Source organism: Cupriavidus necator, from assembly GCF_013141915.1.
Taxonomy (GTDB): domain Bacteria; phylum Pseudomonadota; class Gammaproteobacteria; order Burkholderiales; family Burkholderiaceae; genus Cupriavidus; species Cupriavidus necator_B.
Window position 1 is genome coordinate 226,325 of record NZ_SROX01000008.1, and the last position, 55,748, is coordinate 282,072.

The 55,748-nt window shown below is 67.2% G+C and carries 53 protein-coding genes (2 of these 53 running past the window's edge); 27 read left to right on the top strand and 26 right to left on the bottom strand.

All coding sequences use genetic code 11. The annotated features are described in order from the left end of the window. The 3 genes in view from panB to E5S69_RS17145 are tightly spaced (at most 4 nt apart) and all read left to right on the top strand, a layout consistent with a single transcriptional unit that may run on beyond the window. Positions 1 to 638, top strand: the 3' portion of a protein-coding gene (gene panB / locus E5S69_RS17135; protein ID WP_171515846.1) for a 3-methyl-2-oxobutanoate hydroxymethyltransferase. It extends 184 nt beyond the left edge of the window; the window shows 638 of its 822 coding nt (coding positions 185-822); its start codon lies off the left edge, out of view; its stop codon occupies positions 636 to 638. A gap of 4 nt (positions 639 to 642) precedes the next feature. Beyond that, positions 643 to 1,341 carry an ABC transporter permease gene (locus tag E5S69_RS17140; RefSeq protein ID WP_171515913.1) on the top strand — a complete coding sequence of 233 codons (699 nt, stop codon included), beginning with the start codon at positions 643 to 645 and terminating at the stop codon, positions 1,339 to 1,341. Then, positions 1,338 to 2,033: an energy-coupling factor ABC transporter ATP-binding protein gene (locus tag E5S69_RS17145; protein ID WP_171515847.1), complete on the top strand. Its 696-nt coding sequence runs from the start codon at positions 1,338 to 1,340 to the stop codon at positions 2,031 to 2,033. The genes E5S69_RS17140 and E5S69_RS17145 overlap by 4 nt, the downstream gene beginning before the upstream one ends. Positions 2,034 to 2,040: 7 nt before the next feature. Here E5S69_RS17145 and pabB read toward each other — a convergent pair whose 3' ends face one another. The 4 genes from pabB to E5S69_RS17165 all read right to left on the bottom strand — a co-directional run bounded on the left by pabB (position 2,041) and on the right by E5S69_RS17165 (position 8,210). Next, complete coding sequence (gene pabB / locus E5S69_RS17150) at positions 2,041 to 3,969, bottom strand: aminodeoxychorismate synthase component I (RefSeq protein ID WP_171515848.1); 1,929 nt, start codon at positions 3,967 to 3,969, stop codon at positions 2,041 to 2,043. Positions 3,970 to 4,199: 230 nt separating this feature from the next. Beyond that, positions 4,200 to 5,336 (bottom strand): molecular chaperone DnaJ, encoded by a 1,137-nt coding sequence (dnaJ, locus tag E5S69_RS17155; RefSeq protein WP_171515849.1) that lies wholly within the window; start codon positions 5,334 to 5,336, stop codon positions 4,200 to 4,202. Positions 5,337 to 5,506: 170 nt separating this feature from the next. After that, positions 5,507 to 7,453 (bottom strand): molecular chaperone DnaK, encoded by a 1,947-nt coding sequence (gene dnaK / locus E5S69_RS17160; RefSeq protein ID WP_171515850.1) that lies wholly within the window; start codon positions 7,451 to 7,453, stop codon positions 5,507 to 5,509. 202 nt (positions 7,454 to 7,655) lie between these two features. Further along, the gene (locus E5S69_RS17165; protein ID WP_171515851.1) at positions 7,656 to 8,210 is read right to left on the bottom strand and encodes a cob(I)yrinic acid a,c-diamide adenosyltransferase; all 555 of its coding nucleotides are present in this window, start codon (positions 8,208 to 8,210) and stop codon (positions 7,656 to 7,658) included. Between the two features lie 297 nt (positions 8,211 to 8,507). Here E5S69_RS17165 and E5S69_RS17170 point away from each other — a divergent pair, with 297 nt between their 5' ends. The 11 genes from E5S69_RS17170 (at position 8,508) to E5S69_RS17220 (ending at position 18,919) form a co-directional block, all read left to right on the top strand. Continuing rightward, positions 8,508 to 9,938 carry an FAD-binding oxidoreductase gene (locus E5S69_RS17170; RefSeq protein WP_171515852.1) on the top strand — a complete coding sequence of 477 codons (1,431 nt, stop codon included), beginning with the start codon at positions 8,508 to 8,510 and terminating at the stop codon, positions 9,936 to 9,938. 22 nt (positions 9,939 to 9,960) lie between these two features. Continuing rightward, positions 9,961 to 10,851, top strand: a complete 891-nt coding sequence (locus E5S69_RS17175; RefSeq protein WP_171515853.1) for a LysR substrate-binding domain-containing protein — start codon at positions 9,961 to 9,963, stop codon at positions 10,849 to 10,851. A gap of 12 nt (positions 10,852 to 10,863) precedes the next feature. Next, positions 10,864 to 11,412, top strand: a complete 549-nt coding sequence (locus tag E5S69_RS17180) for a GNAT family N-acetyltransferase (RefSeq protein WP_171515854.1) — start codon at positions 10,864 to 10,866, stop codon at positions 11,410 to 11,412. Between the two features lie 231 nt (positions 11,413 to 11,643). After that, positions 11,644 to 13,158 (top strand): FAD-linked oxidase C-terminal domain-containing protein, encoded by a 1,515-nt coding sequence (locus tag E5S69_RS17185; RefSeq protein WP_171515855.1) that lies wholly within the window; start codon positions 11,644 to 11,646, stop codon positions 13,156 to 13,158. A 20-nt stretch (positions 13,159 to 13,178) separates the two neighbouring features. Next, positions 13,179 to 14,108 carry an ion transporter gene (locus E5S69_RS17190; RefSeq protein WP_171515856.1) on the top strand — a complete coding sequence of 310 codons (930 nt, stop codon included), beginning with the start codon at positions 13,179 to 13,181 and terminating at the stop codon, positions 14,106 to 14,108. 36 nt (positions 14,109 to 14,144) lie between these two features. After that, positions 14,145 to 15,248 (top strand): glycolate oxidase subunit GlcE, encoded by a 1,104-nt coding sequence (gene glcE, locus E5S69_RS17195; RefSeq protein WP_171515857.1) that lies wholly within the window; start codon positions 14,145 to 14,147, stop codon positions 15,246 to 15,248. Between the two features lie 40 nt (positions 15,249 to 15,288). Further along, the gene (glcF, locus tag E5S69_RS17200) at positions 15,289 to 16,542 is read left to right on the top strand and encodes a glycolate oxidase subunit GlcF (RefSeq protein WP_171515858.1); all 1,254 of its coding nucleotides are present in this window, start codon (positions 15,289 to 15,291) and stop codon (positions 16,540 to 16,542) included. Positions 16,543 to 16,641: 99 nt separating this feature from the next. After that, complete coding sequence (locus tag E5S69_RS17205) at positions 16,642 to 17,028, top strand: CidA/LrgA family protein (RefSeq protein WP_171515859.1); 387 nt, start codon at positions 16,642 to 16,644, stop codon at positions 17,026 to 17,028. Next, on the top strand, positions 17,025 to 17,750 hold the full coding sequence (locus E5S69_RS17210; protein ID WP_171515860.1) for an LrgB family protein: 726 nt from the start codon (positions 17,025 to 17,027) through the stop codon (positions 17,748 to 17,750). Before E5S69_RS17205 ends, E5S69_RS17210 begins: the two co-directional genes overlap by 4 nt. A gap of 85 nt (positions 17,751 to 17,835) precedes the next feature. Next, positions 17,836 to 18,207, top strand: a complete 372-nt coding sequence (locus E5S69_RS17215; RefSeq protein ID WP_216621362.1) for a VOC family protein — start codon at positions 17,836 to 17,838, stop codon at positions 18,205 to 18,207. A 22-nt stretch (positions 18,208 to 18,229) separates the two neighbouring features. Then, positions 18,230 to 18,919 (top strand): helix-turn-helix transcriptional regulator, encoded by a 690-nt coding sequence (locus tag E5S69_RS17220; protein WP_171515862.1) that lies wholly within the window; start codon positions 18,230 to 18,232, stop codon positions 18,917 to 18,919. Between the two features lie 3 nt (positions 18,920 to 18,922). Here E5S69_RS17220 and E5S69_RS17225 read toward each other — a convergent pair whose 3' ends face one another. From E5S69_RS17225 to E5S69_RS17235, 3 genes are read right to left on the bottom strand one after another with little or no spacing between them, the layout of a single operon-like run. Continuing rightward, positions 18,923 to 19,417: a glutathione peroxidase gene (locus E5S69_RS17225; protein ID WP_171515863.1), complete on the bottom strand. Its 495-nt coding sequence runs from the start codon at positions 19,415 to 19,417 to the stop codon at positions 18,923 to 18,925. A gap of 54 nt (positions 19,418 to 19,471) precedes the next feature. Beyond that, the gene (locus E5S69_RS17230) at positions 19,472 to 20,611 is read right to left on the bottom strand and encodes a PilT/PilU family type 4a pilus ATPase (protein ID WP_171515864.1); all 1,140 of its coding nucleotides are present in this window, start codon (positions 20,609 to 20,611) and stop codon (positions 19,472 to 19,474) included. A 36-nt stretch (positions 20,612 to 20,647) separates the two neighbouring features. After that, positions 20,648 to 21,691, bottom strand: coding sequence for a type IV pilus twitching motility protein PilT (locus E5S69_RS17235; protein ID WP_025583874.1), 1,044 nt, complete (start codon positions 21,689 to 21,691; stop codon positions 20,648 to 20,650). A 65-nt stretch (positions 21,692 to 21,756) separates the two neighbouring features. On the opposite strand from E5S69_RS17235, the gene E5S69_RS17240 reads away from it, so the two are divergent. Then, positions 21,757 to 22,446 carry a YggS family pyridoxal phosphate-dependent enzyme gene (locus E5S69_RS17240; protein WP_171515865.1) on the top strand — a complete coding sequence of 230 codons (690 nt, stop codon included), beginning with the start codon at positions 21,757 to 21,759 and terminating at the stop codon, positions 22,444 to 22,446. A gap of 44 nt (positions 22,447 to 22,490) precedes the next feature. Continuing rightward, complete coding sequence (gene proC / locus E5S69_RS17245) at positions 22,491 to 23,327, top strand: pyrroline-5-carboxylate reductase (protein WP_171515866.1); 837 nt, start codon at positions 22,491 to 22,493, stop codon at positions 23,325 to 23,327. A gap of 103 nt (positions 23,328 to 23,430) precedes the next feature. Here the strand turns inward: proC and ubiA are convergent, their stop codons facing one another. The 5 genes from ubiA to recG form a co-directional block, all read right to left on the bottom strand. Continuing rightward, entirely contained in the window at positions 23,431 to 24,288 is an 858-nt protein-coding gene (ubiA, locus tag E5S69_RS17250; RefSeq protein ID WP_171515867.1) for a 4-hydroxybenzoate octaprenyltransferase, read from the bottom strand. Between the two features lie 141 nt (positions 24,289 to 24,429). After that, positions 24,430 to 24,915, bottom strand: a complete 486-nt coding sequence (locus E5S69_RS17255) for a Dps family protein (RefSeq protein WP_092306463.1) — start codon at positions 24,913 to 24,915, stop codon at positions 24,430 to 24,432. A gap of 145 nt (positions 24,916 to 25,060) precedes the next feature. Beyond that, positions 25,061 to 26,503: a catalase gene (locus tag E5S69_RS17260; RefSeq protein ID WP_171515868.1), complete on the bottom strand. Its 1,443-nt coding sequence runs from the start codon at positions 26,501 to 26,503 to the stop codon at positions 25,061 to 25,063. A 408-nt stretch (positions 26,504 to 26,911) separates the two neighbouring features. Next, complete coding sequence (locus tag E5S69_RS17265; protein ID WP_171515869.1) at positions 26,912 to 27,862, bottom strand: LysR substrate-binding domain-containing protein; 951 nt, start codon at positions 27,860 to 27,862, stop codon at positions 26,912 to 26,914. Positions 27,863 to 27,970: 108 nt separating this feature from the next. After that, positions 27,971 to 30,157, bottom strand: coding sequence for an ATP-dependent DNA helicase RecG (gene recG, locus E5S69_RS17270; protein WP_171515870.1), 2,187 nt, complete (start codon positions 30,155 to 30,157; stop codon positions 27,971 to 27,973). A gap of 227 nt (positions 30,158 to 30,384) precedes the next feature. Between recG and queA the strand changes: the two genes are divergently transcribed. From queA to secF, 5 genes are all read left to right on the top strand, one after another. Continuing rightward, positions 30,385 to 31,455, top strand: a complete 1,071-nt coding sequence (queA, locus tag E5S69_RS17275) for a tRNA preQ1(34) S-adenosylmethionine ribosyltransferase-isomerase QueA (protein ID WP_171515871.1) — start codon at positions 30,385 to 30,387, stop codon at positions 31,453 to 31,455. A gap of 16 nt (positions 31,456 to 31,471) precedes the next feature. Then, positions 31,472 to 32,602 carry a tRNA guanosine(34) transglycosylase Tgt gene (gene tgt, locus E5S69_RS17280; RefSeq protein ID WP_171515872.1) on the top strand — a complete coding sequence of 377 codons (1,131 nt, stop codon included), beginning with the start codon at positions 31,472 to 31,474 and terminating at the stop codon, positions 32,600 to 32,602. Positions 32,603 to 32,792: 190 nt separating this feature from the next. Further along, positions 32,793 to 33,119: a preprotein translocase subunit YajC gene (gene yajC, locus E5S69_RS17285; RefSeq protein WP_171515873.1), complete on the top strand. Its 327-nt coding sequence runs from the start codon at positions 32,793 to 32,795 to the stop codon at positions 33,117 to 33,119. Between the two features lie 207 nt (positions 33,120 to 33,326). Continuing rightward, positions 33,327 to 35,198, top strand: coding sequence for a protein translocase subunit SecD (secD, locus tag E5S69_RS17290; RefSeq protein WP_171515874.1), 1,872 nt, complete (start codon positions 33,327 to 33,329; stop codon positions 35,196 to 35,198). Between the two features lie 41 nt (positions 35,199 to 35,239). Next, positions 35,240 to 36,211, top strand: a complete 972-nt coding sequence (secF, locus tag E5S69_RS17295; RefSeq protein WP_171515875.1) for a protein translocase subunit SecF — start codon at positions 35,240 to 35,242, stop codon at positions 36,209 to 36,211. A gap of 69 nt (positions 36,212 to 36,280) precedes the next feature. Here the strand turns inward: secF and E5S69_RS17300 are convergent, their stop codons facing one another. The 8 genes from E5S69_RS17300 to purB form a co-directional block, all read right to left on the bottom strand. Continuing rightward, positions 36,281 to 37,288 carry a response regulator gene (locus E5S69_RS17300; protein WP_171515876.1) on the bottom strand — a complete coding sequence of 336 codons (1,008 nt, stop codon included), beginning with the start codon at positions 37,286 to 37,288 and terminating at the stop codon, positions 36,281 to 36,283. Then, positions 37,285 to 38,421, bottom strand: coding sequence for a hybrid sensor histidine kinase/response regulator (locus tag E5S69_RS17305; protein WP_171515877.1), 1,137 nt, complete (start codon positions 38,419 to 38,421; stop codon positions 37,285 to 37,287). Before E5S69_RS17305 ends, E5S69_RS17300 begins: the two co-directional genes overlap by 4 nt. Before the next feature lie 5 nt (positions 38,422 to 38,426). Then, positions 38,427 to 39,758: a sensor histidine kinase gene (locus E5S69_RS17310; protein WP_171515878.1), complete on the bottom strand. Its 1,332-nt coding sequence runs from the start codon at positions 39,756 to 39,758 to the stop codon at positions 38,427 to 38,429. Positions 39,759 to 39,780: 22 nt separating this feature from the next. Further along, complete coding sequence (locus tag E5S69_RS17315; RefSeq protein ID WP_171515879.1) at positions 39,781 to 41,172, bottom strand: methyltransferase domain-containing protein; 1,392 nt, start codon at positions 41,170 to 41,172, stop codon at positions 39,781 to 39,783. Positions 41,173 to 41,519: 347 nt separating this feature from the next. Next, positions 41,520 to 42,110, bottom strand: a complete 591-nt coding sequence (locus E5S69_RS17320; RefSeq protein WP_171515880.1) for a YceI family protein — start codon at positions 42,108 to 42,110, stop codon at positions 41,520 to 41,522. A gap of 74 nt (positions 42,111 to 42,184) precedes the next feature. After that, a complete protein-coding gene (locus tag E5S69_RS17325) occupies positions 42,185 to 42,766 on the bottom strand; it encodes a YceI family protein (RefSeq protein ID WP_171515881.1) in 582 nt (193 codons plus the stop codon). A gap of 65 nt (positions 42,767 to 42,831) precedes the next feature. Continuing rightward, complete coding sequence (locus E5S69_RS17330; RefSeq protein ID WP_171515882.1) at positions 42,832 to 43,386, bottom strand: cytochrome b; 555 nt, start codon at positions 43,384 to 43,386, stop codon at positions 42,832 to 42,834. Between the two features lie 283 nt (positions 43,387 to 43,669). Next, complete coding sequence (purB, locus tag E5S69_RS17335) at positions 43,670 to 45,046, bottom strand: adenylosuccinate lyase (protein WP_171515883.1); 1,377 nt, start codon at positions 45,044 to 45,046, stop codon at positions 43,670 to 43,672. On the opposite strand from purB, the gene E5S69_RS17340 reads away from it, so the two are divergent. After that, positions 45,045 to 45,332, top strand: coding sequence for a hypothetical protein (locus E5S69_RS17340; RefSeq protein ID WP_171515884.1), 288 nt, complete (start codon positions 45,045 to 45,047; stop codon positions 45,330 to 45,332). The two genes, purB and E5S69_RS17340, sit on opposite strands and share 2 nt — an antisense overlap. A gap of 95 nt (positions 45,333 to 45,427) precedes the next feature. After that, entirely contained in the window at positions 45,428 to 46,042 is a 615-nt protein-coding gene (locus tag E5S69_RS17345) for a glutathione S-transferase C-terminal domain-containing protein (RefSeq protein ID WP_171515885.1), read from the top strand. A 62-nt stretch (positions 46,043 to 46,104) separates the two neighbouring features. Here the strand turns inward: E5S69_RS17345 and mnmA are convergent, their stop codons facing one another. Further along, positions 46,105 to 47,190 carry a tRNA 2-thiouridine(34) synthase MnmA gene (gene mnmA / locus E5S69_RS17350; protein ID WP_171515886.1) on the bottom strand — a complete coding sequence of 362 codons (1,086 nt, stop codon included), beginning with the start codon at positions 47,188 to 47,190 and terminating at the stop codon, positions 46,105 to 46,107. Further along, positions 47,187 to 47,678 (bottom strand): NUDIX domain-containing protein, encoded by a 492-nt coding sequence (locus E5S69_RS32805; protein WP_171515887.1) that lies wholly within the window; start codon positions 47,676 to 47,678, stop codon positions 47,187 to 47,189. Before E5S69_RS32805 ends, mnmA begins: the two co-directional genes overlap by 4 nt. 245 nt (positions 47,679 to 47,923) lie before the next feature. Between E5S69_RS32805 and E5S69_RS17360 the strand changes: the two genes are divergently transcribed. The 4 genes from E5S69_RS17360 to E5S69_RS17375 all read left to right on the top strand — a co-directional run bounded on the left by E5S69_RS17360 (position 47,924) and on the right by E5S69_RS17375 (position 52,353). Continuing rightward, entirely contained in the window at positions 47,924 to 49,045 is a 1,122-nt protein-coding gene (locus E5S69_RS17360; RefSeq protein WP_171515888.1) for a Re/Si-specific NAD(P)(+) transhydrogenase subunit alpha, read from the top strand. A gap of 203 nt (positions 49,046 to 49,248) precedes the next feature. Then, entirely contained in the window at positions 49,249 to 49,590 is a 342-nt protein-coding gene (locus tag E5S69_RS17365; RefSeq protein WP_035817213.1) for an NAD(P) transhydrogenase subunit alpha, read from the top strand. Further along, positions 49,590 to 51,062 carry an NAD(P)(+) transhydrogenase (Re/Si-specific) subunit beta gene (locus E5S69_RS17370; RefSeq protein WP_171515889.1) on the top strand — a complete coding sequence of 491 codons (1,473 nt, stop codon included), beginning with the start codon at positions 49,590 to 49,592 and terminating at the stop codon, positions 51,060 to 51,062. Before E5S69_RS17365 ends, E5S69_RS17370 begins: the two co-directional genes overlap by 1 nt. A gap of 244 nt (positions 51,063 to 51,306) precedes the next feature. Beyond that, positions 51,307 to 52,353, top strand: a complete 1,047-nt coding sequence (locus E5S69_RS17375) for a response regulator (RefSeq protein ID WP_018006347.1) — start codon at positions 51,307 to 51,309, stop codon at positions 52,351 to 52,353. 27 nt (positions 52,354 to 52,380) lie between these two features. Here the strand turns inward: E5S69_RS17375 and E5S69_RS17380 are convergent, their stop codons facing one another. The 4 genes from E5S69_RS17380 to E5S69_RS17395 all read right to left on the bottom strand — a co-directional run. Then, entirely contained in the window at positions 52,381 to 53,634 is a 1,254-nt protein-coding gene (locus E5S69_RS17380) for a THUMP domain-containing class I SAM-dependent RNA methyltransferase (protein WP_171515890.1), read from the bottom strand. A gap of 63 nt (positions 53,635 to 53,697) precedes the next feature. After that, a complete protein-coding gene (locus E5S69_RS17385; protein WP_171515891.1) occupies positions 53,698 to 54,303 on the bottom strand; it encodes a 2-hydroxychromene-2-carboxylate isomerase in 606 nt (201 codons plus the stop codon). Between the two features lie 46 nt (positions 54,304 to 54,349). Beyond that, the gene (locus E5S69_RS17390) at positions 54,350 to 54,772 is read right to left on the bottom strand and encodes a CopD family protein (RefSeq protein WP_171515892.1); all 423 of its coding nucleotides are present in this window, start codon (positions 54,770 to 54,772) and stop codon (positions 54,350 to 54,352) included. Positions 54,773 to 54,820: 48 nt separating this feature from the next. Continuing rightward, positions 54,821 to 55,748 carry the 3' portion of a glutamate-5-semialdehyde dehydrogenase gene (locus E5S69_RS17395; RefSeq protein ID WP_171515893.1) on the bottom strand. Its footprint extends 353 nt past the window's final position, so the window shows 928 of its 1,281 coding nt (coding positions 354-1,281); the start codon falls outside the window, past its right edge; it ends in the stop codon at positions 54,821 to 54,823.

Below are 55,748 nucleotides of genomic sequence, written 5' to 3' on the forward strand. Positions count from 1 at the left end.
AGCAGACCACGCTGCCGGTCACGCTGGAACAGATGGCCTACCACACCGAATGCGCGGCGCGCGGCAACCAGACCGCGCTGTTGCTGACGGACCTGCCGTTCGGCACCTATCCGACGGCCGAGGCCGCCTTTGCCAGTGCCGTCACGCTGATGAAGGCGGGCGCGCAGATGGTCAAGCTCGAAGGCGGCGACTGGCTCGCCCCGATCGTGCAGTTCCTGGTCGAGCGCAGCATCCCGGTGTGCGCGCATATCGGCCTGACGCCGCAGTCGGTGCATGCGCTGGGCGGCTTCAAGGTGCAGGGCAAGACCGACGCCGGCGCGGCCCAGCTCAAGCGCGATGCGCTGGCCTTGCAGGCAGCCGGCGCCCAGGTGGTGCTGATGGAGGCGGTGCCGGCGGCGCTGGCCGGCGAGATCACGCAATCGCTGACGGTGCCGACCATCGGCATCGGCGCCGGCGCCGACTGCTCCGGCCAGGTGCTGGTGCTGCAGGACATGCTCAACATCTACCCGGGCCGCAAGGCCAAGTTCGTGCGCAATTTCATGGACGGCCAGCCTTCGATCGAGGCCGCCGTGCGCGCCTACGTAGCCGCCGTCAAGGATGGCAGCTTCCCCGCCGTCGAGCACACCTTCTCCGCCTGACGCGGTGGAGATCGGCACCGCCACCGCCGAAGCCTTCCGCCTGCTGGCCAGCGGCGACGCCGGCCTGTGGTTTATCGTCTGGACCTCGCTGGTGGTAGCGGTGCTGGGGCTGGCCATCGCCACGGTGCCGGCCATTGCCGCGGCCTGGCTGATCGCCACGCGGCAGTTCCCGGGCCGGCGCGCGGTGGTGGTGGTGGCGCAGGCCTTCCTGTCGTTCCCGACCGTGCTGGTCGGGCTGATCCTCTACCTGCTGCTGACGCGGCAGGGTCCGCTGGGCGGCCTGCACTTGCTGTTCACCCCTTCCGGCATGGTGCTGGGGCAGGCGGTGATCGGCTTCCCGGTGGTACTGGCGTTTGCGCTGTCGACGCTGCAGGGTGCCGACGTGCGCCTGCGCGAGACCGCCTGGGTGCTAGGCGCCGGCCGCTGGCGCACCTTCCTGACGGTGCTGCGCGAACTGCGCTTCGGGCTGATGGCGGCGGTGGTCGCCGGCTTTGGCCGGGTGATTGCCGAAGTCGGCTCGGCGCTGATGATCGGCGGCAATATCGAAGGCTCGACCCGCACCATCACCACCGCCATCGCACTGGAAACCAGCAAGGGCGAATTTGCGCAAGGCATTGCGCTGGGCATGGTGCTGGTGGCGCTGGCGCTGCTGGTCAATATCGGCATGGCCTGGCTGCAGGGTGCCGGAGGCTTTCGCCAATGACTCCGTCCGTGGCCGCCGCCCATGGCCCGCTGCTGACCGTGCGCGGACTGGCGCGCACCATCGGCCTGCGCAAGCTGTTTGCCATCGACACGCTGGTGATCCCGCGCGCCGCCGCGATCGTGATGACCGGCATGAACGGCGCCGGCAAGACCACGCTGCTGCGCATGCTGGCCGGGCTCGAGGCCGCGCCCGGCGCGGTGGCGCAATGGACCGATGCGAACGGTACACACAGTGCCCCGCTGACCCCGCTGCCGCCGGCACTGCGCCGGCGCATTGCCTACCTGCACCAGCACCCGTACCTGTTCCGTACCTCGGTGCGCGAGAACATCGCCTACGGACTGCGCGCGCGCGGGCTGCCGCCTCATGAGATCGACTGCCGCGTAGGCGAGGCGCTGGGCTGGGCCGGGGTCTCGCACCTGCAGGACACCGCGCCCGAATACCTGTCCGGCGGCGAGATCCAGCGCGTGGCGCTGGCGCGCGCCAAGGTGCTGGAGCCTGAGCTGCTGCTGCTTGATGAACCCACCTCCAGCCTCGACGGCCACGCGCGCGAGCAGGTGATTGCGCTGGTCGGCGACCTCGCCGCCGAAGGCCGCACCGTGGTGATGATCTGCCACGACCGCGAGCTGATCAACCTGCCGGGCGTGGTGCGCTGGAAGCTCGGCGACGGCGTGCTGGACACCCACCACCCGTAGCCGTCGGCTAGGCCCGCAGCCGCGCCGGCATCACACCGCGCAAGGCATTGACCAGTACGATGGCCTCGGCGCGCGCCAGCATCGCGCGCGTGATGACGGCTTCCTCCACCGTTTCGCCGGGCGCGCCCAGCGCCGCGCTGCCCGTTTCCAGCACCACCGCCCGCATCACGCCCGGCAGGATGTCGGCCGACAGCGGCGGCGTCAGCCAGCGGCCATCGAGGCGCACGAACACGGAACTGCGCCCGCCCTCGAGCAGTTCGCCGCGCGTGTTGAAGAACAGCCGGTCGAAGCCGCCGGCGCGCTCGGCGGCCTGCCAGCCGGCGTCGAAGACGGCGCGCGCACTGGTCTTGTGGCGGCGCAGCGGGTCGGCAACCGGCAATGGGTCCGGGGCGATGTCGATGCCCACCGGGCCCGCCGGCAGTGGCGCGAGCGCGCCGCTGGCAAACGCGAGCGTGCCGGCCTTGTCCACGCTGAGCCGCAGGCGCCAGCCGCCGGCACCGAGTTGCGCCGCCTGCACGGCAGCCGCATCGCGCGCGGCGTCGGCATCGAAGGCAAAACCGAACGCCTGCGCCGACGCCCCGATGCGGGCCAGGTGCCGTGCCAGGTGCGGGCACGCGCCGTCCTGCACGCGCATGGTCTCGAACAGCGTGAAGCCGGGATCGTGCCGGGTCAGGAAGCGCGCCTTCCAGCCGCATTCGGCAAATTCTTCCGCGGCCACGCTGTCATGGACGATGCCGCCGCCCACGCCCATCTCGCCGGCGCGCAGCCCGCTGGCCGCCCGCGGCGCCAGCACCAGCGTGCGGATCGCCACCGACAGGGCGAACGGGCCCGCCACGGCGTTGCCGCACGGCGCGTCGATCCAGCCGATCGCGCCGGTGTACAGGCCGCGCGGCGAGCGCTCCAGCTCGGCAATGAGCTGCATGGTGCGCCGCTTGGGCGCGCCGGTGATCGAGCCGCACGGGAACAGTGCCGCCATCATCGCGCCAAAGCCGGTCTCGGCCCGCGCCGTCGCGGTCACCGTGGAAGTCATCTGCAGCACCGCGCCGAACGGCTGCACCGCGAAGCGCTCCGGCACCGCCACGCTGCCCGGCCGCGCGATGCGGCCCAGGTCGTTGCGCAGCAGGTCGACGATCATCACGTTCTCGGCACGGTTCTTGGCGTCGGCGGCCAGCGCGGCGGCCGCCTGCGCGTCGCGCGCGGTGTCGCCGGCGCGCGGCGCGGTGCCCTTCATCGGCCGCGTCAGCAAATGGCCCTGGCCGTCGTGGCGCACGAACAGCTCGGGCGACAGCGACAGCACCATCGCGCTATCCGGCAACCTCGCCAGCACGCCATAAGGCACCGGCTGCGCCGCGCGCAGCGCCGCGTACAGCGCCACGGGATCGCCGAAGGCATCGCAGCGCAGGCGCTGGGTGTAGTTGACCTGGTAGGTATCGCCGGCTTCGATCCACCGGTGGATGCGCGCGATGGCGTCGTCGAATTCCGCGCGGGAAGTATCGGATGCCACGTCCATCAGGCCCGCTGGCTTCGGGTCGGCGTTCGACTGCAGCCACGCCGTGACCGCCGCGGCATCGAGCCGGCGCAGGTCGCGGAACCACAGCAGGCGCAGCGCGCCGTCGTGGAACGGCATCGCGTTGCCGGTATGCACCGGAGCATCAACCAGGGCGCCGCCGAATTCGTAGGAGGCGAACAGGGTGGCATGCCAGCCCTGGCGCCAGCCGTCGGCGAGCATGGCGTCGAGCTGCGCGATGTGGCTGCCGGCAGGCAAGACGTCTTCGCGGATGAAGCCGGTGTAGAGGCGCGATACGGCATCCCCCGCCGGAGCCGTGGCGTCGTCAAGCAGAACGAAGGCGTCCCCCACCCCAGGCTGGGTGCTCCCCTCTCCCGCTTGCGGGAGAGGGGCCGGGGGAGAGGGCAGGGGCTGGATGCTTGCTACCACGGGAAATCGTCAGGAAAAACAGGATTGCCGGCGCCGCCGGCATGGAAGGCAGTGATGCATTATCGCGCGGCGCAAGCCGGGTGGGCGATGGGCACGCCCGCCCTCTCCCCCAGCCCCTCTCCCGCAAGTGGGAGAGGGAAGCAAACCAGCGGTTCGCTGACTCCCGGCGCCGCGCCAAAAAACAAAACCGGCCACGCTCGCGCATGGCCGGTTCCTTACCGCAACCCCGATCAGCTGAAGAAGCTCTTCACCTTGTCCAGCCAGGAGGTCTCCTGCGGACTGTGGCGCGAGCCGCCCTCATGCACCGAGCGGTCGAACTGGCGCAGCATGTCCTTCTGCGCCTCGGTCAGCTTGACCGGCGTCTCCACGTTCACATGCACGTAGAGGTCGCCCGGGTAGCCGGAGCGCACGCCCTTGATGCCCTTGCCGCGCAGCCGGAAAGTCTTGCCGGACTGCGTCGCCTCGGGCACCGGGAAGGTGGCCTTGCCGCTCAGCGTGGGCACCTCCAGGTCGCCGCCCAGCGCCGCGGTGGCAAACGAGATCGGCATCTGGCAGTGCAGGTCGTCGCCGTCGCGCTCGAACACCGCGTGCGGCTTGATGTGGACTTCCACATACAGGTCGCCCGGAGGGCCGCCGTTGATGCCCGGCTCGCCGTTGCCGGACGAGCGGATCCGCATGCCTTCGTCGATGCCGGCCGGGATTTTCACTTCCAGCGTCTTCTGCGACTTCAGCTTGCCCTGGCCGTGGCACTTGGTGCAGGGCTTGGGGATGAACTTGCCGCTGCCGTGGCACTTCGGGCATGTCTGCTGCATGGTGAAGAAGCCCTGCGACACGCGTACCTGGCCGGCGCCGTGGCAGGTCGGGCAGGTTTCCACGCTGGAGCCAGGCTCGGCGCCGTTGCCGTGGCAGTGGTCGCAGTCGTCCCAGTGCGGCACGCGGATCTGCGCCTCGTGGCCGTGCGCGGCCTGCTCCAGCGAGATCTCCATGCTGTAGCGCAGGTCGGCGCCGCGGTAGGCCTGCGGGCCGCCACCGCCGCGGCGGCCGCCGCCGCCCTGGCCGAAGATATCGCCGAAGATGTCGCCAAAGGCCTCGGCGAAGCCGCCGTAGCCCTGCGCGCCGCCGAAGCCGCCGGCCATGTTCGGGTCCACGCCGGCATGGCCGTACTGGTCATACGCGGCTTTCTTCTCCGGGTCGGAAAGCATCTCGTAGGCCTCCTTGGCCTCCTTGAATTTTTCCTCGGATTCCTTGCTGTCCGGATTGCGGTCCGGGTGGTATTTCATCGCGAGCTTGCGATAAGCCTTCTTGACTTCGTCTTCGCTCGCGTTCTTGCCTACCCCGAGCACTTCGTAATAGTCACGTTTTGCCATGGTGGCTCATTACCTCATTGGCCGGCGGTGCAAGCGGCACCAGCCGGCGAATAGCAAAAAAGCCGAGCGCGGCATCCGACGGCGGTTTCCCGCAGGTCTGATGGCCGTCGCCCGGCGTCGGGGCGGGAGCGGCGCCGGCCAGTGCCTGCACCGCCGCCCGCGTATCCCGATTACTTCTTGTCGTTGACTTCCTTGAATTCGGCGTCCACAACGTTGTCGTCCTGCGGCTGGGCCTGCTGCTGGCCGCCGGCAGCACCCGCGGCACCGGCCGCGGCGCCTTCGCCGGCCTTGGCCTGCATGTCGGCGTAGACCTTCTCGCCCAGCTTCTGGCTGACTTCGGACAGCGCATTGACCTTGGCGTCGATCTCGGCCTTGTCGCCGCCGCGTGCGGCGTCTTCCAGTGCCTTGATCGCGGCCTCGATCTTTTCCTTCTCGCCCGCGTCGAGCTTGTCGCCGTACTCGGTCAGCGCCTTCTTGGTCGAGTGGATCAGCGCGTCGGCCTGGTTGCGGGCATCAGCCAGCTCGCGGGCCTTCTTGTCTTCCTCGGCGTTGGCCTCGGCGTCCTTGACCATGCGCTGGATCTCGTCTTCCGACAGGCCCGAGTTCGCCTTGATGGTGATCCGGTTTTCCTTGCCGCTGGCCTTGTCCTTGGCGCCCACGTGCAGGATGCCGTTGGCGTCGATGTCGAACGAGACCTCGATCTGCGGCGTGCCGCGCGGTGCCGGCGGGATGCCTTCCAGATTGAACTCGCCCAGCAGCTTGTTGCCGGTCGCCATCTCGCGCTCGCCCTGGTACACCTTGATGGTCACGGCCGGCTGGTTGTCGTCGGCGGTCGAGAACACCTGCGCATGCTTGGTCGGGATGGTGGTGTTCTTGGTGATCATCTTGGTCATCACGCCGCCCAGGGTCTCGATCCCCAGCGACAGCGGCGTCACGTCCAGCAGCAGCACGTCCTTGCGGTCGCCCGACAGCACCGAGCCCTGGATCGCGGCACCGACGGCCACGGCTTCATCCGGGTTCACGTCCTTGCGAGCTTCCTTGCCGAAGAACTCCTTGACCTGTTCCTGCACCTTGGGCATGCGGGTCATGCCGCCGACCAGGATCACGTCGTCGATGTCGCTGACCTTGACGCCCGCGTCCTTGATCGCGGTGCGGCACGGCTCGATGGTGCGCGTGATCAGCTCTTCCACCAGGGATTCGAGCTTGGCGCGCGTCATCTTCAGGTTCAAGTGCTTCGGACCCGAGGCATCGGCCGTGATGTACGGCAGGTTGATCTCGGTCTGCTGCGAGCTCGACAGTTCGATCTTGGCCTTTTCCGCGGCTTCCTTCAGGCGCTGCAGCGCGAGCACGTCCTTGGACAGGTCGACGCCCTGGTCCTTCTTGAATTCGCCGATGATGTAATCGATGATGCGCTGGTCGAAGTCTTCGCCGCCCAGGAAGGTGTCGCCGTTGGTCGACAGCACTTCGAACTGCTTCTCGCCGTCGACGTCCGCGATCTCGATGATCGAGATGTCGAAGGTGCCGCCGCCGAGGTCATACACGGCAATCTTGCGGTCGCCCTTCTCGTTCTTGTCCATGCCAAACGCCAGCGCAGCCGCGGTCGGCTCGTTGATGATGCGCTTGACGTCCAGGCCGGCGATGCGGCCGGCGTCCTTGGTGGCCTGGCGCTGCGAGTCGTTGAAGTAGGCCGGCACGGTGATCACGGCTTCGGTCACCGGTTCGCCAAGGTAGTCCTCGGCGGTCTTCTTCATCTTGCGCAGCACTTCGGCCGACACCTGCGGCGGCGCCAGCTTCTGGTCGCGCACCGACACCCATGCGTCGCCGTTGTCGGCCTTGACGATGGCGTACGGCATCAGGCCGATGTCCTTCTGGACTTCCTTCTCTTCGAACTTGCGGCCGATCAGGCGCTTGACCGCGTACAGGGTGTTGCGCGGATTGGTGACGGCCTGGCGCTTGGCCGGCGCGCCGACCAGGATCTCGCCGTCTTCCATGTAGGCGATGATCGACGGGGTGGTGCGGGCACCCTCCGAATTCTCGATGACCTTGGGCGTGTTGCCTTCCAGGATCGCGACGCAGCTATTGGTGGTACCGAGGTCGATACCGATGATCTTACCCATTATTCTCTCCTCTTGAGCCAGCGCTATCCGCGCCGCTGCAATTCAACCTGAGGCCGAAATGTGGCCGTCCGGGGGCTTTTCAAGGGCAGAACCGGCAAATCCGAGTAATTTTCTCGGTTTCTGCCCCCGGTCAACGGCGGGCGCCGCCGAAGCTTGAGCCGCCAGCGCTCACAAGCCGCATTTTGTTGCGGCTAAATTACTTTCAAGAAGCGTCGCGATCACGTTGCCAAAGCACGTCCGAGCCGCCGCCGGCCCGGTTCAGCACCCGCGCCAACACGAACATCAGGTCCGAGAGCCGGTTCAGGTACTGGCGCGGCGCCTCGTTGAGCGGCTCCGCCGCGCCCAGCGCCACCAGCGCGCGCTCGGCGCGCCGGCACACGGTGCGGCATACATGGGCCTGCGCCGCGGCGCGGCTGCCGCCAGGCAGGATGAATTCGGCCAGCCGTGGCAGGTTGGCGTTGTAGTCGGCCAGCCAGGTGTCGAGCTGCGCTACCTGCTCGGGCTTGAGCAAGGTGTAGCCCGGGATGGAGAGCTCGCCGCCGAGGTCGAACAGGTCATGCTGGATATGCAGCAACGCGGCGCGCACGTCGGCGGGCAGGTCTTCGGTCAGCAGCACGCCGACGTGGCAGTTCAGCTCGTCCACGTCGCCGATCGTGGCGATGCGCAGGCTGTCCTTGCCGGTGCGGCTGCCATCGCCCAGGCCGGTGGTGCCGGCGTCGCCGGTGCGGGTGGCGATTTTCGACAGGCGGTTGCCCATGCCGGTCTCCTTTTCAGCGGTTTGTCGTGGGGAAATGGCGCATTATCGCGCCAGAGCCGATCGATTTGCCATGCGCGCCTGCGCTGCCGCATCCCGGCCGGCGCGGGCCGCCGGCTTGTGCGGCTATCGGCCGGGCCGACGCCGCCGGAAGGTGCATGAGCCGCCGCGCGGCGTAGAATGCCGTTATTCGCCCATTCAACCGGGTCGCGCCCCCGCCTGCCTCCGTTGCCTCGACCGGAGCGCCCGCGCCGGCAGCATCGCCGGCCACCCCGCCGCGCCGACCCGCCGGAGACCCGCATGAACCACCCCACGCCGTCCACCTCGCTTGCCCGCCGTCCGCTGCCCGCCGCGCTCGGCGACGCCCTCGCGGCCCGCTTCGGCGAGCGCTTCACCACCTCCGCCGGCGTGCGCGAGCACCACGGCCGCGACGAATCGCCGTTCCCGCCGGCGCTGCCGGATGCCGTGGTCTTCGCCCACAGCACCGAGGAAGTGGCCGAGGTGGCGCGGCTGTGCAACCAGCATGGCGTGCCGCTGATCGCGTATGGCGCCGGCTCGTCGCTCGAGGGCCACCTGCTGGCGGTGGCCGGCGGCATCAGCCTGGACCTGTCGCAGATGAACCGGGTGCTGGCGGTGCAGCCCGAGGACCTGACCGTGACCGTGCAGCCCGGCGTCACGCGCAAGCAGTTGAACCAGGAGATCAAGGACACCGGCCTGTTTTTCCCGATCGACCCGGGCGCCGATGCGTCGCTGGGCGGCATGTGCGCCACGCGCGCGTCGGGGACCAACGCGGTGCGCTACGGCACCATGCGCGAGAACGTGCTGGCGCTGACGGTGGTGACCGCCGACGGCCGCGTGATCCGCACCGGCACGCAGGCGCGCAAGTCATCGGCGGGCTATGACCTGACCCGGCTCTTCATCGGCAGCGAAGGCACGCTGGGCATCATCACCGAGGTCACGGTGCGGCTGTACCCGCAGCCGGAGGCAATCTCCGCCGCGGTTTGCGCCTTTCCCAGCATGGGCAGCGCCGTGCAGGCGGTGATCCAGACCATCCAGCTAGGCGTGCCGGTGGCGCGCGTGGAATTCGTCGATGCGCTGGCGATCCGCGCCATCAACCGCCACGACAACCTGACCCTGCCGGAAACCCCGCACCTGTTCTTCGAATTCCACGGCACCGAGGCCGGCGTGCGCGAGCAGGCCGAGACCGTCCAGCAGATCACCGCCGAGTACGGCGGGCAGGGCTTCGAATGGGCCACGCGCCCGGAGGACCGCAGCCGGCTATGGAACGCGCGCCATACCGCGTACTTTGCGATGCTGCAGCTCAAGCCGGGCTGCAAGTCGGTCACCACCGACGTGTGCGTGCCGATCTCGCGCCTGGCCGACTGCGTCACCGAGACCGAGAAGGACCTGAACGCGTCCGCCCTGCCCTGCCCGATCGTCGGCCATGTGGGCGACGGCAACTTCCACGTGGCGATCCTGGTCGACCCCGACAAGCCCGAGGAAATGGCCGAGGCCGAGGCCATCAACCAGCGCATCGTCGAACGCGCGCTGGCGATGGGCGGCACCTGCACCGGCGAGCACGGCGTGGGCCTGCACAAGCAGCGCTTCCTGGTGGAAGAGCACGGTGAAGACGCGCTGGACCTGATGCGCGCGATCAAGGACGCGCTCGATCCCAACCACATCCTGAACCCGGGCAAGATCTTCAGCGCCACGCGCGCCGGCGCGCAGTAACGCCCCCGACGCGCAACGAAGGATGGCTTCCATGTTCAACCGCGTGCCGCCGCTGCACTTGCTGATCGCATTCGAGGCCGCCGCGCGCCTGGGCAGCTTCGCGCGCGCGGCCGAGGAGCTGTCGGTCACGCCCAGCGCGGTCTCGCACCGTATCAAGAACCTCGAGGAGCTGTGGGGCGAAGACCTGTTCGTGCGCGCCAACGCCGCGCTGCGGCTGACCGCCGCCGGCACGCGCTACCTGCGCAACGTGCAGGACGCGCTCAAGTCGCTCAATGAACTGGCGCGTCCGGAGTACAACAAGCTGCGCACGCGCCTGCGCGTGGCGATCCCGCCCACCTTCGGGCGCCAGCACCTGGTGCCGCGGCTGCCCGAGTTCGGCGCGCTCTATCCGCATATCGACCTCGAGCTGCACCTGGCGATCCCGTTCCTCGACGTCAAGGCCGAGGACACCGACGTCGAGATCCGCTACGGCACCGGCCGCTACCCTGACCTGAAGACCACGCGGCTGCTGGTGGAACCGGTGTTCCCGGCGTGCGGTCGCGAATACTACGAGCGCGTCAACGGGCGCGCCATCACGCGGCCCGAGCACCTGCACGGGCTGGTGCTGCTGCGCAGCCCGCTGGAGCCGTGGAAGCCTTGGTTCGAGACCGCCGGACTGGACTGGCCCGAGCCGCAGACCGGCCCGCAGTTCAACGACATCGGGCTGATGCTGGAAGCCATCGCCTCCAACCAGGGCGTGGCGCTGGTGCGCCAGCGCATGGCGCGGCACTGGCTGTCGCTGGGGCAGATGGTGCGGCTGCTCGATGTGGAATCGGTCTCGCCGCATGGCTACTACATCGTCGAGCGCGAACAGGCCCCGCTCAAGCCCGAGGCGCGTTATTTCGTCGACTGGCTGCTGAGCCTTGACTGGTAGGAGAACCGCCGCATGGAAATCCGCCTGCTGACCCCGGCCGATGCCGCAGCCTTCCACGCGCTGCGCCTGCAAGGACTGGCGGAGGCGCCCGAAGCCTTTGCCGCCAGCCTTGAGGAAGAGCAGGAGCTGGCGCCGGAGGCCGTGGCGCAACGCCTGGCGCCGAGCGCGGACAAGGCCATGTTCGGTGCCTTCGCACCGGGTGCCGGCGGCGACGCGCCGGGCGGCCTGGTGGGCATGGTCGGGGTCATGCGCGAACCCCGGCGCAAGCACTGGCACAAGGCTTCGATCTTCGGCATGTACGTGGCGCCGGGCTGGCGCGAGCACAAGCTCGGCCGGGCGCTTATGCGGCGCGCGCTGCAGCAGGCCGCCGCCATGCCGGGGGTGCGCCAGGTCACGCTGTGCGTCAATGCCGGCAGCGCGGGCGCGGTGCGCTTGTACGAGTCGCTCGGGTTCGAGCGCTTCGGGCTGGAGCCCGATGCGTTGTACGTCGCGCCGCACTTCCACGACAAGCTCGACATGGTGCTGCGGCTGCCGGCCCCTGCCGCGCAGCCGGAACGCTGAACGCAGCGCCACCCTCCGGGGCCGCCGGTGCTACGCTGAAACCGGGGCCAGCGCACGCCCGGCCATGATGAGCATTTTTGATCGGCGTGCCATGCGGAATTCACGTCCGGCGTGATGCCCGCGCCCGGTGCCCTGCGCTATAGTCAGCCGTCCTCCGCAGCCGGCCCTGCACCGCCGCGGCCGGCAGGCCGGGCCACGGCCGCCGCCCAGGAGACCCCACAGGAGTCGTTCATGAATGCCCCGCACGAAGCCCAAACCCTCGCCGCCGGCAACGCCCAGGCCGCGGCTGACAGCCGCCGCGGCGCGCTGCTGGCCGGGCTGGCGCAGATCCTGCCCGACGCCGCGGTGCTGTGGAAGCCGGAAGACACCGTCCCCTATGAATGCGACGGCCTGGCCGCGTACCGCCAGGTGCCGATGGCGGTAGCGCTGCCCGACACCGAGGAGCAGGTCTGCGCCATCCTGCGGCTGTGCCACCAGTTGGGCGTGCCGGTGGTGCCGCGCGGCGCCGGCACCAGCCTGTCGGGCGGCGCCATGCCGATTGCCGAGGGCCTGGTGCTGTCGCTGGCCAAGTTCAAGCGGATCCTGTCGGTCGATCCTTATTCGCGCACCGCGGTGGTCCAGCCGGGCGTGCGCAACCTGGCCATCTCGGATGCCGCAGCGCCCCACAACCTGTACTACGCGCCCGACCCGTCGTCGCAGATCGCCTGCACCATCGGTGGCAACGTCAGCGAGAACTCCGGCGGCGTGCACTGCCTGAAGTACGGCCTGACCGTGCACAACGTGCTGCGCGTGCGCGCGGTGACGATGGCGGGCGAAGTGGTGGTGTTCGGCTCCGAAGCTCCCGACGCGCCCGGGCTGGACCTGCTGGCGGTGCTGATCGGCTCCGAGGGCATGCTGGCGGTGGTCACCGAGGTCACCGTGCGCCTGATCCCCAAGCCGCAGCTGGCGCAGGTGATCATGGCCTGCTTCGACGATGTCGAGAAAGGCGGCAACGCGGTTGCCGATGTGATCGCCGCGGGCATCATCCCGGCCGGGCTCGAGATGATGGACAAGCCTGCCACCGCCGCGGTCGAGCAGTTCGTGCACGCGGGCTATGACCTCGATGCCGCCGCCATCCTGCTGTGCGAGTCCGACGGCACGCCCGAGGAAGTGGCCGAGGAAATCGAACGCATGAGCGCGGTGCTGAAGGCATCGGGCTGCACCCGCATCGTGGTCTCGCAGAACGAAGCCGAGCGCCTGCGCTTCTGGAGCGGACGCAAGAACGCGTTCCCGGCGGCGGGGCGGATTTCGCCGGACTATTACTGCATGGACGGCACCATCCCGCGCAAGCATATCGGCACGCTGCTCAAGCGCATCGAGGCCATGGAAGGCAAGTACGGCCTGCGCTGCATCAACGTATTCCATGCCGGCGACGGCAACATGCATCCGCTGGTGCTGTTTGACGGCGGCGACGAGGACCAGTGGCACCGCGCCGAGCTGTTTGGCGCCGACATCCTGGAAACCTGCGTCGAGCTGGGCGGCACCGTTACCGGCGAGCACGGCGTGGGAGTGGAGAAGCTCAACTCCATGTGCGTGCAGTTCTCGACTGCGGAGCGCGACGCCTTCTTCGGCGTCAAGGCCGCCTTCGACCCGGCGCGGCTGCTCAACCCCGACAAGGCCATTCCCACGCTGGCGCGCTGCGCGGAGTACGGCAAGCTGCACGTGAAGAAAGGCCTGCTGCCGCATCCCGAATTGCCGCGCTTCTAAGCCCCATCCCCGAACCCGCCATGCCCGAGAATCCCCGCCGGCGCCAGCACCAGGAAGCGGTCGTGCGCCAGCGCCTGGGCCAGCCCGAGGCCGGCTGGCGCCAGCGCTGGTACACCATCATCTTCGAGGCCGACACCCGCGAGGGGCGCAGCTTCGATGTCGCGCTGCTGATCGCCATCGTTGCCAGCGTGATGATCGTGATGCTCGACAGCCTGCCGGCGATGAGCCAGCGGCTGGGCGGGGCCTTCACGGCGCTGGAATGGATGTTCACGCTGCTGTTCACGGCGGAGTACGCCATGCGCATGCTGGTGGTGCGGCGACCGTGGCGCTATGCGCTGAGCTTCTACGGCATCATCGACTTCATCTCGATCATGCCGACCTGGCTGGCGTTCTTCGTGCCGGAACTGCATTTCCTGATCGACGTGCGCCTGCTGCGGCTGATGCGTGTGTTCCGGATCCTGAAGCTGACCGTGTACTTCGAGGAAGCCGAGATCCTGTACCGCGCGCTGGTCAACAGCCGGCGCAAGATCTTCGTGTTCCTGGCCGCGGTGTTCATCATCACCGTGATCCTCGGCACCGTGATGTACGTGGTCGAAGGCCCCGAACACGGCTTTCACAGCATCCCGGTCAGCATGTACTGGGCGGTGGTGACGCTGACCACCACGGGCTTCGGCGACATGGTGCCCAAGACGGCGCTGGGGCAGTTCATCACCTCGCTGACGATCCTGCTGGGCTACGGCATCATCGCCTTTCCCACCGGCATCGTGGGTGCCGAGCTGGCCGCCAGCATCATGAAGCGGCCCCTGACGACGCGCAGCTGCACCCATTGCCTGACCGAAGGGCACGAGCCCGACGCGCAGTATTGCAAGCACTGCGGCAGCCGGCTGCCGGACTATCAGAACGACCGGCCTGAAGTCCCGGGCGGCCGCGATGGCCCGACCGGCCCCTGAGCCTCGCCAGAACCCTCCTTCCCATTTCGCCCGACTATGCAAGCCACCCTCGACGCCTTCCGCGACGCCGTCCGGCAAGCCACCGAATACCGCACCCCACTGCGGCTGCGCGGCGGCGGCAGCAAGGACTTTTACGGCCAGCCGCCGCAAGGCCAGCTGCTGGACACGCGCGCCTACACCGGCATCGTCGACTACGACCCGGCCGAACTCGTGATCACCGCGCGCTGCGGCACGCCGCTGGCCGAGATCGAAGCCGCGCTGGCGGAAAAGCGCCAGATCCTGGCATTCGAGCCGCCCCATTTCGCGCTGCCCGGCCAGCCCGCCAGCGCGACGCTGGGCGGCGCCGTGGCCGCCGGGCTGTCCGGCCCGCGCCGGCAATCGGTAGGCGCGTTGCGCGACTTCGTGCTGGGCGCGCAACTGATGGATGGCCGCGGCGAGGTGATGGACTTCGGCGGCCAGGTGATGAAGAACGTGGCGGGCTATGACGTGTCGCGGCTGCTGGCGGGATCGCTCGGCACGCTGGGGCTGATCCTGCAAGTGTCGGTCAAGGTGCTGCCGGCACCGTTCGACGAGGCCACGCTGCGCTTCGAGATGGCGCAGGCCGAAGCCATCCGGCAACTGAACCAGTGGGGCGGCCAGCCGCTGCCGCTGGCGTCTTCGGCGTGGCATGCGGGAGTGCTGCATGTGCGCCTGTCCGGCGCCAGTGCCGCGGTGCGCGCGGCCTGCGCGAGGCTGGGCGGCGAACACCTGGACCCGGCAGCAGCTGCCACGCTGTGGCAAGCGCTGCGCGAGCAGACCCACCGGTTCTTCGCGCCGGCACAAGCCGGCCGCGCGCTGTGGCGCCTGGCGGTGCCGCCCGTGGCCGCGCCGCTGGCGCTGCCGGGCGAACAGCTGGTCGAATGGGGCGGCGGCCAGCGCTGGTGGCTGCCTGAAGAAGACTCTGCCCGGGCCGACGCCGACAGCGTGCGCGCGGTGGCCCAGGCCGCCGGCGGCCATGCCACGCTGTTTCGCAACGGCGACAAGTCGATGGGCGTATTCACGCCGCTGGCGTCGCCGCTGGCGGCGATCCACCGCCGCCTGAAAGAAACCTTCGACCCGGCCGGCATCTTCAACCCGCAGCGCATGTACCCCGGGCTCTGAGCCCGCAGGTCCAGAAAACCAGGCCCAACTTCCCCACACCATGCAAACGACCCTGGCCGATTTTCTCCGCGACACGCCCGAAGGCGAGGAAGCCAAATCCATCGTCGGCAAGTGCGTGCATTGCGGCTTCTGCACCGCCACGTGCCCCACTTACCAGTTGCTCGGCGATGAACTGGACGGCCCGCGCGGGCGCATCTACCTGATGAAGCAGGTGCTCGAAGGCCACGCCATCACCGAAAGCACGCGCTTGCACCTGGACCGCTGCCTGACCTGCCGCAATTGCGAGTCGACCTGCCCCTCCGGGGTGCGCTACGGACGCCTGGTCGACATCGGCCGCAAGCTGGTCGACGACCAGCTGGAAGCCGAGGGCGTGCGGCGCCCCGCCAGCCAGCGCATCACGCGCTGGGTGCTGCGCGAGGGGCTGACGCGGCCGGCGCTGTTCGGCACGGCGCTGCGCCTGGGCCAGATGGTGCGCCCGCTGCTGCCCGGCACGCTGCGCGCCAAGGTGCCGCCGCTGTCCGCCAGTGCCGCGCCCGGCGCCTGGCCACGCAACACGCATGCGCGCAAGATGCTGTTGCTCGACGGTTGCGTGCAGCCGGCGATGTCGCCCAACATCAATGCCGCCACCGCGCGCGTGTTCGACCGTGTCGGCGTACAACTGGTGGTGGCGCGCGAAGCCGGATGCTGTGGCGCAATCCGCTTCCACACCGGCGACCACGATGGCGGCCTCGACAATATGCGCCGCAATATCGACGCCTGGTGGCCGCATGTCGAAGCGGGCGCCGAGGCCATCGTGATGACCGCCTCGGGCTGCGGCGCGATGGTCAAGGATTACGGCCATTTGCTGCGCAACGACCCTGGCTATGCCGAGCGCGCACGGCGCATCTCGGCGCTGACGCGCGACCTGTCCGAGGTCCTGCCCGACTTTGCCGACGACCTGCACGCCGCCGCCGGCGCGGTGCCACGCGACGGCCGGCGCGTGGCCTACCACCCGCCGTGCACGCTGCAGCACGGCCAGCAGATCCGCGGCAAAGTCGAAGCGCTCTTGACCGGCCTCGGCGTGGAAGTCAAACTCTGCGCTGACAGCCACCTGTGCTGCGGCTCGGCGGGCACATATTCGGTGTTGCAGCCGGAACTGTCCCAGCGCCTGCGCGACGACAAGCTCGCCAAACTGCAGGCGACCCAGCCCGAAGCCATCGTCTCGGCCAATATCGGCTGCATCTCGCACCTGCAGGGCGGCACCGATACGCCGGTCATGCACTGGATCGAGCTGGTCGACCGGATGCTCGGCTGACCGGCTGGCCGGCACAAGGGGCCGGATCACGGCCGCGTGGTTGTCGCCCCTCTCCCGCTTGCGGGAGAGGGAAGCAATGCATAACCAGCGACCGCCCCAATGCTCCAGACCTTTGCCATCCTGTTGGTTTTCCAGTCCGTCGGCGAGGTGATCAGCTACGCGCTGACCCTGCCCGTGCCGGGCCCCGTGCTGGGCATGATCCTGCTGTTCGGCTGGCTCGTGTTCGACGACCGCCTGCTGCCCATCATCCAGGGCACCACCAGCGAACTGCTCAAGCACCTGTCGCTGCTGTTCGTGCCGGCCGGCGTCGGCATCATGGTCCACGCCAACCGCATCGAGGGCGAGTGGCTGCCGATCCTGGTCGCGCTGGTGGTGTCCACGTGGCTGGCCATCGCCACCGCCGCCGTGGTCACGCGCATGCTGATGCGCAAGCGCACCGATACGCCCGACGTGCCGCGCACCGACGCCAAAGGGGAGCAGGCATGATGACACCCCGCCTGAACGAGATCTGGGTCTACCTTGCCGCCAGCCCGCTGGTGGGGCTGACCGCGACGCTGCTCGCCTATGTCTTTGCCTTCCGCATCTATGAGAAATCGCGCTTCTCGCCGCTGGCCAACCCGGTGATGATCGCGGTGGCGCTGCTGGTCACGGTGCTGACGGTCACCGGCACGCCCTACAAGACCTACTTCGACGGCGCGCAGTTCGTGCACTTCCTGCTGGGGCCCGCGACGGTGGCGCTGGCGGTGCCGCTGTACCTGCAGTTGCCCAAGCTGCGCACCCATGTGTTCCCGCTGCTGGCAGGGCTGGTGGCCGGCTCGGTGGTGGCGGTGGTGTCGGCGGTAGGCATTGCCTGGCTGCTCGGTGCCTCGCCGGAAACGGTGCGCTCGCTCGCGCCCAAGTCGGTGACGATCCCGATCGCCATGGGCGTGGCCGAGAAGATCGGCGGGCTGCCGTCGCTGACGGCGGTGCTGGTGATGGCCACCGGCATCATCGGCGCGATCAGCGCCACCAGCGTGCTGAACCTGCTGCGCATCCGCGACTACAGCGTGCGCGGCTTCGCCACCGGCGTGGCGGCGCATGGCATCGGCACCGCGCGCGCGTTCCAGGTCAACCAGGAGGCCGGCGCCTTCGCCGCGCTGGGCATGGGCCTGAACGGCGTGCTGACCGCCATCCTGGTGCCGGTGATGGCGGCGTGGATGCCGCACTGACATCCTCCTGACAGCACGCTGTCAGCAGCCCCCGCGCATGATGCGGGCTCTTCCCTCCCCTACCTATGGAACCCAGGAGCCCATCATGAGCCATCGCCTGATCAACTGGCTGGAAATCCCCGTCGTCGACATGTCCCGCGCAGTCGGCTTCTACGAGCAGGTGTTCGCGCTCAAGCTGCGCCGCGAGACCATGAGCCAGGTCGACATGGCCGTGTTCCCGCACCCCGATCCCGGCGGCGCGCTGGTGGCCGGCGAAGGTTACCGCCCCAGCAACTACTACGGCACCGTGCCGTACCTGCACGCGCCGGAACTGGACGCGCTGCTGGAGCGCGCCGCGCGCGCCGGCGGCAAGACCGTGTTCGGGCCGCTGCGCCTGCCGGGCGAGATCGGCCGCATCGCGCATATCACCGACAGCGAAGGCAACCGCATCGGCTTGCACGAACCGGTGGCCGGATGACCGCCATGCCCCACGCTGATCGATGAGCCGCCGCGCCGACCGCCTGTTCCAGATCGTGCAGGTGCTGCGCGGCCGCCGCCTGACCACGGCGGCGCTGCTGGCGCAGCGGCTCGGGGTGTCGGAACGCACCGTCTACCGTGATATCCAGGCGCTGTCCCTGTCGGGCGTGCCGGTCGAGGGCGAAGCCGGCATCGGCTACCGGCTGCGCGCCGACTTCGATGTGCCGCCGCTGATGTTCACCGCCATGGAAGTCGAAGCGCTGGTCGCCGGCCTGCGGCTGCTGAAGGCCTGGGGTGGCGGCGCGCTGGCGGCCGCGGCCGATCCGGCGCTGGAAAAGCTGATGGCCGCACTGCCGCCGCCGCGCCGGCTGGCGGCGCAGCAAAGCCGCGTGTTTGCGCCCGAGTACGTCAACCAGGCGCAGGTGCGCGAGGCCTTCGATGTGGTGCACGGCGCGCTGGGTGCGCACAAGCTGTTGCTGCTCGACTACTGCGACGTGCAGCAGCGCGTCACCGAACGCGTGGTGATGCCGCTGGGGCTGTTCTTCTGGGGCAATGCCTGGCTGCTGGCCACGTGGTGCACCACGCGCGAGGACTACCGCAGCTTCCGGCTGGACCGCTGCCGCGCCATCCGCATGCTGGACGACCATTTCCACGAGACCCCGGACCGCTCGCTCAACGGTTTCCTGCGCGCGGTGCGCGCCAGCGGCACCTGAGGCTCAGGCGGCAGGGTCGGACAACAGCTTTTCAATATCGGCGCGCAGCTCTTCCGGCTTGGTGGTTGGCGCATAGCGCTTGAACACCGTGCCGTCGCGGCGCAGCAAGAACTTGGTGAAGTTCCACTTGATGCCCTGGGTACCGAGCACGCCACGCTTTTCGGTGGTCAGCCACTGGTACAGCGGATGGGCGGCGGGCCCGTTTACGTCGATCTTGGCGAACATCGGGAAGCGCACCGCGAAGCGTGTTTCGCAGAACTGCCCGATCTGCTGCGCGTCGCCCGGCTCCTGCTTGCCGAACTGGTTGCACGGGAAGCCCAGCACCTCCAGGCCGCGCCCGTGGTATTCGTCATAGAGCTTCTGCAGGCCTTCGTACTGCGGCGTAAAGCCGCATTCGCTGGCGGTATTGACGACCAGCATCACCTTGCCCTGGAATTGCGACAGCGGCACCGGCTGGCCGGCGAGCGAGTTGGCTTCGAACTGGTAGACATTGCTCATGGCAGACTCCTGTAGGTAACCAAGCATACCGCCATGCGCATCGCCGCGCAGCCCTCAGATGACGTTGAGATGCTCGGTGCCGGCACCGAGGTCCGAGTCCTTGGCGTGCGTGCTGTGCAGCTTGATCATCAGGCGCAGGTCGTTGAGCGAGTCGGCATTGCGCAGCGCGTCCTCGTAGGTGATCTTGCCTTCCTCGTACAAGTCGAACAGCGCCTGGTCGAACGAGATCATGCCCTGCTCGCGCGACTTCTTGATGACTTCCTTGAGCTCGTGGATCTCGCCCTTGAAGATCAGGTCGGCCACCAGCGGCGTGCCGATCATGATTTCCACCGCCGGCACCCGGCCCTTGCGGCCGGCGCGTGGCAACAGGCGCTGCGAGATCATCGCCTTGAGGTTCAGCGACAGGTCGATCAGCAGCTGCTGGCGCTTTTCCTCGGGGAAGAAGTTGACCACGCGGTCGATCGCCTGGTTGGCATTGTTGGCGTGCAGCGTGGCCAGGCACAGGTGGCCGGTCTCGGCGTACTGCATCGCGTACTCCATGGTCTCGCGGTCGCGGATCTCGCCGATCAGGATCACGTCGGGCGCCTGGCGCAGCGTGTTCTTCAGCGCCACGTGCCAGGACTCGGTATCGATGCCCACCTCGCGCTGCGTGACGATGCAGTTCTGGTGCGCATGCACGTATTCGATCGGATCCTCGATGGTGATGATATGGCCGTACGAATGCGCGTTGCGGTGGTCCAGCATCGCCGCCAGCGTGGTCGACTTGCCTGAGCCGGTGGCCCCGGTCACGATCACCAGCCCGCGCTTGGCCATCACCACGTCATGCAGCGTCTGCGGCAGGTCCAGGTCGGCTACCGACGGGATGCGCGTATTGATGGTGCGCACCACCATGCCGGCCTTGCCCTGCTGGATGAACGCCGACACGCGGAAACGCCCGGCCTTGGGCGCGGTGATCGCGAAATTGCATTCGCGGGTGGTGTCGAAGTCCTGCACCTGCCGTTCGTTCATCACCGAACGCACCAGGCCCAGCGCCTGAGTCGGGTTGAGCGGCTGCTGCGACACCGGCGTGAGCTTGCCATCGACCTTGATTGCCGGCGGAAAGTCCGAAGTGATGAACAGGTCCGAGCCGCGGTTGCTGACCATCAGCTCGAGCAGGTCGTTGATGTACTTGGCGGCGGATTCGCGGTCGAGCATGGCGGTGTCCTGCTGGAGGAAGGGCGAACACGGGCCTCAGCCCATGAACGCGTCCGGATTCTTGGCTATGGCGCGGGCGTCGTTGTAGCTGATGACGCTGCGCTTGATCAGGTCCGACAGGCACTGGTCCAGCGTCTGCATGCCCAGGCCGCTGCTGGTCTGCATCATCGAGTACATCTGCGCGATCTTGTTCTCGCGGATCAGGTGGCGGATCGCGGGGGTGGCGATCATGATCTCGTGCGCGGCGGTGCGGCCGTTGCCGTCGCGCGTCTTCAGCAGCGTCTGCGAGATCACCGCCTCCAGCGATTCCGACAGCATGGTGCGCACCATGTCCTTCTCTTCGGGCGGGAACACGTCGACCACGCGGTCGATGGTCTTGGCCGCGGAGCTGGTGTGCAGCGTGCCGAAGACCAGGTGGCCGGTTTCGGCCGCGGTCAGTGCCAGGCGGATGGTTTCGAGGTCGCGCAGTTCGCCCACAAGAATGACGTCGGGGTCTTCGCGCAGCGCCGAGCGCAGCGCGTTGGCAAACGAATGCGTATGCGGCCCCAGTTCGCGCTGGTTGATCAGGCTCTTCTTGGAGCTGTGCACGAATTCGATCGGGTCCTCCACCGTGAGGATGTGGCCCATGTCGTTTTCATTGCGATGATCGACCATCGCCGCCAGCGTGGTGGACTTGCCCGAGCCGGTCGGGCCCGTCACCAGAACCAGCCCGCGCGGCTTCATGCACAGGTCGGCAAACACCGCGGGCGCACGCAGCTCTTCCAGCGTGAGCACCTTGGAGGGAATGGTCCGGAACACCGCTGCGGCGCCGCGCTGGGTGTTGTAGGCATTGACGCGGAAGCGCGACAGGCCGGCGATCTCGAACGAGAAATCGATTTCCAGGCGTTCCTCGTAGGCCTTGCGCTGGGTGTCGCTCATGATGTCGTACACCATGGCGTGGACATCCTTGTGCGTCATCGAGGCGACGTTGATCCGGCGCATGTCGCCATGGATCCGCACCATCGGCGGCATGTCCGCGGACAGATGAAGATCGGACGCCTTGTTCTTGACGGCGAAAGCCAATAGCTGCGCGATGTCCATCTATAATGACCCCACCCTGATTGTTATCGGTACTTGATGTACCTGTTATATATGTTCGCCGGATTATGTCTGTGATTGCCGCCAACTTGCAAGCCGTGCGCCAGGGCATTGCGGCGGCGGCACAACAGGCCGGCAGGCAGCCCGCGGACATTGCCCTGCTGGCCGTTTCCAAGACCGTTTCCCCTGACCGCATAAGGGCCGCATACGCCGCCGGACAGTTCGCTTTCGGCGAGAACTACGCCCAGGAAGGCGTCGACAAGATCGCCGCGCTGGCCGACCTGCGCAGCCAGCTGCAATGGCATTTCATCGGCCCGCTGCAAAGCAACAAGACGCGGCTGGTGGCTGAACATTTCGACTGGGTCCACGCCATCGACCGGCTCAGGATCGCCGAGCGGCTGTCGGCACAGCGGCCGGCCGGCCTGGCGCCGCTGCAGGTCTGCATCCAGGTCAATATCAGCGGCGAAGCCAGCAAGAGCGGCGTCGCCCCGGCCGAGGTCCCCGCGCTGGCGCATGCCGTCGCCAACCTGCCCGCCCTGCGGCTGCGCGGGCTGATGGCGATCCCCGAACCCGCCGCCGATCCCGCCGCGCAGCGGCGTCCGTTCGCCGCCATGCGCGCCATGCTGCAGGCACTGTGCGCCGATGGCCTGGCGCTCGACACGCTCTCGATGGGCATGTCGGGCGACATGGATGCCGCCATCGCCGAGGGCGCAACGCTGGTGCGGATCGGCACCGCCATCTTCGGCGCGCGCGGCTGACCGGCCCCGCCCCACCGGAATCCTTCAGACCCCCAGAGACCTACATGCTCGACACCCTCACCTTCGGCTTTCTTGGCGGCGGCAACATGGCTTCCGCACTGATCGGCGGCCTGATCGCCCGCGGCGTGCCCGCCGGCGCGATCCGCGTGGTCGACCCGTTCCCGGAAGCGCAGCAACGCCTGGCGCGCGATCTCGGCGTGCATGCCGCCGGCGCGCCGGATGCCGCGTTCGGCGCCAGCGATGTGCTGGTGCTGGCGGTCAAGCCGCAGCAATTCCGCGAAGCTGCGGGGCAACTGCTGCCGCTGCTGCCGGCCAGCGGCAAGGGCAACCTGGTGATCAGCGTGGCCGCCGGCATCCGGCTGCAGGACATGCAACGCTGGCTCGGCGGTCGCAGCCGCGTGGTGCGCGCGATGCCGAATACGCCGGCGCTGTCGGGCATGGGCATGACGGGCCTGGCCGCACCCGCCGGGCTGTCAGCCGAAGACCGGGCGATCGCCAGCGCTGTGGCCGAGGCCGTCGGCAAATGCGTGTGGGTCGATGGCGATGACCAGATCGATGCCGTCACCGCGATTTCCGGCAGCGGTCCTGCCTACGTGTTCTATTTCATCGAGGCGATGCAGCGTGCCGCCACCGAACTGGGCCTGAGCGCCGAGCAAGGGCGCGAGCTTGCGGTGGAAACCTTCCGCGGCGCGGCCACGCTGGCGGGACAGTCGCCCGAACCGGTGGCGACGCTGCGCGAGCGCGTGACGTCGAAGGGTGGGACGACCTACGCGGCGCTGACGGCGATGGAGGCCTCCGGCATCGCCAATGCCTTCGTGCGCGCGATGCATGCCGCGGCGGCGCGCGGCAAGGAGATGGGGGCGGAGTTCGGGAAGGACTGAGCCACGCCAGACCGCGGCCGCGCTGACTTGGCTGCCGCCTGTCGCCGACGCTCCCCTCTCCCGCGAGCGGGAGAGGGAGCAAACCCCCAGCCCGCGTTAGGTCTCACCGCACCGCATACGCCAACGCCGTCCCCGCAAACACGCAAGCCCCCAGCCAGTTGTTATGCCGGAACGCGGCAAAGCACCGCATCCGGTCGCGATCCCGGATCAGCGTGTAGTGGTAGCCGGCGCAGCCGATCGCGGCAACCAGCCCCACCCAATACGGCCACCCCAGGCCGAGCAGCACGCCCGCCGACGCCATCAGCGCAAAGAACGCCGCATAGCAAAGCATGATCGCCGCCACGTCGAAGCGCCCGAAGGTGATCGCCGAGGTCTTCATGCCGATCAGCAGGTCGTCATCGCGATCGACCATCGCATAGGCGGTGTCGTAAGCCACCGCCCAGAACACATTGGCCAGCAGCATCAGCCACGCCACCAGGGGCACCTGGTCCTGGATCGCGGCAAACGCCATCGGGATGCCGAAGCCGAAGGCGATGCCAAGATACGCCTGCGGGATCGCAAAGAAGCGCTTGAAGAACGGGTACGTGCCCGCCACCACCGCCGCCACCACCGCCAGCCACTTGGTCAGCGCATTCAGCGGCAGCACCAGCGCGAAAGCGATCAGCGCCAGCACGGCGGCCACCGCCAGTGCTTCCCACGCGGCGATCTTGCCTGCGGTCAGCGGCCGCTCCCTGGTGCGCTTGACGTGCTTGTCGAAGTCGCGGTCGGCCCAGTCGTTGATGGCGCAGCCTGACGAGCGCATCAGGAAGGTGCCGGCCACGAAGATCCAGAACAATGCCCACGCCGGCGGCCCGTCCGCGGCCATCCACATGGCCCACAGCGTCGGCCACAGCAGCAGCAGCGTGCCGATGGGCTTGTCGATGCGCACCAGGCGCGCGTAAAGGGCAAGGCGTTCAAGCATGGGGGTGTGGGGCAACGGCGAGTGAGTCTGCACGGCGCGGATCCGGGAAGGACGATTCAATGAAAACGCGCCGCAGCCCGGACGGTTGCGACGCGCAGTGCCGGCTGCCGCAGGCGAGGCAGCCAGGAGAGCGAGCAGGCCTCAGGCCAGCATCGAGCGCAGCATCCACGCGGTCTTTTCATGCGTCTGCATGCGCTGGGTGAGCAGGTCGGCCGAGGGCTCGTCGCCGGCGGCGTCGATCACCGGGAAGATCGAACGCGCGGTGCGCACCACGGCTTCCTGGCCTTCGACCAGCTTGCGGATCATGTCGGTGGCCTCGGGCACGCCCTCTTCCTCGGCGATCGACGACAGGCGCGCGTATTCCTTGTAGGTGCCCGGTGCCGGGTAGCCCAGCGCGCGGATACGCTCGGCAATCGAGTCCACGGCCAGCGCCAGTTCGTTGTACTGGGTCTCGAACATCAGATGCAGCGTATTGAACATGGGACCCGTCACGTTCCAGTGGAAGTTGTGGGTCTTGAGGTAGAGGGTGTAGGTGTCCGCCAGCAGCTTGGACAGGCCTTCCGCGATCTTCTTGCGGTCCTTGTCGGAAATACCGATATTCACGCTCATCTCGTTCTTCTTTGCCATGGTAGATACGCTCCGTTCTGGTATAGCCACGAGGAGCGCCGCCGGGCTTGCCGATTCGGGGCCGGGCGGCGCGGTACTCCGCATTATTGCACTGGGCAACGGTCCCGGCCAAACGCCGCACCACTGACCGTTGCCGGGCCGGCGCTTATTGCAGGTTCAGTGCCCGCTTCACGCCCTCGCCGTAGGCCGGATCGGCCCGCGTGAAGTGCTCCAGCTGGACCCGCACGATCGGCTCGGGCACGCCCTGCATCGCCGCGGCGATATTGGCGAACAGACGCTGGCGCTGGCCTTCGTCGAACAGGCGGAACAGCGCGCCGGGCTGGCTGTAGTAGTCCGAGTCGACGCGGTGATCCCAGCGGTCGGCGGCGCCGTCCAGCGCCAGCGGCGGCTCCATCGCGCGCTCGCTGGCGGCATAGGCGCTTTCGCGGTTGGGCTCGTAATTGAGCTTGCCACCCTGGTTGCCGTCCACGCGCATCGCGCCGTCGCGGTGGAAGCTGTTGTGGAACGGGCATTTCGGCGCATTGACCGGGATCTGGCCGTGGTTGATGCCCAGGCGGTAGCGCTGCGTGTCGCCATACGAGAACAGCCGCCCCTGCAGCATTTTGTCGGGCGAGAAGCCGATGCCGGGAACGATATTGGCCGGGTTCATCGCCACCTGCTCGACCTCGGCAAAGTAGTTGTCCGGGTTGCGGTTGAGCTCGACCACGCCCACGTCGATCAGCGGGTAGTCCTTGTGCGGCCAGACCTTGGTCAGGTCGAACGGATTGATGTGGTACTTCGCCGCCTCGGCTTCCGGCATCACCTGCACGCGCAGGTTCCAGCGCGGGAAATTGCCGCGCTCGATATGGTCGAACAGGTCGCGCTGGGCGCTCTCGCGGTCGTTGGCGACCACTCGGGCCGCTTCCTCGTTGGTCCAGTTTTCCACGCCCTGCTGCGACTTGAAGTGGAACTTGACGTAGAAGCGCTCGTTATTGGCGTTGATGAACGAGTAGGTGTGTGAGCCGAAGCCATGCATTTGCCGATAGTTCTGCGGCAGGCCGCGATCGCTCATCAGGATGGTGACCTGGTGCAGCGATTCCGGGTGGCGCGACCAGAAGTCCCACACCGCGATCGGGTCGCGCAGGTTGGTGCGCGGGTTGCGCTTCTGCGTATGGATGAAGTCCGGGAACTTGAGCGGGTCGCGCACGAAGAACACCGGCGTGTTGTTGCCGACCAGGTCCCAGTTGCCTTCATCGGTATAGAACTTGATCGAGAAGCCGCGCACGTCGCGCTCGGCGTCGGCCGCGCCGCGCTCGCCGGCCACGGTGGAGAAGCGGATGAACAGCGGCGTTTCCTTGCCGACCTCGGCGAACACCGAGGCCTTGGTGTACTGCGTGATGTCGTGGGTGATGCGCAGCGTGCCGTAGGCGCCGGAGCCCTTGGCGTGCACGCGCCGCTCCGGAATGACTTCGCGGTCGAAGTGGGCCAGCTTTTCGAGGAACCAGACGTCCTGCAGCAACATCGGGCCGCGCGGGCCGGCGGTTTGCGAGTTCTGGTTATCGGCGACCGGTGCGCCGGCGGCAGTGGTAAGGGTGTCCTTCTTGCTCATCTTTTCCTCTTTGTGGGTGGGCTGCAAGGGGATGCCGCGTCAGAGCGCGGCGGCATAGCAGGCAAGGCAATCGAGCAGGCAGCGCCCCATGCGGAGGGGAATCGGGGGCTTGATCGGTGTCGTTGTCAGTGACTGGGCGCTGGGGCTCATCCTCGTTTCCTGTCTTGCGTCGACGCCATCCGCATCGACAGGAGCCAGTCTACAAACGATCTATCAAGTTGAGAATTTAATTATTTATACCTATGTATTAGGTCAAATCTATCCCGGATTGCTGCAACGTATGCCGGCATCCGGTCACTGTCCGAAGAGAGCCCGGCCAAATGCCCCGGGGCCGTGGCGGAAACGACAACGGCCGCAGCGGAATGTCCGCTGCGGCCGTTGTCATGCCAGTCCTGGGGGCCCGAATGCTCAGGCGGCTTCGGCCAGTTCCTTGGCGTCGAGCATGCGCACGCCGGGCAGGTCGCAGGCGGCCACGGCGTTGGCCAGCGCTTCCATCGCCGGCAGGCGGGTGAAGCTCTTGCGCCAGGCCAGCACCACGCGCCGGTCAGGCACCGGGTCGGCAAACGGCACGTACGACAGCATGTCGCCCTTGGCTTTCAGGTCGGGCACCGAGGTGCGCGGCAGCACGGTGATACCGACGCCGCTGGCCACCATATGTCGGATGGTCTCGAGCGACGAGCCCTCGAAGGTCTTCTGAATGCCATCGGCGGCCTGCGAAAAGCGCGACAGCTCGGGGCATACGCCCAGCACATGGTCGCGGAAGCAATGGCCGCTGCCGAGCAGCAGCATGGTCTGCTGCTTCAGTTCTGCAGGATCGACCGCATGGGCCTGCGCCAGCTGATGGCCGCGCGGCACGGCCACGACAAAGGGTTCGTCATAGAGCGGTCGCACCGTCAGGCCGGAATCCGGGAACGGCTCGGCCATCACCGCGCAATCGATCTCGCCCTGCTTGAGCAGCTCGATCAGCTTGTGGGTGTAGTTCTCCTGCAGCATCAGCGGCATCTGCGGCACGGTGTCGATCATCTGCTTGACCAGCGACGGCAGCAGGTACGGCCCGATCGTGTAGATCACGCCCACGCGCAGCGGCCCGGCCAGCGGGTCCTTGCCCTGCTTGGCGATCTCGCGGATGGCCATGGTCTGCTCCAGCACACGCTGGGCCTGCGCCACGATCTGCTCGCCGACCGACGTCACCGACACTTCAGAGGTGCCGCGTTCGAAGATCTGCACGTTGAGTTCGTCTTCCAGCTTCTTGATGGCGACCGACAGCGTCGGCTGCGACACGAAACAGGCTTCGGCGGCCCGGCCGAAATGGCGCTCGCGCGCCACGGCGACGATGTACTTGAGTTCGGTGAGCGTCATGACTTATCAAATCCGGATAGGCGATAGATTTTACCTTCGATTGCTGGATCTGTCAGAGTGCCGACGCCCAGCCAGCTGGTATGCGCCGGCACCGTCACAAAGCGGCGCTCAAGCCTTCAGGTAATGCTCGCGTCCGCCGAGCCAGCGCGACAGATGCGCTTCCACTGCTTCCGGATAGTGCGCCAGCATCAGCTCGGCAGCCGCCTGGGCGTACTCCACCAGCCAGGCATCGGTCTGCAGGTCGGCAAAGCGCAACATCGCCTCGCCGGACTGGCGCGCGCCCAGGAATTCACCCGGGCCGCGGATCTCCAGGTCGCGCCGCGCGATCTCGAAGCCGTCGGTGGTCTCGCGCATGGTCGCCAGGCGCTCGCGCGCGGTGGGCGACAGCGGCGCCTGGTACATCAGCAGACAGACCGATTCGGCGCTGCCGCGCCCGACCCGGCCGCGCAACTGGTGCAGCTGCGCCAGGCCGAAGCGCTCGGCGTGCTCGATCACCATCAGCGAGGCATTGGGCACGTCCACGCCGACTTCGATCACGGTGGTGGCCACCAGCACTTGCAGCCGGTTGGCGCTGAAGTCGTCCATCACCGCGGCCTTCTCCGCCGGCGGCAGGCGCCCGTGCACCAGGCCCACGCGCAGGTCGGGCAGCGCGGCCACCAGGGTTTCGTAGGTCTCGACCGCAGTCTGCAGCTGCAGCGCCTCGCTTTCCTCGATCAGCGGGCACACCCAGTAGACCTGCCGGCCTTCGGCGGCGGCATGGTGGATGCGGCCGATCACTTCGTCGCGCCGCTCGTCGTTGACCAGGCGTGTGACGATGGGCGTGCGCCCCGGCGGCAGTTCATCGATCACCGAGACGTCGAGATCGGCATAGTACGTCATGGCCAGCGTGCGCGGGATCGGCGTGGCCGACATCATCAGTTGGTGCGGCACGGTTTCGGCCGCGGCGATCGCCGCGGCGGGAGCCTCTGCCGCACCGGCCTTGCCGCGCAGCGCCAGCCGCTGCGCCACGCCGAAGCGGTGCTGCTCGTCGACCACCGACAGCCCCAGCTTGGCGAAGCGCACGGTGTCCTGGATCAGCGCATGGGTGCCGATCACCAGCTGCGCCTCGCCCGCTTCCACGCGCGCCACGGCCGCCCGCTTCTCGCGCGCTTTCTGGCTGCCCGCCAGCCATGCCACCGGCACGCCCAGCGGTTCCAGCCACGCAGACAGCTTGCGGAAATGCTGCTCGGCCAGGATCTCGGTCGGCGCCATCAGCGCTGCCTGGAAACCGGCATCGATGGCCTGGCACGCCGCCAGCGCGGCGACGATGGTCTTGCCGCTGCCCACGTCGCCCTGCAGCAGCCGGTGCATCGGGTGCGGCAGGGCCATGTCGGCGGCGATTTCCTCGACCACGCGCTGCTGGGCACCGGTCAGCCGGAACGGCAAGGCGGCCAGGAAGCGCGTCAGCAGCCCGCCCGCGCGGCGCGGCATGGTCGGCGCGGTCTTGTCGCGGCGCGCCGCGTGCGCGCGCCGCAGCGAAATCTGCTGCGCCAGCAGCTCGTCGAACTTGATGCGCTGCCAGGCGGGGTGCGAGCGATCGGCCAGCGCGGCCTCGCTTTCCTGCGGCGGCGGCGCGTGCAGCAGCCGCAGGCAGTCAGCCAGCGGGCGCAGCTGCAGGCGCGCCAGCGGCCCCTGCAGCACCGGCTGCGGCAAGGTCTCGGGCAAGGGGGTACGGGTCAGCGCGCCGCCGATGGCCTTGCGCAAATAGGCCTGCGGGATGCCGGCGGTGGACGGGTACACCGGCGTCAGGCGGTCGGGCAGCGCCTCGCCCGCCAGCACCGGGCGCACCGTCGGGTGGACCATCTCGGCGCCGAAGAAGCCCCCGCGCACCTCGCCGCGCACGCGCAGGCGCACGCCTTCGGTCATCTGCTTGGTCTGGCTGCCGTAGAAGTTCAGGAAGCGCAGGGTCAGTTCGCCGCTGTCGTCGGCAAGCTTGACCACCAGCTGTCGGCGCGGCCGGAACGTGACTTCGTTGGAGATGACTTCGCCTTCCACCTGCGCCGGCAGCCCGAGCCCGGCACGGTGGATGGCCTCGGCGATCGGCACCACCGTGGTCTCGTCCTCGTAGCGCATCGGCAGGTGCAGCACCAGATCGACCGGGCGGCGCAGGCCAAGCTTGGCCAGCCGCGCGGCGGCGGAAGACGTGCCAGAGCCAGCAGCCTTGCCCTTGGCCGCGCCGGCCTTGCCGCGCGCGGGCGCCGGCGCGTCGTTGGCGTCGGCAGGGTCCTGGATCGGTTGGGCGGCGGTTCCGGGCATCGGCGAAAAAATTGGCAGCAGTCGCTGCGGGCTTCTGGTTGGCTGGCGCGGCGCCGGCAAATGGACGGTATCACGCCAGGCGCGGCGGCAAGCGCGCCCGTGGCCTTACAATATCGGATTCGCCGATTGTACCCATGCCGGCTGCCAACCCGGGCAGCGGAGTGACGCGCCGTGCCCGGCGCCGCCTCCGCCACACCCTGCAGACCGCGCAGCCCGCCCTTCCCACGATGTTGACGCTTTCCGATTTCGACTTTCCGCTGCCGCCTGAACTGATTGCCCAGAGCGCGCTGCCCGACCGCAGCGCCAGCCGGCTGCTGGTAGTGGACCGGCTCGCCCCCGGCGACACCGCCGACGCGGTGCGCATGGTCGACCGCGCCTTCAGCGACATCGTCGACTACCTGCGTCCGGACGACCTGCTGGTGTTCAACGACACCCGCGTGATCAAGGCCCGCTTCTTCGGCCACAAGCCCAGCGGCGGCAAGATCGAGGTGCTGGTGGAGCGCGTGGTCGATACCTACACCGTGCTGGCCCAGGTGCGCGCGTCCAAGACGCCGGCTGAAGGCAGCGCCCTGCACCTGGCCGACGGCGCCTTCGCCGTGACCGTGGGCCCACGCGTGGACCAGTTCTTCACGTTGCGCTTTCCCGAGCCGGCGCTGGACCTGATCGAGCGCTACGGCCGCCTGCCGCTGCCGCCGTATATCACGCACGACCCGGACGCCTACGACGAAACCCGCTACCAGACCGTCTACGCGCGCAGCCCCGGCGCGGTCGCCGCGCCCACCGCGGGCCTGCATTTCGACGACGCGCTGTTCGCCCGCCTCGATGCCGCCGGCGTGCGCCGCGCCTTCCTGACGCTGCACGTTGGCGCCGGCACCTTCCAGCCGGTGCGCACCGAGAACCTGGCCGAACACAAGATGCATTCGGAGTGGTACGCGATTTCCGCAGACCTGGCGCAAGCCGTGCGCGACACCCGCGCGCGGGGCGGCCGCGTGATCGCGGTCGGCACCACCTCGCTGCGCGCGCTGGAATCGGCCGCGCAGCCCGACGGTACGCTCGCCGCCGGCAGCGGCGACACCGATATCTTCATCACGCCCGGCTACCGCTTCCGCCTGGTCGATGCCCTGATTACCAATTTCCACCTGCCCAAGTCGACGCTGCTGATGCTGGTGTCGGCGCTGGCCGGAGTGCAGGCCATCCGCGCCGCCTACCGCCATGCGGTGGCGCAGCGCTACCGCTTCTTCAGCTACGGCGACGCCATGCTGCTGACCCGGCAGCCGGACGCCGCCGCCGCGGCCTGATTTCAGACTATCCGACATGCTCAACTTCGAACTCATCACCACCGACGGCAACGCCCGCCGCGGCCGCGTCACGCTGAACCACGGCGTGGTCGAAACGCCGATCTTCATGCCGGTGGGCACCTATGGCTCGGTCAAGGCGATGTCGCCGCTGGAACTGAACGAGATCGGCGCGCAGATCATCCTTGGCAACACCTTCCACCTGTGGCTGCGCCCCGGGCTGGACGTGGTCAACGCCCATGAGGGCCTGCACAGGTTTATCGGCTGGGACAAGCCGATCCTGACCGACTCCGGCGGCTTCCAGGTGTTTTCGCTCGGAGATCTGCGCAAGATCACCGAAGATGGCGTCACCTTTGCTTCGCCGGTCAACGGCGACAAGCTGTTCCTGTCGCCCGAGATATCGATGCAGATCCAGCGCACGCTGAATTCCGACATCGTCATGCAGTTCGACGAATGCACGCCGTATGAGATCGACGGCCGCCCCGCCACGCACGAGGAAGCCGCTAAATCCATGCGCATGAGCCTGCGCTGGGCCAAGCGCTCGCGCGACGAGTTCGAGCGGCTGGCCAACCCCAATGCGCTATTCGGCATCGTCCAGGGCGGCATGTACGAAGACCTGCGCGACGAGTCGCTGGCGGGGCTGTCCGAACTGGACTTCCACGGCTTCGCCATCGGCGGGCTATCGGTGGGCGAGCCCAAGGCAGACATGATGCGCGTGCTCGAACACGTGGCGCCGCGCCTGCCCGCCAACAAGCCGCACTACCTGATGGGCGTCGGCACGCCCGAAGACCTGGTCGCCGGCGTCGCCGCCGGGGTGGACATGTTCGATTGCGTGATGCCGACCCGCAACGCGCGCAACGGCTGGCTCTTCACCCGCTACGGCGACGTCAAGATCAAGAACGCCGCGCACCGCAACGACCCGCGCCCGCTCGACGAGAGCTGTGCCTGCTACACCTGCCGCAATTTCTCGCGCGCCTACCTGCACCACCTGCACCGCGTCGGCGAGATCCTGGGCGCGCGCCTGAACACGATCCACAACCTGCATTACTACCTGCAGCTGATGCGCGAGGTGCGCGAGGCCATCGAGCAGCACCGCTTTGCCGACTTCCGCCGCCAGTTCGCCGCCGACCGCGCCCGCGGCACGCAGTGACCATCCCGGGCGGCGCGAACTTTCGCGCCGCCGGTGGTCGAATAGCCGGTCAAGGCGCGGCGCCCGCCGCGCAAGTTGTCCCCAACGCACCCGAACAAACCCGTATTCCGCCCTAGAATGCCAGGGGCGGGCGGAGTGCGAATGGTAGAATGTTCGATTAACTGACTGACTTTTGTGACGGAGAATCAACGTGCTGATTTCTAACGCATTTGCCCAGACCGCCGGTGCCGGCGGCGCGGCTGGCGGCCTGATGAGCTTCCTGCCCATCATCCTGATGTTTGGTGTGCTGTGGTTCATCATGATCCGCCCGCAGATGAAGCGCCAGAAGGAATCCAAGGCAATGCTCGAAGCGCTGGCCAAGAACGACGAAGTCGTCACCGCCGGCGGCATCCTGGGCCGCGTGACCAAGGTCACCGACCAGTACGTCAGCCTGGAAATCGCCGAAGGCACCGAGATCACGGTGCAGAAGAATGCCGTGACCACGGTGCTGCCCAAGGGCTCGCTGAAGGCGCTCTGATCGCCGGAGCGCGCGCGACTCCCGCCTTTGTCTTTTCCGGCATGCCCGTTCGCGCATGCCCCGGCAGCCGCCTGATCCAGCCCGACGAAGCCTCCCCGGCTTCCATCCGCGGCTGCCAGGCGGCTGTTTGCCAAACCGGTTCGGCCCCGCCGACGTGGCGCGCCACGCCTGCGCCGGCCCCGCCAACCGCTGAATGACTGGCCCGAGATGAATCGTTATCCGCTTTGGAAATACCTCGTGATCCTGGTGGCCCTGGCCATCGGCATCATCTACACCTTGCCGAACTTCTTCGGCGAGGCGCCTGCCGTGCAGGTGTCCTCGGGCAAGGCCACGGTCAAGGTCGACCTGTCGATGCAGAAGCAGGTTGAAGAGATCCTGGCGCAGAACCAGCTGCAGCCCGACGGCGTCTTCTTCGATATCTCCGGCCAGTCGGGCTCGGTCAAGGCGCGCTTCCGCACCACCGACGAGCAGCTCAAGGCCAAGGACCTGCTCTCGCGCACGCTGAACCCGGACCCGGCCGATCCCGCCTACGTGGTGGCGCTGAACCTGCTGTCGGGCTCGCCGCGCTGGCTGACCGCGATGCACGCGCTGCCGATGTACCTGGGCCTGGACCTGCGCGGCGGCGTGCACTTCCTGCTGCAGGTCGACATGAAGGGCGCCGTCGACAAGAAGCTCGACAGCCTGGCCGGCGACGCGCGCACGCTGCTGCGCGACAAGAACATCCGCCACGGCGGCATCGACCGCGACGGCGAGCGCCTGACGGTGCGCTTCAACAACGCCGACGACGCCAGCCGCGCCCGCGCGCTGCTCACTGACAACCTGCGCGAAGTGGCCTTCGCCATGGACGGCAACAACATCGTCGGCACCTTCACCGAAGCCGCGCGCCGGGCCGTGCAGGACGCCGCGGTCAAGCAGAACATCACCACGCTGCACAACCGCGTCAACGAGCTTGGCGTGGCCGAGCCGGTGATCCAGCAGCAAGGCGCCGACCGCATCGTGGTGCAGCTGCCGGGCGTGCAGGACACCGCCAAGGCCAAGGACATCATTGGCCGCACCGCCACGCTGGAAGCACGCCTGGTCGACAACGACGCGCCGCGCAGCCCGCGCCCGGGCGACCCGATCCCGTTCGGCAGCGAACTGTTCACGCAAGGCAACGGCGCCCCGGTGGTGCTGAAGAAGCAGGTCATCTTCACCGGCGACCGCATCGAAAGCGCCTCGGCCGGCTTCGACCAGAACCAGCATCCTTCGGTCAACATCAAGCTCGACGCCCAGGGCGGCCGCGTGCTGCGCGACGTCTCGCGCGAGAACCTGAAGAAGCCGATGGCGATCGTGCTGTTCGAGAAGGGCAAGGGCGAAGTGCTGACCGTGGCGACGATCCAGTCCGAACTGGGCTCGAGCTTCCAGATCACCGGCTCCTACTCCACCGAGGCCGCCAACGACCTGGCGCTGTTGCTGCGCGCCGGCTCGCTGGCCGCCCCGATGGAGATCATCGAGGAGCGCACCATCGGCCCGTCGCTGGGCGCCGAGAACATCGAGAAGGGCTTTGATTCGGTCGCCTACGGCTTTGCCGCCATCGGCGTGTTCATGATCCTGTACTACATGCTGTTCGGCGTGTTCTCGGTGGTGGCGCTGGGCGTGAACCTGCTGCTGCTGATCGCGGTGCTGTCGATGCTGCAGGCCACGCTGACGCTGCCGGGCATTGCCGCCATCGCGCTGGTGCTGGGCATGGCCATCGACGCCAACGTGCTGATCAACGAGCGCATCCGCGAGGAACTGCGCGCCGGCGCATCGCCGCAGATGGCGATCGCGGTCGGCTTCGAGCGCGCCTGGGCCACCATCCTGGACTCCAACGTGACCACGCTGATCGCCGGCCTGGCGCTGCTGGCGTTCGGCTCGGGCCCGGTGCGCGGTTTTGCCGTGGTGCACTGCCTGGGCATCCTGACCTCGATGTTCTCGGCGGTGTTCTTCAACCGTGGCCTGGTCAACCTCTGGTACGGCCGCAAGAAGAAGCTGCAGAACGTGGCCATTGGCCAGATCTGGAAGCCGGGCAATACCACCGACACGCCGGTCGCCAAGTAAGCGGCCCGCAGCACAACACGTAGTACAGAACAGGATTCAACATGGAATTCTTCCGCATCCGGCGCGACATTCCGTTCATGAAGCACGCGTTGATCTTCAACGTGATTTCCTTCCTGACGTTTGCCGCGGCCGTGTTCTTCCTCTGGCAAAAGGGCCTGCACCTGTCGATCGAATTCACCGGCGGCACGGTGATGGAGGTCAGCTACCAGCAGGCGGCCGACCTGGAAAAGATCCGCGGCCAGGTGGGCAAGCTGGGCTACAGCGACGTGCAGGTGCAGAACTTCGGCACCTCGCGCGACGTGATGATCCGCCTGCCGCTGCAGAAGGGCGCGGACGGCAAGCCCGTGACCTCGGCCCAGCAAAGCGAGCAGGTGATGGGCGCGCTGACCGCGGCGTCGCCTGAGGTCAAGCTGCAGCGCGTGGAGTTCGTCGGCCCGCAGGTGGGCAAGGAACTGGCGACCGACGGCCTGCTGGCGCTGCTGTGCGTGGTGGCGGGTATCGTGATCTACCTGTCGTTCCGCTTCGAATGGAAGTTCGCGGTGGCGGGCATCATCGCCAACCTGCACGACATCGTCATCATCCTGGGCTTTTTCGCCTTCTTCCAGTGGGAGTTCTCGCTGTCGGTGCTGGCGGCGGTGCTGGCCGTGCTCGGCTACTCGGTCAACGAGTCGGTGGTGATCTTCGACCGGATCCGCGAGGCCTTCCGCAAGTACCGCAAGATGAGCACCCACGAGGTCATCGATCACGCCATCACCAGCACGATGTCGCGGACCATCATCACCCACGGCTCGACCGAAATGATGGTGCTGTCGATGTTCTTCTTCGGCGGTCCGACGCTGCACTACTTTGCGCTGGCGCTGACGGTGGGCATCCTGTTCGGCATCTACTCGTCGGTGTTCGTCGCCGCGGCGCTGGCAATGTGGCTGGGCGTGAAGCGCGAAGACCTGGTCAAGGGCGAGAAGAAGGCCGACTCGACCGACCGCGACGACCCCAACTACGGCGCGCAGGCCTGAGCCCTGCCCTGCCGGAAAACAGAACGGCGCCCCGCGGGGCGCCGTTTTTCATGGCAAGGCCGGAGCCATTCAGGCCGGCATCGAGAACCGCTCGATCCACGCGGCCAGCCGGTCAGAGGCGAAGCTCTCGCTGCGCGGGGCGGCACGGCAGACGATGGTGTCGCCGTCGCGGACGAACTTCAGCGCGCCACCTGCCTCTTCCAGCCACAGCAGGCTGGCCAGCCAGGTGGCGTGCTGGGCCGACACCGCCGTGCCCACGGGCTGGGCAAGAAACTCGGCCAGCGCGGCCGGCTGGGTCCAGACCACCGCATCGCCGTCGCGGCGCACCACCTCGCTGCCAAGCGCGTCGGCGATCACGGCGGCGGCATCGGCAGCGCCCTTGCCGGCATTGGCGCTACGCAGCACGGCGAGGCGGGTGCTGACGGCATGGCCGAAGTTGCCGCTGCGCTCGGCTTCGGCGCGCACCAGGTCGGCATAGTCCATGCGCTGCCAGTCCGGATCGGCGTTGCGAGCCCCCACCAGGTCGACCGCGGCAAGGTAAGTATCCACCGGCTGGAAATGGCCGGGACCAATCAGGCTCGCGCACAGCGCGTGCAGCATGCCGATGCGGGTCGCCACGGTCTGGGTCTGCAGCACCGCCAGCTTCTCGCGCACCAGTTGGTCTCGCTCCTTGCGCAGCCCCGACATTTCGAGCGCTTGCTTGAGTTCCATGCGCAGCGCGGTGATGTCCCACGGCTTCTTGATATAGCGGTGGATCTGCCCCTGGTTCACCGCCTCGACGGTCTGGTCGAGTTCCGAGTATGCGGTGGTCAGGATGCGCACGATATGCGGGTAGCGTTCGCGTGCATAACGCAGCAATTCGTTGCCATACTCGCCTGGCATGCGCTGGTCCGAGACCAGCACAGCGAGGCTGTCGGCGTGAGCGTCCAGCAGCGTCTTGCCCTCCTCCACCGAGCCGCCAGTCACCACCGGCGCCAGCGCGCCGATCGCGCGCTGGAAATATTTGACGGCAGTCGCCTCATCATCGACGAACAGAATCGCCGGGGGTGGTGCCTGGGTGGCAATCGGTTCGCTCATCGGTCACTCCTAATCATTCGATTCCTAAAATTTGGAAAGTCCAGCGTCACTGTGGTCCCGGCACCGGGCGCGGAGGCGATCCGGATACCACCGCCGAAGGACTGCATGACGCGGTTGCAGAAAATCATGCCGAGGCCACTGCCGCCTGCGCTGGCGTGGGTTGTGACCGGATCGACCAGCAGGCGGTCCATCACCTCTGGCGGGATACCGGGGCCGTTGTCGCAGATGCGGATTTCCTGGTTGGGTTCGGTTGTCACGACGAAACGCAGCGAGGGTTGAGCCACGCCCGCCAGCGCGCGCAGCGCGTTGCTCATCACCGACGACAGTACCAGCGCGACGCAGTTGGGCAGCGTCTGCACCGGGAAATCGCCCTGCATGTCGACGTCGACCCACTGACGCTGCCCGCCTGCGAACGGATACGTATCCAGCAGGGACGCCACCAGTGCGCCCGCGCTGACCTCGGTGCCGGCGTCGGCCGCTGGCGTCTTGCTGGCCGCGCTGTTGCGCACCGACTCCAGGAACGACGACAACACCGCCAGGCAGTACTGCGCGTTGTCGTACATGGCGCCCGCGGCCTGCCCGATCTCACCTTGCCGCTGTTCGCTGTACTCGGCCTGGACGCGGCTTTCGATGCCCCGCGCGAAGTTGGCGATGGCGGCCAGCGGCGTGTTCAGTTCATGTGCCAGGAACGCCAGGGTTTCGTCGATCGCCATCAGACGATGCTGGCGCAGCGCGCGTTCCAGGTGCCGGTCGCCGGCCAGGTGCAGCACCTGGCGCACGTCGCTGACACTCAAAGGCTTTTCCAGGATGCGGAAGACTTCGCCGCTGTTGACGGTCTGCAACAGCATGTCCTTGTCGGCGTAGGCAGTCACCAGGATGCGCACGATTTGCGGATAGGCCTGTGCGACCTCGCGCAGCAGGTCGCCACCATCGCGACCGGGCATGCGGAAATCGGTGACCAGGATCGCGATCCGTCCGCCCTCGGCGCGCAGCGTCGCCATCGCCTCGTCGGCGCCGGCGGCAAGCAGGACCTCATACTCGCTGCCGACCGCGCGCGCAAAGTACTTGCGCGCCATGTCCTCGTCATCGACATAAAGGACAACGTTTGGCCGCGCTTGCTGGGCTTCGCTCATGCGACTTACTCCGCGCGTGGCAGATCGAAGCTGAACGCCGCCCACTGGCCCAGCTCGCTCTCGGCAAAAAGCTGGCCGCCGTGACGCTCGATCACCGCATAGCTGATCGACAGCCCCAGGCCCAGGCCCTGCCCGACTTCACGGGTGGTGAAGAAGGGCTCGAACACCCGCGCCAGGTGTTCCGGCGCGATGCCTGGGCCGTTGTCGCGCACGGACACGTGCAATCGGCCTTCGGTCCAGCGCACTGTGGTATGGATCGCGGGTTCGGTCGTGCCGGCCTTGCGCATGGCTAGGGCCGCGTTGGAAAACAGGTTGATCAGCACGCCGATGATGGCGGCCTCGTCGCCCAGCACCAGCGTATCTGCGGGCAACTCGCGCGTAACCTTGACGCCGCGCAACTCATGCGCGGTCAGGCGGATCGAGGAATCCAACGCCTTTTCGAACATGAACGGCGTGCCTTCCACCTCCGCGCCCGGCTTGCGGTAGGCGAAGGTCTTCAGATCCGAGACGATATGCTGGATGCGCTGCATCCCCTGCTTCGCGTCCACCAGGCATTCGGTCAGCGACTCGCTTTCCTTGGCCTGGGGTTCTTCCATTGCCACCTCGATCGCCATCAGGCAGAAGTTCACCGGATTGTTGACCTCATGCAACAGACCCGCGGCCAACGTACCGATTGCGGCCATTTTTTCCTGCTGCAGCATCTGGCCCTTGATGTCGACCAGCTTGCGGTTGATGACCTCGAGTTCGGCGTTCTTCTCGGCCACCTCCGCCTTGAGGCGGAACAGCATGAAGCGCGCACGCTCGTTGAAATAGGTGTAGACGCCGCTGGCCGCGGCGGCAAACAACAGGAACAGCGAATTGACGATAAACGTGCCGAGCGGCTCGACGCCGCCGGGGTGAAACAGGCAGGCGAGCACATACAGCAGGTATGAAAGCACGCCGAACACCAGGTTCTGCCACAGGCCAAATGGCAACGCGATGCCCGAAGCGAAGATCGCCAGGTTCAGTCCGACGTAATAGGGCGACTGCACCCCTTCGGTCTGGGAGATCATCCAGGCGATCATGATCTGCGGCAGCAGCAGCCAGGTCAGCGTCAGCCAGGGCGCCAGGCGGCGACCGGCGGCGCTATACAGGACCACCACGACCCCGGCGATCAGCAGCGACACCACGACGCGCGCCACCGCAAAGGCAAACTGCTGCTGCGGATATTGTCCGTAGTCGAGTCCGACGCCCAGCAGGACCAGCACGATCGCGGTATAGGCGCCGCCGCGGCTGAAGGCCAGACGAAAATCGACCAGTTCGGACTGGTAGCCGGCGTAGAGTTGGTTGGTGCTCATGGCGTGGCCCGCGAGGACAGCCTCAGTCAATGGTGGCTTCCGCAAATACGTTGACTCCGGTGCTGTCGACGTAAATGCGGTGCGAATGCGAGTGCTCGGGCAGCAGTTGCGCCATGCCCGCATCGTCGCGATAGATCAGGTACCACTCGAGCAAGTGCTCCATGCCGAATTTCTCCGGATTATTGGCATGGACGTTGGTCACCAGGATCTGGCCGCCCGGCCGCGAGCGCGAGGCGAAATACGACAGCAGCCGGGCGCAGACCTTGTCGGACAGGTAGTCGAACAGGCCGGCGCAATAGACCGCGTCGAATTCGCGCGCAGCGGCATCGTCCGGCGAAATGCGCCGCTTGAGCAGTTCGTGCACCGACTGGTGCACCATCTCGACGGCAAACTTGTTGCCGGCGCTGCTGGCCGAGCGCTCGATCGAATTGCGCGTGTATTCGAGCGTCTCTTCGCTGAAGTCGACCAGCTGGAACGACAGCAGCTCGGGGTTGGGGTATTCGCGCACGAAGCGCTGGATCTCGAAGGCCGGGCCGCAGCCCACGTTGAGCACGCGGAACGGCCGGCCGGCGGCGCGCGCGCGTTCGGCCTGGCGCGTGAGGAAATCGATCAGCAGATCGATGCGGTTGCGGTGCGCGGTCGCCACCGCCGCCTTGAGGAAGGCGGTATTGACGATCTGGAAGTAGGTGGTCGGGCCTTGCTGCGGATCACCGAGGATCTGGTTCACCATTTCATAGTCGCCGGCATAGCCGAGCGGCTTGGTGAAGGTGCGGTACACGAACGGCGCGCGCAGCAGCAACGGGTGGAGCGCCGACTGCGCGTAAGTGCGGTGCACCGGGGCGATTTCGGCGTCCACGCGCTGGGCCTCGCCCTCGAGCCAGTCCAGGTAGGTCTTGGTCTTGGCCATGATCGGCGTGGCCAGCTCGTAGAACACGTCCTCGCGCAGCTTGCCTTCGGTCTTGGGCAGCGATTCGGTCAGGTCCACCTGCTCGACCCAGCGCGATACCTCGGACAGGAAGGCGCGCATCTCGTTGACCACGATCTGGTAATCGCGCCGGATATTGAAGCGCGTGTCCCAATCCTGCACGAACAGCTCGGCTTCACGCGCGACCGACTTGGGCTCGTTGTTCAGGTCGGACAGTTCGCGCCACTCGTCGATCAACGTCAGCGACACCACCGCGGTCAGGCCGGTGTTCACCAGGCTCATCACCACGGCCTTGCCCAGATAGGCATTCTTGGCGCCCATGCGGACGCTGAGCTCGCTCAGCACCTCACTGACCTGCACGATCGAATACGGATTGTAGATTTCCATCACCAGAGACTTCCTCTGGAGATTGATGATCGTGCCCCGCACCTGCTCGCCCTGCGAGTTGCGGAAACTAACTACCGGATCGATTTGCGTTTTGGAGTACACGGTATAGCGCCAGGGAAAACCGGGAAACGCTGCGGGCCATACAGCCAGGGCAGAACGGCCGGGTACAGCATGAGGGCGAGGGGGTCGCGGGAATGGCTACCGGTGTCGGGACATGCAGCGAATGCTCATAGTGATGCGCTTTAGCCGGTTGCGGGCATGGCTGCCCCCCGCCGTAGCAGGAGTCGCAACACCCGGATCATGGTGAATTGCCGCGGGTCATTGTACTGTGCCCGTCGCAACTCGCACAACAAAGTGCCGTGGCAGCCCCGCGCATGGTGCATTACAACAAAAAAGGCCGGCATGGGCCGGCCTTGACAGCAGTTTACCCACCGCAGCGGGCCGCGCGCTCAGTCGGCGCGCACGCCTTCCACCTGGATGGCCAGCTTGACCTCGGGCTTGAAGCCCATCTTGACGCCATAGTCCAGGCCGAAATCGGCGCGGTTGAACTGGCCCACGGCATCGGCGCCGCAGGCTTCGCGCTTGAGCATCGGGTGCTGGATGCATTTGAAGTCGCGGATTTCCAGCTTGACCGGCTTGGACACGCCGCGCAGGGTCAGCACGCCGTCGACCTCGGTCGGCACGTCGCCCTTGAACTTGGAGAACTTGCCCTTGTAGGTGGCCTCGGGAAACGCTTCCACGTCGAACATGTCCGGTCCCTTGGCGTGCTGGTTCAGCTTGGCATTGCCGAAATCGACCGAAGCCGGGTCGATCTTGACCTCGACCGAGCCCGCCTTGGCGGCGCGGTCCAGCGTCACTACGCCGGTGGACTTCTCGAACTTGCCGCGCCAGGTCGACAGGCCGCCCAGGTGGTCGGCCTCGAAGCTGGGGTAGGTATGGGTCGGATCGAGGTTGTACGTCACGGTGTTGGCCGAGGCCACGCCGAAGGCGGCGGTTGCGGAAACGGCCGCGACGGCGGCAACGAGGGAACGCAGTTTCATGGTGTCTCCCGACAAATCAGGGTTGAGATGGAGCGGTTGAGGTAAGTCCTGGGTACGTCAGCGGTATGCCGGCCTTACTTCCGGGCCAGCACGATACGGAATTTGATCTGGACGTCGTCGGCTACCACGGAGGTGTCTTTCCATTCGCCGTCGCCGATATTGAACGCGGTGCGCTTGATCGGCAGCGCGCCCTCGAATACCTGCGCGCCGCCCTCCTGGCGGTAGCTGGCGGGCACCACCACGTCCACGGTCTTGCCCTTGATGGTCAGCTTGCCGGCCACGTCGTACTTGCCCGGCGTGCCGTTCTTGATGCTGGTCGACTGGAACACCGCCTTGGGATATCTGGCGGCATCGAACCAGTCCTTGCCCTTCACTTCCTTGGTGGTCTCGGCATCGCCGATTTCAAAGCTGGACACGTCGATTTCGATCTTGGCCGATGACGTCGCCAGCTTGGCGGGGTCGAAGCTGACATTGGCGTCGAACTTCTTGAACTTGCCCTCCATCGGCACGCCAATCTGGCGCGCCACCGCGGTCACCGAGCTTTTGGCGGCGTCGACCTGGGCCCAGGCCAGGTTGGCGGCGATGCCGGTGGCGGCCACGAGGGCGGCCACGGTGGCGCGGAGCGTGGCGGAGCCGCGGCGGGAATTGCGTTTCATCACAGAAAACTCCTGTCAGGAACGGCGCCGGGGCGCCGCGGTACGAAAAAGTTGGCGCGCCAGGTTCAGCGCAGGAACGGCAGCATCCGGCCCAGGGTGCCGTCACGGTCGACAAACTGGTGTTTCACCGCCGCCGCCGCATGGACCACAACGACGGCGGCCATCAGGTAGTTCAGCCAGATGTGGGTGAACTTCAGCACTTCCTTCAGGGCATCGCTTTTCTCGATCAGCGCCGGCATCTTCCACAGGCCCAGGTAAACCACCGGCACGCCCGCGGCCGAGCTGTACAGGTAGCCGCTGATGGGGACAATCACGATCAGCAGGTACAGCAGGTGGTGCGCCCCGGCCGCCGCCCTGGCCTGCCAGGCCGGCGTGCCGGGCGCGACCGGCGGCGCGGCGTGGGTGGCGCGCCACAGCACGCGCAGCACGGCGACGGCGAAGATCGTCACGCCGAGCCACTTGTGCCAGGAGTACAACTTGAGCTTGGTGGGCGTCAGCCCCGGAATGCCGGTCATATACAGGCCCAGCCCGAACGCGGCGAATATCGCCAGCGCGATCAGCCAGTGCAGGGCAATCGCGGTGGCGCCGTAGCCGGCGGGGGCGGTGGCAGTAGAACGCATCGGATTCCTCTCGCCCGCGGCACGGGCGTTTCACAATTTTGGGGAAGGCAAGGGCGGGGTCGAACCGCCAGTGCGCTTAAGATTCTCGCATTATTGCGGCCGGATGTGCGCCGATGCAGGACAGTCCTTCATTAAGTTATTCAAATGCTTTGAAGCGACATTCCGGCGCAGCCGTCACAACGGCTGGGCTACAGCCCGGCAAGCTGGCCACAAAACAAAAAGCCATCCCGCAGGATGGCTTTCCTTTCACTGCCGCCCGCCCTTGGGCGCACGCCATGTGGCGTCAGATGCGCTCGGCTAGCACGACTGCCTTGCCGATATAGCTGGCGGGCGTCATCTCGAGCAGCAACTGCTTGGCGTCCTCGGGGATCGCCAGGCCGTTAATGAAGGTTTGCAGCGCTTCGCGCGAGATGCCCTTGCCGCGGGTCAACTCCTTGAGCTGCTCATACGGGTTGGCGATGCCGAAGCGGCGCATCACGGTCTGGACCGGCTCGGCCAGCACTTCCCAGCAGTTGTCCAGGTCTTCGTCCAGGCGCTCCGGATTGGTTTCCAGCTTGCCCAGGCCGCGCAGGCAGGCCTCGTAGGCCAGCAGGCTGTAGCCGAAGGCCACGCCGATATTGCGCAGCACGGTCGAGTCGGTCAGGTCGCGCTGCCAGCGCGACACCGGCAGCTTTTCGGACAGGTGGCGCAGCACCGCGTTGGCCAGGCCCAGGTTGCCTTCCGAGTTCTCGAAATCGATGGGGTTGACCTTGTGCGGCATGGTCGACGAGCCGATCTCGCCGGCCTTGGTCTTCTGCTTGAAGTAGCCCAGCGAGATATAGCCCCAGACGTCGCGGTTCAGGTCGAGCAGGATAGTGTTGGCGCGCGCGACCGCATCGAACAGCTCAGCCATGTAGTCGTGCGGCTCGATCTGGATGGTGTACGGGTTGAAGGTCAGGCCCAGGCGGGTCTCGATGACCTGCTTCGAGAACGCTTCCCAGTCGAAGCTGGGGTAGGCCGACAGGTGGGCGTTGTAGTTGCCCACCGCGCCGTTCATCTTGCCCAGCAGCTCGACCTGCTCGATGCGCTGGATCGCGCGCGCCAGGCGCGCGGCCACATTGGCCATCTCCTTGCCCAGCGTGGTCGGGCTGGCCGGCTGGCCGTGGGTGCGCGACAGCATCGGCTGGGCCGCGTTGAGCCTGGCCAGCTCGACCAGGCGGGCGTGCACGCGCTTGAGCGTCGGCACCACCACGGCCTCGCGCGCGCCCTTGAGCATCATGCCGTGCGAGGTGTTGTTGATGTCTTCCGAGGTGCAGGCGAAGTGGATGAATTCGCTGGCGGCTTCCAGTTCGGCGTTGCCCTTGACCTGCTCCTTGAGCCAGTACTCGACCGCCTTCACGTCATGGTTGGTGACCGCCTCGATTTCCTTGATGCGGGCCGCGTCGGCCTCGCTGAACTGGTCCACCAGCGCCAGCAGCGCGGCCTCGGACGCGGCCGAGAATTTGGGCATGTCGGGGAGGCCAGCCTGCGACAGCGCGATCAGCCAGTGCACCTCGACCTTGACGCGATTGCGCATGAAGGCCGCCTCGGACAGCCATTCGCGCAGCGCATCGGCCTTGGCGGCGTAACGGCCATCGATCGGGGACAGGGCGGTGAGCGGCGAAAGCGAGGAGGAGGTCATGCTGGAAACCGGGAAGGAAATGGAAGAAGAAGGCGACAAACAAGAGGCGCCGCGGGGGCTGGCGCTGTCAGTGCTGGCGGACGCGAACGGTAGCTGGATGCGCACGTCACGCCGCATCGGCGGGGCCGCTCGCACACGCGGCGCCGGCGGCCGGCGCTGCGCAACGCGCGATTTTACCACCCCTGCCCCGGCTCCGGGCAGCGGTAAAGCGCGGCCGCGGGGCATCGGTGCGCGAGCCCGCATTCGCCATGCGCCGCGGGTATACTCGCGCACGCCGTTCCAGTAGCCTGTTATGAAGTGCATCGGGCAAGCCATCGCCGCCTCCCCGCAGCCGCTGCCACCTAGCGACGATGCACTTCATAACAAGCTCAAGGGGAGAACATGAAGCTGTATGCATCCCGGACCAGTCCCTACGCGCGCAAGGTGCGCGTGGTGATGGCGGAGAAAAAGATCGAATGCCAGTTGATCGAAGAGGACGTCTGGTCGCCTGAAACCCGGATCGGCCAGTACAACCCGCTCGGCAAGGTGCCGTGCCTGGTGATGGAAGACGGTGCCGCCATCTTCGACTCGCGCGTGATCGTCGAATATGTCGACACGCTGACGCCGGTCAGCCGGCTGATCCCGCAAGGCGGGCGCGAGCGCCTGGAAGTGCGCTGCTGGGAGGCGCTCGCCGATGGCCTGCTCGACGCCGCGCTGCTGGTGCGCCTGGAGGCAACCCAGCGCGAGCCGCACGAGCGCAGCGAGCGCTGGGTGCAGCGCCAGCGCGGCAAGATCGACGCGGCACTGGTGGCCATGGCCCACGGCCTGGCCGACCGCCCGTTCTGCACCGGCACGCATTACTCGCTGGCCGACGTGGCGGTGGGCTGCGCGCTGTCCTACCTGGACTTCCGCTTCCCGGACATTGCCTGGCGCGAACGCCATCCGAACCTGGCGGCGCTTGAGGAAAAGCTGGCCAAGCGGCAGTCGTTCATCGATACGGAACCGCCGCGCGGCTGATCCCTCGCGCCCGACAGAAAAACACCCGCGCTCGCGGGTGTTTTTTCATGCTGCGGCGGTGCTTACTGGATGATCCCGCCACCAAGACAGATGTCGCCGTCGTACAGCACCGCCGACTGCCCGGGCGTAACCGCCCATTGCGACTCGGCAAACCCAAGCGTCAGCGCGTCGCCGTCAACCGCCTGCACCGTGCAGGCGGCATCGCTCTGGCGATAGCGGGTCTTGGCCGCCATCGCCGCGCCCGCGGCGGGCGGCTCGCCGGCCACCCAGGACAGGTCCGACGCCGTCAACACCGGCGTCAGCAGCCACGGATGGTCGTGGCCCTGCACCACGTAAAGCGTATTGCTCGCCATGTCCTTGCGCGCGACATACCAGGCGTCGCCATTGCCGTCGCGGCTGCCGCCCAGGCCGATGCCCTTGCGCTGGCCCAGCGTGTAGAAGGCCAGGCCGATATGCTCGCCGACCACCTTGCCCTCTGGCGTCTTCATCGGACCCGGTTTGGTCGGCAGGTAGCGGTTCAGGAAGTCGCGGAACGGGCGCTCGCCGATAAAGCAGATGCCGGTCGAATCCTTCTTTTTGGCGTTGGGCAGCCCGATCTCGGCCGCGATCTCGCGCACGCGCGTCTTGGGTATCTCGCCCAGCGGAAACAGCGTGCGCGATAGTTGCGCCTGGTTCAGCCGGTGCAGGAAGTAGCTCTGGTCCTTGGTATGGTCAAGCGCCTTGAGCAGCTCGAAGCGGCCGGCCGCGTTCTGGCGCACGCGCGCATAGTGGCCCGTGGCGATGGTTTGCGCGCCCAGCGACATGGCATGGTCGAGGAAAGCCTTGAACTTGATCTCGGCATTGCACAGCACATCCGGGTTGGGCGTGCGGCCGGCCGAGTATTCGCGCAGGAAATCGGCAAAGACGCGGTCTTTGTATTCGGCGGCGAAATTGACGGCCTCGACGTCGACGCCGATCAGGTCGGCCACCGATACCACGTCGAGCCAGTCCTGGCGGGTCGAGCAGTATTCGCTGTCGTCATCGTCTTCCCAGTTCTTCATGAACAGGCCGATGACCTCGTAGCCCTGCTGCTTGAGCAGCCACGCGGTGACCGACGAATCGACCCCGCCCGACATGCCCACCACGACACGCTTGGCGGCACCGCTCACGACTGCGCCCCCGCTTGCAGCACCGACGGGTGCGTGTACAGCGCGTCGAGCGCGAAGCGCTTGCCGGCCAGGTAGTCTTCCACGCACGCCATCACCAGCGGCGAACGATGCCGTTCCGGGCACGCGCGCAGTTCGTCGGCACCCATCCAGACAGTGCGCACGATGCCGGTGTCGAGCTGGCGGCCGGCATCGAGCGAGCCGAGGTCGCCGGTAAAGGCAAAGCGCACGTAGGTGACGTCGGTACCGGTGCGCGACGACAGCGAACGCCCCATGTAGCAGCCCAGCAGCGCGCGCGGCTCAAAGGTGTGGGCGGTCTCTTCCAGGGTTTCGCGGATGACGGCGCGGATCAGGCTTTCGCCCGGATCCAGGTGCCCCGCGGGCTGGTTCAGGCGCAGCCCGTCGGCGGTTTCCTCTTCCACCAGCAGGAAGCGGCCGCCGCGCTCGATCACGGCGGCAACGGTCACGCTGGCATTCCAATCACTTGACATGATGCTCAATTTTTAGGCAATCCCGCATTCTACCGGTTGCCGGCCCATCGTGCAGCGTGGCGGCGGGCGCCAGCGCCTCGCTCCAGGCCCGGCAAAAGCCGACCGGCCGGTCACCATTGCATGTCAGATTCCTGTAAGCTGCGGAAAAATTGTGCGCTGCGGCTTAACCCCGGTCCGGCAGCGCGCACGGGCCAGACGTCGGTCCGCCCAACCAGACAAGACGCCAGCTAAAGGAGAAATTGACGATGTACATCGGCATCCCGCAGGAGACGCGGGCCGGCGAGACTCGCGTCGCCGCCACCCCGGAGACCGTCAAGAAATACGTCGCCCAGGGCCACAAGGTGGTGGTGCAGGCCGGCGCCGGCCTGAGTGCCAGCCAGCCCGACAGCGCGTATGAGGCGGTCGGCGCCACCATCGGCAGCGCCGCCGACGCGCTTGGCGCGCAACTGGTGCTGAAGGTGCGCGCGCCCGATGCCGCCGAACTGGCGCAGATGAAGCCAGGCGCGGTGCTGATCGGCATGCTCAATCCTTTCGATGCCGAGAACAATGCGCGCATGTCGGCGGCGAACATCACCGCCTTCGCGCTCGAAGCCGCGCCGCGCACCACGCGCGCGCAGAGCATGGACGTGCTGTCGTCGCAGGCCAACATCGCTGGCTACAAGGCCGTGCTGGTGGCCGCGCACCACTACCAGCGCTTCATGCCGATGCTGATGACCGCCGCCGGCACCGTCAAGGCGGCGCGTGTGCTGATCCTGGGCGCGGGCGTGGCCGGCCTGCAAGCCATCGCCACCGCCAAGCGGCTGGGCGCGGTGATCGAGGCCTCCGACGTGCGCCCCGCGGTCAAGGAACAGATCGAATCGCTCGGCGCCAAGTTCCTCGACGTGCCGTTCCTGACCGATGAAGAGCGCGAGATCGCGCAGGGCGTGGGCGGCTACGCGCGCCCGATGCCGCCCGACTGGATGAAGCGCCAGGCCGAGCTGGTGCACCAGCGCGCGGTCCAGGCCGACATCGTCATCACCACCGCGCTGATCCCGGGCCGCAAGGCGCCGGTGCTGCTGCAGGAAAGCACCGTGGCGCAAATGAAGCCCGGCTCGGTGGTGGTCGACCTGGCCGCGGCGCAAGGCGGCAACTGCCCGCTGACGGTGGCCGACGAAGTGATCAACCACAACGGCGTGATCCTGATCGGCCATACCAACCTGGCCAGCATGGTTGCGGCCGACGCCTCGGCGCTCTATGCCCGCAACGTGCTGGACTTCCTCAAGCTGGTGGTCGACAAGGACGGCCAGTTCACGCTCAATCTCGAAGACGACATTGTCGCCGCCTGCCTGATGTGCAGGGACGGCCAGGTCGTGCGCGAGGCGGCGTAGTTCCAACGGGCGCAGCGCATCCGGGCCGGCCCCGACAATACCGACTGCCTGTGCCCCAGCCCTCTCCCGCGCGCGGGAGAGGGCGCACGCCAACGGTTAATCAAGAGCCACTGACCGATGGCGTGCGCCGACCGTAGTACTGCAAAGAACAACATAGCGACAACACGCAGCATCCCGGTTTTAAAGCAACGGAGGAGAAGTCGATGGAGATGGTGAACCACACGGTGATCAACCTGATCATCTTCGTGCTGGCGATCTACGTGGGCTACCACGTGGTCTGGACGGTCACGCCGGCCCTGCATACGCCCCTGATGGCGGTAACCAACGCGATTTCGGCCATCATCATCGTCGGCGCCATGCTCGCCGCGGGCCTGACCGAGGGCGGCGTCGGGCGCGTGATGGGCACGCTGGCGGTGGCGCTGGCCGCGGTCAACGTGTTCGGCGGGTTCCTGGTCACCCAGCGCATGCTGGAGATGTTCAAGAAGAAGGAGCCGAAGGCCAAGGCGCCTGAAGCCAAGCCGGCACTGGCCAAGGAGGGCGCGTGATGACCGGCCTTGTCAGCATGAACCTCGTCACCCTGCTCTACCTGGTGGCCTCGGTCTGCTTTATCCAGGCGCTCAAGGGGCTGTCGCACCCGGCCTCGGCGCGCAAGGGCAATGCCTTCGGCATGATCGGCATGGCGATTGCCGTGGTCACCACGCTGGTGCTGATCGTCAAGCTGAAGAATGAATTCCTGGCGGCGGGCACGGCCCAGTCGTCGGTGGCCACCGGCATCGCGCTGATCTTCGCCGCGCTGGTGGTGGGCGGCGGCATCGGCGCCTACGTGGCAAAGAAGGTGCAGATGACCAAGATGCCGGAACTGGTCGCGGCGATGCATTCGCTGATCGGCCTGGCGGCGGTGTTCATCGCGGTGGCGGCGGTGGCCGAGCCGGCCGCGTTCGGCATCAGCCCGGCCGGCTCGCACCTGATTCCGCTGGGCAACCGCATCGAGCTCTTTATCGGCTGCTTCGTCGGCGCGATCACGTTCTCGGGCTCGGTGATCGCCTTCGGCAAGCTGGCCGGGCGCTACAAGTTCCGCCTGTTCCAGGGCGCGCCGGTGGTGTTCCCGGGCCAGCACATGCTGAACCTGGGGCTGGCCGTTGCCATGTTCGGCTTCGGCATCGCGTTCTTCATGACGCAGGAGTGGCTGCCGTTCCTGGTGATGCTGGCGATCGCCTTCGTGCTGGGCGTGCTGATCATCATCCCGATCGGCGGCGCCGACATGCCGGTGGTGGTGTCGATGCTGAACTCGTACTCGGGCTGGGCCGCGGCGGGCATCGGCTTCTCGCTGAACAACCCGATGCTGATCATCGCGGGCTCGCTGGTGGGTTCGTCCGGTGCGATCCTGTCGTACATCATGTGCAAGGCGATGAACCGCTCGTTCTTCAACGTGCTGCTGGGCGGTTTCGGCGGCGCGACGGCGGCGGCAACAACGGGCGACCAGCAGCAACGCCCGGTCAAGTCGGGTTCCGCCGACGATGCCGCGTTCCTGATGGGCAATGCCGAGACCGTGATCATCGTGCCGGGCTACGGCCTGGCCGTTGCACGCGCCCAACACGCGCTCAAGGAACTGACCGAGAAGCTGGCCGAGAAGGGCGTGACCGTGAAGTACGCAATCCACCCGGTCGCGGGCCGCATGCCGGGCCACATGAACGTGCTGCTGGCCGAGGCCGAGGTGCCCTACGACCAGGTCTTCGAGATGGAAGACATCAACAGCGAGTTCGGCCAGGCCGACGTGGTGCTGGTGCTGGGCGCCAACGACGTGGTCAACCCGGCGGCCAAGACCGATCCCCAGTCGCCGATCGCCGGCATGCCGATCCTGGAGGCGTACAAGGCCAAGACCATCATCGTCAACAAGCGCTCGATGGCCGCAGGCTATGCCGGGCTCGACAACGAGCTGTTCTACATGGACAAGACCATGATGGTGTTCGGCGACGCCAAGAAGGTGGTCGAGGACATGTTCAAGGCGGTCGACTAAGGCCGCCCAGGCCAGCCCCCGGCCCCCGCGCGGGCCAGGGGCTGGCCGACCCTGGCGCGAGCCATGATCCGCGCCCGCCAGCCCTGCGGCAACAAGGGCCGGCCCTCCCCTGCTGCCCGCTGCATGCCGCCCCGGCCGCAAGGCGTGCCTTGCAAGGCAGCCATGGCGCGCTATACTGGCCTGCGAATACGCACGCTGGCTTGCCACTTGCGCCACGCCTGTGCCAACCCCTGCCCGCCGCTCCATGACCTTCAATCCGCACGACAGGAATCTGTCGGTCTTCCATCACCCAGTCCTGACTGTCCTTGTGGATGACAGCAAGTCCTTCATCGACAGCCTGGCGTTCCAGATGGATGCCGCGCGCGGGGTGATCACCTTCACCGACCCGCGCGAAGCGCTGCAGTGGATCCGCGAAGCCTACGCCACCCGCTTCCCGGGTTTCCTGCCGGTGCGCGTCACGCACGACGACCTGACCTTCCTGACCGAGCGCCGCACAGTCCAGCTGGACATCGACCGCATCTACCGCCAGATCCACGACGTCAACCGCTTCCTGCAGCCCGGCGTGGTCGTGGTCGACTATTCGATGCCGCAGATGGACGGCCTGGAATTCTGCCAGGCGCTGCAGGACCTGCCGTGCAAGACCATCCTGCTGACCGGCACCGCTGACGAAAGCATCGCCGTGCAGGGCTTCAACCACGGGCTGATCGACCGCTACGTGAAGAAGCACGACAGCAATATGGTGGAGCGGCTGGACCAGGAAATCGAAGCCATGCAGCAGGCGTACTTCGCCACGCTGTCGCGCACGCTGCGCGAGCTGCTGACGCGACATTCGTTCTCGTTCCTGTCCGATCCGGCCATGACCGAGCGCGTGCGCCAGCTGACCGCGCGCTACGGCTTTGTCGAGTATTACCTGTATCCCAATCCGGCCGGCATCCTGCTGCTGACCGCGCAGGGCCACGCCACGCTGATGGTGATCGAGACCCGCGCCGGGCTGATGACGCAGGTGGAATCGGCCGAAGCCTACGATGCTCCCGCCGCGCTGATCGAAGGCCTGCGCGAAGGCCGGCTGGTGCCGTTCTTCTGGCCCGGCAACGGCATGTACACGCCGGCCTGCGTCGACTGGGAACAATACTGCCTGCCGGCCGAGCGCTGCGAAGGCAGGGAAGAGTTCTTCTATGCGCTGTTCGACCTGCCGCGCCACCTGCTACAGGAACCGGTGGTCAGCCTGCAAAGCTTCCTCGCGGACTTCAGCCGCAACCCGGACGCGCTTACTGGGCGCAAGCGCCCCTGACGCCACAGGAGCGGCGGCCGGCCGCGTTCAGTCGGCCTGCGGCGCGCGGTTGGCGCCGCGCACCATGTCGAAACGGAACAGCCGGCACTCGATATTGCCGTTGTAGAGCGGCGTGCGACGCGATTCCTTCAGTCGCAGCCGGCGCGGGAAACCCAGGTCGCCGGTAAACACCCACGCCTGCCAGCCCGCGAAATGCTGCTTCAGCGTGGTGGCGAAGGCGCTGGCGAACTGGTTGGCGGCCGCTTCTTCCACCTCGTCGCGCGGCAGTTCGTCCTCGGGCGCGCGGCGCTGCCCGCGCACGGCGATGCGCTCGCCGTACGGGGGATTCATCAACAGCAAGCCCGGCTCCTCATAAGGCGGTTGCACGAAGCGCGCGTCCACCTGCTTGGTGCGCGCCTCGCCCGGCAGGCCGGCGCGTTCCCAGTTGGCGCGCGTGATCGCCAGCATGTCAGTCGAAATATCCGAGCCCACCACCTGCAGCGCATCGTCCGAGGCCAGCATGCGGGCGCGCTGCGCGTCCGACTTCAGCTTCTGCCAGGCCTTGGTATCCATGCCCTTGAGCCACTCGAAGGCAAAGCTGCGGCTGCCACCCGGGGCGATGCCCAGGGCCACTTGCGCGGCTTCGACCAGGAAGGTGCCGCTGCCGCACATCGGGTCGTAGAACGGGCGGGAAGTCTGGCCCGGCACCCAACCCGCCAGCCGCAGGATGCCGGCCGCCAGGTTTTCCTTCAGTGGCGCCTCGCCCTTTTCGGTGCGCCAGCCGCGCTTGAACAGCGGCTCACCTGTGGTGTCGAGGTAGAGCGTGCAGTCGCGCTCGGTCAAGTGGGCATAGATGCGCACATCCGGGCTGACGGTATCGACGCTGGGCCTGGCTCCCAACCGCTCGCGCATGGCGTCGCAGACACCGTCCTTGACCCGCAGCGCCGTGAAATTGAGGCTGCGCAGCGGCGACTTGTGCGAGGTCAGGTCCACGCGCAGCGACTCGTCGGGCGAGAACCACTGCTCCCAGCGCACGCCGCGCGCCAGCGTGTAGATGTCGTCCTCGTGCCGGTAGCCGCGCGCGGCCACGCGCATCAGCACCCGGCTGGCAATGCGCGAATGCAGGTTGACCGCATAGGCGGCGGCCATCTCGCCCGAAAAATTGACGCCGCCCGGCACTTCCTGGTGGACCGTGAACGGCGCCAGCGCGGCCATGCCCGGCATCGCGGCGATCTCGCGCAGCTCTTCGGCGAGCGCGCTCTCCAGGCCGCGCGGGCAAGGGGCAAAGAAGGCTTGGGTCATGAGTGAGGTTCCTGCAAACAAAAACGTCCGCCGTGGCGGACGGGGAAGTATCGGTAGCTTAGGTCAACCCGCGGCCAGCGCGCGGTCGAGAAAGTCGAGGCGGTCCTGGCCCCAGAAGGGCTCGCCGTCGTACACGTACCACGGCGCGCCGAATACGCCGGCCGAGATCGCATCCTGCGTATTCTGCGCATAGGCCGCCTGCACCGACTGGGCCTCGCTGGCCTTGAGCAGGCCGGCGCCATCCAGGCCCGCCTCGTCGGCGATCTGCGCCAGCGTGGCGGCATCGGCGATATTGCGCTGCTGCGCCCACACCGCCGCGCCGATCGCGCCGGTCAGCGCCATCGCGCGCGCGGTGCCGTGCGCCAGTTGCGCGGCAATGATCAGCTTGCTGGCGGCGTCGGCCGACACCGGGAAGAAGGTCGGCGCCAGGTTCAGCGGAATGTTCAGGAACTCGCTCCAGCGCCTGAGCTCCACCAGCCGGTACGCCTGCCGCTGCGGCGGACGCTGCGCCAACGGCAGCCCGCCGGAGACCGAGAACACCTTGCCCAGGTCGCACGGCTTCAGGTTCACCTGCGCGCCGTGGCGCGCGGCGATGGCGCTGAATCGGGCATGACCCATGTAGACATAGGGCGATTGCGGCGTCAGGTAGTAATCAACGAGTTTGCTCATCTCGGTTTCCGCGACGGAATAGGCAGCAATGTAAAGGCGGCCAGCCTCAGAACGGCTTGACCACGACCAGGATCACCACTGCCAGCAGCACCAGCACCGGCAGCTCATTGAACCAGCGATAGAACTTGTGCGAGCGCGCGTTGCGCCCCGCCTCGAACTTGCGCAGCAGCACGCCGCAGCCGTGGTGGTAGCCGATCAGCACCAGCACCAGCGCCAGCTTGGCGTGCATCCAGCCCTGCCCGGCGCCGCGGCCGATGCCGTAGCCGAGGTACAACCACAACCCGAACACCACCGCCGGCACCGCCAGCATGGTCATGAAGCGGAACAGCTTGCGCGCCATCAGCAACAAGCGCTGCGTGCTGGCGGCATCGTTTTCCATCGCCAGGTTGACGAAAATGCGCGGCAGGTAAAACAGGCCGGCGAACCACGAGACCACGAAGACGATATGCAGCGCTTTGATCCAGAGCATCGGCAGGCAGACGTTGGCGTAAGGTTGTTCTTGTTATCGGCGCTTGCGTCAGGTGCGGATCTCGCCGTGCCCGAACACCACGTACTTGAGCGAGGTCAGCCCTTCCAGCCCGACCGGGCCGCGCGCATGCAGCTTGTCGTTGGAGATGCCGATCTCCGCGCCCAGCCCGTACTCGAAGCCATCGGCGAAGCGGGTCGAGGCGTTGATCATCACGCTGGCCGAATCGACCTCGCGGATAAAGCGCATGCCTGCCGAGTAGTTCTCGGTGATGATCGAATCGGTATGGTGCGAGCCGTATTCGTTGATATGCGCGATCGCTTGATCCAGGCCGGCAACGGTCTTGATGGCCAGAATCGGCGCCAGGTACTCCAGGCGCCAGTCTTCCTCGCTGGCATCGACCAGGCCGCTGAAGCCCGCCGCCTCCAGCGTGGCGCGGGTGGCCGGGCACACGCGCAGCTCGACGCCCTTCTCCTGATAGATGCGGCACAGCGGCGGCAGCGCGGCGGCGGCGATGTCTTGCGATACCAGCAGCGTCTCCATGGTGTTGCAGGGCGCGTAGCGCTGCGTCTTGGCGTTGTCGCAGACGCGCACGGCGCGGTCCAGGTCGGCGTCGGCGTCGATATAGACGTGGCAGATGCCGTCCAGGTGCTTGATCATCGGCACGCGCGCTTCTTCCATCAGCCGCGCGATCAGGCTCTTGCCGCCGCGCGGCACGATCACGTCGACGTATTCGGTCATGGTGATCAGCCGGCCGACCGCGGCGCGGTCGGTGGTCTCGACCACCTGCACGGCCTCGGGCGGCAAGCCGGCCGCGGACAAGCCCTCGGCCACCAGTGCGGCCAGCGCGGTATTCGATTCGATCGCTTCGGACCCGCCGCGCAGGATGGTGGCGTTGCCCGACTTCAGGCACAGCGCGGCGGCATCGATGGTCACGTTGGGGCGCGACTCGTAGATGATGCCGATCACGCCCAGCGGC

Excerpts from the sequence above, each read along its gene's own strand:
- E5S69_RS17145 (WP_171515847.1), top strand. The coding sequence starts at position 1,338 with ATGACTCCGTCCGTGGCCGCCGCCCATGGCCCGCTGCTGACCGTGCGC.
- dnaJ (WP_171515849.1), bottom strand. The coding sequence starts at position 5,336 with ATGGCAAAACGTGACTATTACGAAGTGCTCGGGGTAGGCAAGAACGCG.
- dnaK (WP_171515850.1), bottom strand. The coding sequence starts at position 7,453 with ATGGGTAAGATCATCGGTATCGACCTCGGTACCACCAATAGCTGCGTC.
- E5S69_RS17165 (WP_171515851.1), bottom strand. The coding sequence starts at position 8,210 with ATGGGCAACCGCCTGTCGAAAATCGCCACCCGCACCGGCGACGCCGGC.
- E5S69_RS17170 (WP_171515852.1), top strand. The coding sequence starts at position 8,508 with ATGAACCACCCCACGCCGTCCACCTCGCTTGCCCGCCGTCCGCTGCCC.
- E5S69_RS17175 (WP_171515853.1), top strand. The coding sequence starts at position 9,961 with ATGGCTTCCATGTTCAACCGCGTGCCGCCGCTGCACTTGCTGATCGCA.
- E5S69_RS17180 (WP_171515854.1), top strand. The coding sequence starts at position 10,864 with ATGGAAATCCGCCTGCTGACCCCGGCCGATGCCGCAGCCTTCCACGCG.
- E5S69_RS17185 (WP_171515855.1), top strand. The coding sequence starts at position 11,644 with ATGAATGCCCCGCACGAAGCCCAAACCCTCGCCGCCGGCAACGCCCAG.
- E5S69_RS17190 (WP_171515856.1), top strand. The coding sequence starts at position 13,179 with ATGCCCGAGAATCCCCGCCGGCGCCAGCACCAGGAAGCGGTCGTGCGC.
- glcE (WP_171515857.1), top strand. The coding sequence starts at position 14,145 with ATGCAAGCCACCCTCGACGCCTTCCGCGACGCCGTCCGGCAAGCCACC.
- glcF (WP_171515858.1), top strand. The coding sequence starts at position 15,289 with ATGCAAACGACCCTGGCCGATTTTCTCCGCGACACGCCCGAAGGCGAG.
- E5S69_RS17205 (WP_171515859.1), top strand. The coding sequence starts at position 16,642 with ATGCTCCAGACCTTTGCCATCCTGTTGGTTTTCCAGTCCGTCGGCGAG.
- E5S69_RS17210 (WP_171515860.1), top strand. The coding sequence starts at position 17,025 with ATGATGACACCCCGCCTGAACGAGATCTGGGTCTACCTTGCCGCCAGC.
- E5S69_RS17215 (WP_216621362.1), top strand. The coding sequence starts at position 17,836 with ATGAGCCATCGCCTGATCAACTGGCTGGAAATCCCCGTCGTCGACATG.
- E5S69_RS17220 (WP_171515862.1), top strand. The coding sequence starts at position 18,230 with ATGAGCCGCCGCGCCGACCGCCTGTTCCAGATCGTGCAGGTGCTGCGC.
- E5S69_RS17225 (WP_171515863.1), bottom strand. The coding sequence starts at position 19,417 with ATGAGCAATGTCTACCAGTTCGAAGCCAACTCGCTCGCCGGCCAGCCG.
- E5S69_RS17230 (WP_171515864.1), bottom strand. The coding sequence starts at position 20,611 with ATGCTCGACCGCGAATCCGCCGCCAAGTACATCAACGACCTGCTCGAG.
- E5S69_RS17235 (WP_025583874.1), bottom strand. The coding sequence starts at position 21,691 with ATGGACATCGCGCAGCTATTGGCTTTCGCCGTCAAGAACAAGGCGTCC.
- E5S69_RS17240 (WP_171515865.1), top strand. The coding sequence starts at position 21,757 with ATGTCTGTGATTGCCGCCAACTTGCAAGCCGTGCGCCAGGGCATTGCG.
- proC (WP_171515866.1), top strand. The coding sequence starts at position 22,491 with ATGCTCGACACCCTCACCTTCGGCTTTCTTGGCGGCGGCAACATGGCT.
- ubiA (WP_171515867.1), bottom strand. The coding sequence starts at position 24,288 with ATGCTTGAACGCCTTGCCCTTTACGCGCGCCTGGTGCGCATCGACAAG.
- E5S69_RS17255 (WP_092306463.1), bottom strand. The coding sequence starts at position 24,915 with ATGGCAAAGAAGAACGAGATGAGCGTGAATATCGGTATTTCCGACAAG.
- E5S69_RS17260 (WP_171515868.1), bottom strand. The coding sequence starts at position 26,503 with ATGAGCAAGAAGGACACCCTTACCACTGCCGCCGGCGCACCGGTCGCC.
- E5S69_RS17265 (WP_171515869.1), bottom strand. The coding sequence starts at position 27,862 with ATGACGCTCACCGAACTCAAGTACATCGTCGCCGTGGCGCGCGAGCGC.
- recG (WP_171515870.1), bottom strand. The coding sequence starts at position 30,157 with ATGCCCGGAACCGCCGCCCAACCGATCCAGGACCCTGCCGACGCCAAC.
- queA (WP_171515871.1), top strand. The coding sequence starts at position 30,385 with ATGTTGACGCTTTCCGATTTCGACTTTCCGCTGCCGCCTGAACTGATT.
- tgt (WP_171515872.1), top strand. The coding sequence starts at position 31,472 with ATGCTCAACTTCGAACTCATCACCACCGACGGCAACGCCCGCCGCGGC.
- secD (WP_171515874.1), top strand. The coding sequence starts at position 33,327 with ATGAATCGTTATCCGCTTTGGAAATACCTCGTGATCCTGGTGGCCCTG.
- secF (WP_171515875.1), top strand. The coding sequence starts at position 35,240 with ATGGAATTCTTCCGCATCCGGCGCGACATTCCGTTCATGAAGCACGCG.
- E5S69_RS17300 (WP_171515876.1), bottom strand. The coding sequence starts at position 37,288 with ATGAGCGAACCGATTGCCACCCAGGCACCACCCCCGGCGATTCTGTTC.
- E5S69_RS17305 (WP_171515877.1), bottom strand. The coding sequence starts at position 38,421 with ATGAGCGAAGCCCAGCAAGCGCGGCCAAACGTTGTCCTTTATGTCGAT.
- E5S69_RS17310 (WP_171515878.1), bottom strand. The coding sequence starts at position 39,758 with ATGAGCACCAACCAACTCTACGCCGGCTACCAGTCCGAACTGGTCGAT.
- E5S69_RS17320 (WP_171515880.1), bottom strand. The coding sequence starts at position 42,110 with ATGAAACTGCGTTCCCTCGTTGCCGCCGTCGCGGCCGTTTCCGCAACC.
- E5S69_RS17325 (WP_171515881.1), bottom strand. The coding sequence starts at position 42,766 with ATGAAACGCAATTCCCGCCGCGGCTCCGCCACGCTCCGCGCCACCGTG.
- E5S69_RS17330 (WP_171515882.1), bottom strand. The coding sequence starts at position 43,386 with ATGCGTTCTACTGCCACCGCCCCCGCCGGCTACGGCGCCACCGCGATT.
- E5S69_RS17340 (WP_171515884.1), top strand. The coding sequence starts at position 45,045 with ATGCTGGAAACCGGGAAGGAAATGGAAGAAGAAGGCGACAAACAAGAG.
- purB (WP_171515883.1), bottom strand. The coding sequence starts at position 45,046 with ATGACCTCCTCCTCGCTTTCGCCGCTCACCGCCCTGTCCCCGATCGAT.
- E5S69_RS17345 (WP_171515885.1), top strand. The coding sequence starts at position 45,428 with ATGAAGCTGTATGCATCCCGGACCAGTCCCTACGCGCGCAAGGTGCGC.
- E5S69_RS32805 (WP_171515887.1), bottom strand. The coding sequence starts at position 47,678 with ATGTCAAGTGATTGGAATGCCAGCGTGACCGTTGCCGCCGTGATCGAG.
- E5S69_RS17360 (WP_171515888.1), top strand. The coding sequence starts at position 47,924 with ATGTACATCGGCATCCCGCAGGAGACGCGGGCCGGCGAGACTCGCGTC.
- E5S69_RS17365 (WP_035817213.1), top strand. The coding sequence starts at position 49,249 with ATGGAGATGGTGAACCACACGGTGATCAACCTGATCATCTTCGTGCTG.
- E5S69_RS17370 (WP_171515889.1), top strand. The coding sequence starts at position 49,590 with ATGACCGGCCTTGTCAGCATGAACCTCGTCACCCTGCTCTACCTGGTG.
- E5S69_RS17375 (WP_018006347.1), top strand. The coding sequence starts at position 51,307 with ATGACCTTCAATCCGCACGACAGGAATCTGTCGGTCTTCCATCACCCA.
- E5S69_RS17380 (WP_171515890.1), bottom strand. The coding sequence starts at position 53,634 with ATGACCCAAGCCTTCTTTGCCCCTTGCCCGCGCGGCCTGGAGAGCGCG.
- E5S69_RS17385 (WP_171515891.1), bottom strand. The coding sequence starts at position 54,303 with ATGAGCAAACTCGTTGATTACTACCTGACGCCGCAATCGCCCTATGTC.
- E5S69_RS17390 (WP_171515892.1), bottom strand. The coding sequence starts at position 54,772 with ATGCTCTGGATCAAAGCGCTGCATATCGTCTTCGTGGTCTCGTGGTTC.